The following is a 57,212-nucleotide window of genomic DNA, read 5'->3' on the forward strand; positions in this document are numbered from 1 at the left end:
STRCSSATNDATACTNTRYCHNAGCDTGGTTAAGCTACTAAGAGCACACGGAGGATGCCTAGGCGCTAGGAGTCGACGAAGGACGTGGCGAACAACGAAATGCTTCGGGGAGCTGTAAGCAAGCTTTGATCCGGGGATGTCCGAATGGGGAAACCCGGCTGGTGTAATAGCCAGTCACTCACATCTGAATACATAGGGTGTGAAGAGACAGACGAGGGGAACTGAAACATCTAAGTACCCTCAGGAAGAGAAAACAAAAGTGATTCCGTCAGTAGCGGCGAGCGAAAGCGGAATAGCCTAAACCAATCAGCTTGCTGGTTGGGGTTGTGGGACGTCTCACATGGAGTTACAAAGGAACCGATTAAACGAAGAGGTCTGGAAAGGCCCGCCATAGAAGGTAAAAGCCCTGTAATTGAAAGTCTGTTCTCTCCGAGACGGATCCCGAGTAGTGCGGGGCACGTGAAATCCCGTATGAATCCGCCAGGACCATCTGGTAAGGCTAAATACTACCTAGCGACCGATAGTGAAGCAGTACCGTGAGGGAAAGGTGAAAAGCACCCCGGGAGGGGAGTGAAATAGAACCTGAAACCGTGTGCTTACAAGAAGTCAGAGCCCGATCTATGGGTGATGGCGTGCCTTTTGTAGAATGAACCGGCGAGTTACGTTCCCGTGCAAGGTTAAGGTGAAGAGCCGTAGCCGCAGCGAAAGCGAGTCTGAATAGGGCGACTTAGTACGTGGACGTAGACCCGAAACCGTGTGATCTACCCCTGTCCAGGGTGAAGGTGCGGTAACACGCACTGGAGGCCCGAACCCACGCATGTTGAAAAATGCGGGGATGAGGTGGGGGTAGCGGAGAAATTCCAATCGAACTCGGAGATAGCTGGTTCTCCCCGAAATAGCTTTAGGGCTAGCCTCGGTGTTAAGAGTCGTGGAGGTAGAGCACTGATTGGGTGCGGGGCCCGCCAAGGGTTACCAAGCTCAGTCAAACTCCGAATGCCATAGACTTATAACCGGGAGTCAGACAGTGAGTGCTAAGATCCATTGTCAAAAGGGAAACAGCCCAGACCATCAGCTAAGGTCCCCAAGTGTGTGTTAAGTGGGAAAGGATGTGGAGTTGCAAAGACAACCAGGATGTTGGCTTAGAAGCAGCCATCATTTAAAGAGTGCGTAATAGCTCACTGGTCGAGTGACTCTGCGCCGAAAATGTAACGGGGCTAAACACACCACCGAAGCTATGGCTTGATACGTATGTATCAGGGGTAGGGGAGCGTTGTATGTAGGTTGAAGGTGTACCGTAAGGAGCGCTGGACAGCATACAAGTGAGAATGCCGGTATGAGTAACGAAAAGACATGTGAGAATCATGTCCGCCGAAAGCCTAAGGGTTCCTGAGGAAGGTTCGTCCGCTCAGGGTAAGTCGGGACCTAAGGCGAGGCCGAAAGGCGTAGTCGAAGGACAACAGGTTGAAATTCCTGTACCACCGTAAGCCGTTATGAGCAATGGGGTGACGCAGTAGGATAGTGACGCAGACTGATGGATGTCTGTCCAAGCAGTGAGGCTGATGTGTAGGCAAATCCGCACATCGATAAGGCTAGGCTGTGATGGGGAGGGAAAATTGCAGTACCGAAGGTCATGATTTCACACTGCCAAGAAAAGCCTCTAGCCAGGTGATGGTGCCCGTACCGCAAACCGACACAGGTAGGCGAGAAGAGAATTCTAAGGCGCGCGGAAGAACTCTCGTTAAGGAACTCGGCAAAATGACCCCGTAACTTCGGGAGAAGGGGTGCCCCGGTAGTGTGAATAGCACGAGGGGGCCGCAGTGAAAAGGCCCAAGCGACTGTTTAGCAAAAACACAGGTCTGTGCGAAGCCGTAAGGCGAAGTATACGGGCTGACGCCTGCCCGGTGCTGGAAGGTTAAGGGGAGTGGTTAGGGGTAACCCGAAGCTATGAACCGAAGCCCCAGTAAACGGCGGCCGTAACTATAACGGTCCTAAGGTAGCGAAATTCCTTGTCAGGTAAATTCTGACCCGCACGAATGGCGTAACGACTTGGGCGCTGTCTCAACGAGAGATCCGGTGAAATTTTAATACCTGTGAAGATGCAGGTTACCCGCGACAAGACGGAAAGACCCCATGGAGCTTTACTGCAGCTTGATATTGGACTTTGGTACGATCTGTACAGGATAGGTGGGAGCCTTTGAAGCATGAGCGCCAGCTTGTGTGGAGGCGACGTTGGGATACCACCCTGATCGTATCGGAGTTCTAACCTAGGACCGTAACCCGGTTCGGGGACAGTGTCAGGTGGGCAGTTTGACTGGGGCGGTCGCCTCCTAAAGAGTAACGGAGGCGCCCCAAGGTTCCCTCAGAATGGTTGGAAATCATTCGAAGAGTGCAAAGGCATAAGGGAGCTTGACTGCGAGACATACAGGTCGAGCAGGGACGAAAGTCGGGCTTAGTGATCCGGTGGTACCGCATGGAAGGGCCATCGCTCAACGGATAAAAGCTACCCTGGGGATAACAGGCTTATCTCCCCCAAGAGTCCACATCGACGGGGAGGTTTGGCACCTCGATGTCGGCTCATCGCATCCTGGGGCTGAAGTAGGTCCCAAGGGTTGGGCTGTTCGCCCATTAAAGCGGTACGCGAGCTGGGTTCAGAACGTCGTGAGACAGTTCGGTCCCTATCTGTCGTGGGCGTAGGAAATTTGAGAGGAGCTGTCCTTAGTACGAGAGGACCGGGATGGACATACCGCTGGTGTACCAGTTGTTCCGCCAGGAGCACCGCTGGGTAGCCAAGTATGGACGGGATAAGCGCTGAAAGCATCTAAGCGTGAAGCCCCCCTCAAGATGAGATTTCCCAATTAGTAAGACCCCTTGAAGACGACGAGGTTGATAGGTTGGAGGTGGAAGCGCAGCAATGTGTGGAGCTGACCAATACTAATCGGTCGAGGGCTTATCCTAATATTAATTCGCAAAAAGTTGTTTCGTATCTAGTTTTCAGGGCTCAAAGCTCTGTAATAAATATATATTCCCTGATAGCTCAGTTGGTAGAGCACTCGACTGTTAATCGAGTTGTCACAGGTTCGAGTCCTGTTCGGGGAGCCATGTGGAGAGGTGTCCGAGTTGGCCGAAGGAGCACGATTGGAAATCGTGTAGGCGTCACAAGCGTCTCGAGGGTTCGAATCCCTCTCTCTCCGCCACTAATTATTTCTAGCATGGCCCGTTGGTCAAGGGGTTAAGACACCTCCCTTTCACGGAGGTAACAGGGGTTCGAATCCCCTACGGGTCACCATTTTTAATAACTTGTAACTGGTAAAAATTGAGGGTTGCAAAGTTGATAGGATATCTGGTAAGATATTAGATGTCGCTGTTGAATACGGAGGCTTAGCTCAGCTGGGAGAGCATCTGCCTTACAAGCAGAGGGTCAGCGGTTCGATCCCGTTAGCCTCCACCATAAAAACTTTATTTAGATGACGCGGGGTGGAGCAGCCCGGTAGCTCGTCGGGCTCATAACCCGAAGGCCGCAGGTTCAAATCCTGCCCCCGCAACCAATTAAATTCTTGATTAATGATAATCAAGGGATCTCATGGAGCTGTGGTGTAGAGGCCTAACATGCCTGCCTGTCACGCAGGAGACCGCGGGTTCGAATCCCGTCAGCTCCGCCATTTAAGAATTCTAGGTAAGGCTCGGTAGCTCAGTCGGTAGAGCAGAGGACTGAAAATCCTCGTGTCGGCGGTTCGATTCCGTCCCGAGCCACCATGAAAATTTTATTATAAGCCGTTGTAGCTCAACTGGTAGAGCAACTGACTTGTAATCAGTAGGTTGGGGGTTCAAGTCCTCTCGACGGCACCATGTAACACATTGTGGAGGCTTAGTGAAGTGGCTAAACACGGCAGACTGTAAATCTGCTCTCTCCGAGTTCGGTGGTTCGAATCCATCAGCCTCCACCATATATCCTGTAGGGGCATAGTTTAAAGGTAGAACAAAGGTCTCCAAAACCTTTGGTGTGGGTTCAATTCCTGCTGCCCCTGCCAAGAGCATTACTTGCAAGATATATTTTAATTATGGCGGTCGTGGCGAAGGGGTTAACGCACCGGTCTGTGGCTCCGGCATTCGTGGGTTCAAGTCCCATCGATCGCCCCATTAATTAAAAATCAAAGCACCAACAAAATTGTTGGGGATTAGCCAAGCGGTAAGGCAACGGACTTTGACTCCGTCATGCATAGGTTCAAATCCTATATCCCCAGCCATTTCGCGGACGTGGCTCAGCGGTAGAGCATCGCCTTGCCAAGGCGAGGGTCGCGGGTTCGATTCCCGTCGTCCGCTCCATTTATAATTTGGCGCCATAGCCAAGTGGTAAGGCAGAGCTCTGCAAAAGCTTTACCCCCAGTTCGAGTCTGGGTGGCGCCTCCACCAAATTTACTCCGTGCCGGAGTGGCGGAATCGGCAGACGCACAGGACTTAAAATCCTGCGGTAGGTGACTACCGTACCAGTTCAAGTCTGGTCTTCGGCACCATCTTTACAACATATTTTGCGCCCTTAGCTCAGCTGGATAGAGCGTTTGACTACGAATCAAAAGGTCAGGAGTTCGAATCTCTTAGGGCGCGCCATCTTTACAAAGAAGTTCAAATAAGCCGGTGTGGCGGAATTGGCAGACGCGCGCGACTCAAAATCGTGAGGGAAACCGTGGGGGTTCGAGTCCCTTCACCGGCACCACTTCTTCAAATGAAAATGACAAGTCAACACCTTAAAGAGAAATCTTTAAGGTGTTTTTTTATGTTCATCTGCAGTGCAACCATGAGAAAAACCTCTACCCTCGGCCCATTCGAAGATGAGCGACCGCGTTTAGAGGTGATTTTATTGTGGTAATAAAGACGCAGCATTAAGCTCACGTCATTCCAATCTTCTTATCCTCTTACGAGGGAATAACTTCTTCGATTTGAATAGAACATTTGCTAAGATCCACAAAGGCATTTCCTACACGAACGAGCGGCTGGATGGGATCATGAGAATTGATCATGACGATGATCCCTGTTCGCCCATCTGTCAGACGTACTTCATTCCCCACGATGGCTTGCATCAACTTATCCAGAAATAATCGAATGATTTTTGCATCGAACTTGCCGAATGCAAATTGATACATCTCGTTAAGCAGGGAGTAGAACGGAGCTGCATCGCGGTACACACGATCCGAGGACATCGCATGAAATACATCAGCAACAGCGACGATTCGGGAATAGAGATCAATGTTTTCGCTGCGAAGACCATGCGGATAACCGCTGCCGTCTTGACGTTCATGATGCTGCAGGGCAACCAGAGCCTGTCTGTGCGTTGTTCCAGATGTAGCTTTGATCATGGCATGACCATATACGGTATGCTGTTTGACAATATCAAATTCTTCATCCGTTAAGGTTCCGGGTTTATTAATAATCTCAGCCGGAATATACATCTTGCCTACATCATGCAATATAGCAGACATGGTAAGGTCAATAAGTTCTTCATCATTCAATTGAAGCCATTTGCCTATGAGTGTGGAAAGGATGGATACGGCTACGGTATGTCTATAGGTATAGTCGTCAGAAGATTTTAACCAACTTAATAATGTAAATAAATCTGAGTGTTGAACGGTATGTTGAATGATAGGCAAGATGTGTTTTTGGATTTCGGAGATGGGAATGATTCTTCGGTATCTGGCTTGTTCGAATAGATCACGTACAATTCGCACGCTACGATCGATAAGATCGCAGCCATGAAATTGACTGAGATCGGAGGGTTCTTCGAGATCGTTGAGTGATATGGAGATTTGGTGCATGTATATCATATGTAAGTGTGATTCATCTATGATGGTACGCGCTGGGATAATAAGCACTCCGGAATGGTTAAAGAGATCGTGTTTTAATCGTTGACCCAATAGTAGATTCGCCAAATGCGAATGAAGGTTAAGCATACGCGATTGTCCTCCCCAACGTACAATATAGAAGCGATTCGAAACCGCCTATATATTTCCAATTCAATTTCCTCCTATATCTTACAATGAAAATCAGATTTAGACAATTGATATGACAGGTTTTGCTACAGAGCCTGAGGTCTGTGATGAACCCCGACCAAGGTCTAGGTACAAAAACCGCCGTGAGTCCGTTTTGAAAAGTATTCAAACAGCCTAAAATAAAGACATAAGCAAGAGGGAAACGAAAGGCGGTGAACAAATAATGAATCGAAACAACAAACCAGGATTTGCGTTCTTGCTCATCGGACTCGGAGTTATCATCCTATTAGGGAAATTCGCAATCGGCTTTTTAGCTGGATTGATGGGGTACTTAATTCCGATACTGATGATTGCACTAGGGTATTACGGTGTGAAGAATGGAAGTCGCTTCTTCGGCTGGGTGATTATGATTCTAGGTGTACTAATCCTCTTTAGTAAGATGGCTTGGATTTTCGGATTATTGTTAGCAATTGGGCTGATTGTTCTAGGGGCGTCCATGTTGTCGAATAAGCGGAATAACAGACCATACTAATAAGAGCTAATAACGTATAAGGAGGTTCGAATAAGAGATGAGTGTTATGAAAAGAGTACGAGATATCACCGTAGCAACATTAAATGATCGTTTGGAAGGTTCAGAGGATCCGGTTCGATTAATTGATCAGTTCCTCATGTCGACCAAACAAGAAATTACAGCATCTGAAAAGTTGTATCAACAGGTTCTCATGCATGCGAACCTTATGAAGAATCAATTGCTGCAAGCTGAATCCATGAGAGATAAGCGAGAGCAACAAGCTCTGCTCGCATTGAAAGCAGGCGAAGAGCATGTCGCGAAGATGGCTCTTCAAGAAAAGATTATTCATGAAGAGAAGGTTGCTCAATACAGTGAATTATATGAACAGAGCAAGAATACCATCATCGAACTTGAAGAACAATTGAATTTACTTAAATCGGAGTATCAGACCGTATATGATAAACGTCAATATTATGTAGCACGCATGGAGAATATTCGGATTCAACAGCAAATGAATCAACGTGCTCAATCTTACGGCGGTCCGAATAACATTCCGCGCATGTTCAATCGATTGGAGGATCGCGTGTCAGACTTGGAACTAGAGGCACGCAGCCTGCGGGACTTGAAACGGATGGGGCAAGATGCGATGTATCAGGCAGGATCTCAATTGCAAAGCGTACTGGATCGCGAGCTCGACCGTTTGAAGCAGAAGCTGGACAACGATAGAAGGGAGCCGTAACTATGAGTAAGCTGTACCGTTCTTCTTACGACAAAAAACTAACTGGACTGTGCGGTGGTTTGGCGCAACTGTTAAACATCGATTCTACACTTCTTCGTTTAGCAGTCATCATTTCAATTCCTTTTACAGGAGGAACTACGCTTTTAGTCTATGTCTTGGCGAGTATGGTCGTTCCGAAGGAACCTATGAACCCTTACAATCCGTTTAACAATGGTCCGCAATATGGACCAGGACCAGGATCATCCTATGGACAAGGTCCAACCTACGGACAGGGACCGACTTACAATCAAGGATCGTCTTTTCAACAAGGCGGGTATGGGAATGCCAATAAATATGCAGCACCCAAAACAAACACGTCTTCAAGTTCGCCGATTGATTCGATGATGGAAGACATTGAGAAGAAAGCAATACAAAAAGAATTAGAACAATTACGCGCCAAAGTAGCGCAATATGAGAAGGGAGATAAGTAAAATGGGAGTATTTAAAAGAATTAAGGACATGACGAAAGCATCGGTGCACGAGATTTTGGATAAGGTTGAGGATCCAGTAGTAATGCTGAACCAATATCTTCGCGATATGGAAAGTGAAATTCATGAAGCAGAGGTAACGGTTGCGAAGCAAATGGCAAATGAGCGCCGTGTAAAACAACGCTTAGACGAAGCTATTCGTGTAAGTGGTGAGCGTGAGACCCAAGCAGAGTTGGCATTACGTAATGGTCAAGAAGAAGTGGCACGCAAATTGCTGGAAGAGAAATTGTATTATGAGCAAAAGGTAACTGAGTTCACTGATTTGCATACGCAATCTAGCGAGCAAGCGAAAGACTTAATGCAGCAGCTTCACGAGATGAAGGATGAATTCTACAAGTTACGCAACAAACGCAACGAGTTGTCGAGCCGTGCTCAAATGGCCAAAGCGAAAAAGCAAATGGCATCCATCAGCAGCTTGCATACCATTGAAGGCGGCAGCGCATCTCGTGGATTCCACCGTATGGAAGAGAAAATCATGCAGCTAGAAGCGGAAGCAGATGTGATGCGTGTACCAGGTGGCGGCGTAGCAGCAGCTTACAAAGCTCCAGTAGATCCTTCCAAACAACTCTTAGTAGATGAGCAGTTGCAAGCTTTGAAGAACAAATTGAATCAAAATTAGTATTTCGAATTAACTGCGAATTGTGATATGCTATGAAAGGTTAAGCCATACGACGCCATAACCCGCGTTGTCATGGCTTTTCCATCCTTATACATCAAGAGAGGAGGGCGGCATATATGCGTGATAAAAATCGAAATATCGCATTTATTCTGATTGGTGTTGGTCTATTTATGCTTTTCGGTAAATGGATCAGCTTCTTTACCATTGCCGCGCTCATTCTTTTTTTCATAGGATTAGATCAAGTTCGCACGCGTGGTAATTCAAGAAAAGGGTATATGCTCTTTGTTATCGGTGGCATATTGCTGCTCTTGGATCATTTTACGCTGTTGCTCGGCATTATTCTGATTTCACTCGGGTTATTCTATGCGAAGTCGAAGAAGGTTCAACGTGACGATCGTTATATTCAGAAGCAGAATTTAATGAGTACGCTAAAATGGGATCGAGAGCCTTGGGTTCTGCGTAATATGAGCTTATGGCATGTGGTCGGGGAAGTGAACCTCGATTTGTCACTTGCCATCATGGAAGATCGAGAATGCGTGATTGTATTGCAAGGCGCGCTTGGGGATATCGATGTTACGATTCCGGATGATATTGGGGTTCAGATTGAAGCGAATGTCGTCTTCGGTCAAATTGATTTCAATCATGAAAAAGAAGCCGGATTCATGAATAAACGGGTATGGCAATCGTTGAATTATGACGAGTCGGATCAAAAAGTGAAACTCATAATATCCTATATCGTAGGAGATATTGATATCCGAATTAATTAACAGAGAGGGGATCGGCGCTTGGAATCGAGAAAAACAACCAACATGGTTATTCGAAGCATGGGGCAGACGATCCTCTTTTCGATGGTAATGTTCGGAGCGTTAATTTATTTTCTGATGTCTTATGGCTATATGAAGCCGTTAACAACCTGGCTGCAAGGCGTTTGGATCAGCATTACGTGTGTTTCTATCTCAGTAGCTCTAGGGGCCGTCTTCGGATTCTATCAGAGCTATAATGTGCGCAAACGACTGGAGACGCTGAGGGATTCTGTACTTCAAATGGAGAAAGGGAATCTATCTCGTCCACTTCCCGATTTAGGGGAAGATGAAGTCGGACGTTTAGCTGAACAGCTCGGTCGGATGAGCAAGAAGTGGGAGGAGCAAGTAAGCTCGCTTCAGCGGCTATCCACGAACAATGCACAGTTAGCAGAGAAGGCACGTTTTACAGCTATTATTGAAGAACGTCAGCGGCTTGCTCGCGAGCTCCATGATGCGGTAAGCCAGCAATTATTTGCGATTTCTATGACAGCGACGGCCGTGGGACGGACGTTGGAGAAAGAAGACTTTGATCGGGCACAACGTCAGGTTAATCTTATTGAAGAAATGGCGTCTGTCGCACAGTCTGAAATGCGCGCATTGCTGCTCCATTTAAGACCCGTGCATTTAGAAGGCAAACCTCTTACGGAGGGCTTAAGTGAGCTCTTGCAAGAAATGAAAGCCAAAGTGCCGATGGATATTACATTTGAAATGGATGAAGGGATCACTTTGTTAAAAGGGATTGAGAATCATCTGTTTCGAATTGTTCAGGAAGCACTTTCGAATACACTTCGCCACTCCAAAGCAAACAAGATGGAGGTCAAACTCCAGAAACGGCCTGATGGGGTCCGGTTGATGATTCGAGACAATGGAGTCGGGTTTGAGCTTGATGTGAAGAAGCAGACCTCTTACGGGCTTTCTACAATGCAAGAGCGTGTGAATGAGATAGGCGGGTCGCTGCAATTTATTACGGCGCCTGGAAAAGGGACGAGAATCGAAATTCGAATCCCGGTATTAAACGAGGAAAGCGGATGGGGTGAAGCAAATGGAGATGCCGATTAAAGTATTACTGGTCGATGATCATGAAATGGTTCGTATTGGACTTGCAGCTGTACTAGGTACAGAGGATGGCATTGAAGTCGTCGGGGAAGCGAGCAACGGGATGGATGGAATTCGTCTAGCGCAGGAATATAAGCCGAATGTGGTGCTGATGGATTTAGTGATGGAAGGCATGGACGGTATTGAAACGACCCGAAAGCTGCTCGAATTATATCCAGATTGCAAAGTTATCGTACTTACCAGTTTCCTAGACGATGAGAAGATGTATCCGGTCATTGAAGCAGGCGCATTCAGTTATCTCTTAAAAACTTCACGCGCATCCGAAATCGCGGAGGCCATTCGGGCAGCAGCTCGAGGGCAATCGGTATTAGAATCCCAAGTCGCCTCGAAGATGATGAATCGACTACGGCAGCCCAAACCAGAAGCTCCTCTTCATGAAGAGCTGACAGAACGGGAAATGGATGTTCTTCGCCTGCTGGCTGAAGGGAAATCCAATCAGGACATTGCGGATACATTGTTCATTGGAATCAAGACCGTGAAATTTCATGTAACGAATATTCTAGCGAAGCTCGGCGTAGAAGATCGAACGCAAGCTGCTATTTATGCTTATAAGAATGGACTTGCTGAGTAAAACGAAGAAACCCGGGACCAAACCGATGGAGTGGTTCCGGGTTTCTTCGTTTTCGATTAGAGGACAAGTAGGAATAGAAATGCAATCGCGGCCAAATCAAATTCGATTTCTCTGCGTCGACGGATACGATTCGGAGAGAATGCGGATGTTTTGGTGTTTTTGGAACAGCCACAGTTTTTGTGATGACGATGGTGTTTTTTGATTGTTTTTTTTCGTTTTTGTGGTTTTGAGTGTTTTTTCTTTTCATGCTTATGCTCTTCATGCTTATGCTCTTCATGTTTATGCTCATGATGATGTTCGTGATGTTGATTTTCGGGTTCATCACAATCCGGATCAATGGAGTCATCTTCAAATTCAAGAACAAATTTACCGTTACGACATCCCGATGCGCGACCTATAAATCGCTCGCCTTTGTTGGTTACGACACACACCATACGGCCTCTCAGACTTTCGATGCGATCTTCGTTAATGGGGAAAACCGGTATCATATGGACCTACACCTCCTATAGTGAAATCAGACGAAGCTTTTATTAGGGGAATGACTCTGTGCTTTCACCTTAGTCTATTCGCATGGGGGTAAACGTGTATGGTTAGATACCTAGTATTCATGTGCCTATTTTCGTTATGTACAAGGAAGTATAAGATGGAGAAGGTAAGGACATCCTATTTAGTAGATTCATAGAATCGAATTATAGAATAGGGTGGAGGAAGTTGTATGCGGAAGATCTTGGTGTGGTCCTTAATTGCTTGTATGGGTTGGTTGAGTATTACACTGCTTACGGGGTTCGTAGGTCGTGAGGATCCAAGTTCCGCAGCACATCGTCTAGAACAATTATGGCAAGCCAGTTCGTCGCTGAAGACCAATTCTATGAAGTGGACCGTCAAAATAAATGGAGAGATTGCTTCTCCAAACTATAAACAACAATTTCTAGATCAAGTGAGTACGTTGAAAAAGATGTTCCACATGCCGGATATGACAGTAACAACAGCACATGGGAAATTTACCGCTACATCGAATTGGAATGACCAAGGAAATACAATCCATTGGATGGCCGTTCAACGCGATGGAGATCGTATGTATTGGGTAGTTCAATTCGAATCAAGTACGAATGAAGTGACTCCTGTGGAGCAAACCTATGCAAATTTACGAAATGTTCAGGGGAAAGTCGAGAAAGCACTGCATGCGGCAAATATGACTTACCAATGGAATGGTACAGTCCAAGGGGAAGCAGTACGAAATGGGGAGGACCTCGTCGAAGCTACGGTAAAGCGTGTAGAAGGACAAATGGCTAAGCAAGCCAAGTTAACCGTGAAGGAAACGTATGCAGACGTGTCTACATACAGTGCATCGTATGCTGCGCCTATGCTTGGAAAGGGTATTATGAGTGGGAACCAAGAAATTAATATGCAAATTGCTGCACATCGCATTAGCGGTACAAATAAAGAGCGTGTTTCGATCGGATTACCCTTAATAACGATTGAATACTAAGATCATTTCATGTATGATGGTGTAAATATTTGACCTCTGAAGACATGGCATCGCTGTTGGTAGTATGATAAAATGTCATCAGATACAGATAAGCACATTGGATTATGGGAGCAAAAAGTTGTATAAAAATACATATGGAAGAGAATGAGGGCCATGAACGAAATCGAAAACAACCTACCTAATTTAGCATCTGGCGCTGTATTTTTTATTTTTGGTGCAACAGGAGATTTGGCACGTCGTAAATTATTCCCGGCCATTTATAGCTTATATCGTGAAGGTAAGCTTGGGGAACGCTTCGCTGTTGTTGGTGTGGCACGCCGTCCGCGGACGAATGATCAATTCCGTGAGGATGTCACCAACTCGATCGGAGAATTCTGCCGTTACAAAGTAGAGGCGGATACCGATTGGAACGATTTTGTTAGACATTTTGAATATAAATCATTAGATATCAATAACGTAGATGGATTCCGTGAATTGGACGAGCAGACAAAAGTATTGGAGCATGAGTTCAACATCGAAGGCAACCGTCTATTCTTCTTGGCGTTAGCTCCGGAATTATTCGGCAGCGTATCCCAGAATTTATCTAAAGGCGGTATGTTAGATTCCAAAGGCTGGCATCGACTTGTTATTGAGAAGCCATTCGGATATGATCTGGAGTCTGCTAAGAAATTGAATGAGCAAATTAACGAAGTATTTCGGGAAGAAGAGATTTATCGGATTGACCACTATCTTGGCAAAGAGATGGTTCAAAATATTGAAGTCATTCGTTTTGCGAATGCATTCTTCGAACCCTTGTGGAATAAGAACCACATTGCGAACGTTCAAATTACACTGAGCGAAACCGTTGGTGTCGAAGAACGCGGAGGATACTATGATCATGCGGGCGCATTACGTGATATGGGTCAGAACCATATTCTCCAGTTGCTCACCATGATTGCTATGGAGCCGCCTAGCCGTATGGTTGCAGAAGACATTCGGGATGAGAAGGTAAAAGTATTGCGTTCACTTCGCGCTTATGCGACTCCTGAAGAGGTCGAAGCGAATGTGGTACGCGGGCAATATACGACGGGTGCATTGAAAGGTAAAGATTTGCCTGGATACCGTGAAGAACAATCCGTGAATCCGGAGTCCAATACCGAGACGTATTTTGCCGCAAAAGTATCTGTAGATAATTTCCGTTGGGCAGGCGTGCCGTTCTATATTCGTACAGGTAAACGTCTTCCTGTCAAAACGACAGAGGTTGTCGTTGAATTCAAGCGTATGCCTACGAACGTATACCTCGGACAAAAGCATAACTTGGAGCCGAATTTGCTTGTTATCCGCGTGAACCCGATGGAAGGGATTTATGTGAAGATTAACGCGAAACGTCCAGGCTCGGAATCAGAGATTCAGCCGTTAGCTATGGACTTCTGCCAAAGCTGCATGGTGGGCATTAACTCACCGGAAGCCTATGAGCGGTTAATCTTTGATGCTGCACGCGGAGATTCGACGTACTTTACACGTTGGGATGAAGTATCGTCTGCTTGGTCTTTCGTGGATAAAATCGCGGAAGCATGGGCTGCAAATCCAACGAATATCGAACATTACCCAGCAGGTTCCTGGGGTCCTGAGAAAGCATCAGAGCTCCTTGCCAATGATGGCTTCCACTGGTGGCCGGTGAACGGACAAGACGAGGACGAAGTCATTTGGGCCAATAAATAATATAAAACTTCAAAAAGGAAGGCTCTCCAATGCAAAATATTGGGGAGCCTTTCATCACTCTTTTAATCCCTACCTGTATACTCGGAAAAAATTCTTGCTTTATGAAAAGATACTGGTATACTAGTTTTAACAACGACATAGTTCGACATAATATACTCAGGGGGTTAGTTCAACATGAAACGCAAGAATATATGGGTCGCTGCGATCTTGACACTCATAATTTTGACAGTAAGCGCATGCGGCGGTACATCAAGCAAAACAACACAAGACCAAGGCTCTGCGCCTGCAGGTACACCGAAGAATGGCGGCAGCCTCGTGATTGCCGTACAGGATGATCCCAAAGTATTGAACCCAATTTATGCGGGTGACCGTGTCACATTAACCATTGACCAAGCGTTGTATGCACCGCTATACAATATTGACAATGGGAAAACAACGTATGTGTTAGCCGAAAGCTTAACGCCTTCTGAGGACAATTTGAAATATACATTGAAATTGCGTGAAGGATTGACTTGGCAAGACGGAAAGCCATTAACAGCTGATGATGTCATCTTCACGATGGACAGCATTCTCGATGAGAAGCAGCACAGCTTCTTCCGCAGTTCATTTGTGTATGATGGCAAACCGCTAACAATGAAGAAAGTTGACGATCGCACGGTAGAATTTAATCTGCCAACCGTATCCGCTGCATTCGAAGGCATGCTCGTTCAAATCTTCCCGATTCCTAAACATATCTTTGAAGGGGAAGCGGACATCGAGAAAAGCACAAAAAACGCATCACCAGTAGGTTCGGGTCCTTTCAAATTTAAAGAATACCGTCCAGGTGAGTACGTGACCTTGGAACGTAATGATAAGTACTTCAACGGCGCGCCAAAATTGGATTCCGTAACGTATCGTGTAGCGAAAGATTCCAACGCAGCAAACCTTGCGCTTCAAAATGGTGAGATCCAAATGCGCATGGTAGATACACAAGATTACAATACATTAAATAACACAGGCAAATTCAACATGTTAACGTATTTGGAAGGACGCCTGTCCTACATGGTCTTCAACTTGAATGTGGACGTTATGCAGAAGAAAGAAGTTCGCCAAGCGATCGCTTATGCATTGAATAAGGAAGAATTGATTACTGCAGGATATACATCCAGTGAGTTCGCAGAACCTGCTCCTTCGATTCTGACTCCGGATACATTGTATCAATCGAGTGATGTGGAGAAATACGATTACAACTTGGATAAAGCTAAAGAATTGCTTAAACAAGCTGGCGTATCGAACTTGAAATTGCGTCTTGCATACACAAATTCGAACAAACCACAGACAAGTATGGCACTATATGTCCAACAAAAGCTGAAAGAGATCGGTATTGATGTACAATTGTTGCCGCTTGATGTGACAGCTTTCGGTAATAAAACGTTAGATATGAACAATAAAGAGTTTGACATGTCCTTCGGTGGTTACATCATGGGCTCTGAACCAGATGCTTACCGCACACTTTATATGAGTGACGAAGCCTACAACTACTCGCACTATAAAAATGCAGACTTCGATAAACTATGGAATGAAGCCGCAGTGGAGACGGATACAACGAAACGCGGTGAGCTGTATAAAAAAATTCAACAAACGGTAGCGAGTGAAATGACAGTCCTCCCAATTGCTTATACGAAAGCTGTGGTCGCACTCGACAAACGTTATGCTGGTGTTGAAGAAGCCGTGACCAAACCGGTTGTCATGCTCGAAGATTTATCGAAACTGTATTTAACAGAATAGAACATACCACGACACTCGGCGGAAACGCCGAGTGTTCAGTTCGGAGGGAACACCTTTGAAAAAATACATCTTGCGACGGATCCTACAAGCGATACCGTTGCTTTGGTTTATCTCCCTCGTGTCGTTCGCATTAATCAAACTTGCGCCGGGCGATCCGGTGAACTCTTTCGTTACACCGAATATGAGTGCGGAAGATGTGGAACGTATACGACATAGTCTAGGGCTTGATCAACCAGTCTATATGCAATACCTTATTTGGTTGAAGAATATTTTCCAAGGGGATTTCGGTTACTCGCTTACGACGCACCGCCCCGTATTGACCATGATTTTAGAACGTCTTCCGGCAACGATCGGATTGATGGGGGCTGCACTGCTTCTGTCCTTGCTGATTGCAATTCCTATTAGTATGATTGCGGCAGCGAAGAAAAATCGCGTGACGGACCGTGTCATCAGCATGGTGTCCTATATAGGGATTTCGATCCCTAGTTTCTGGTTCGGAATTATGCTTATTTATATTTTTGCAGTAAAATTACATGTACTTCCGAGTATGGGGATGCGTACGATTGGCGTGGATTCGATATGGGATATTCTGAAGCACGGTATCTTGCCTTGTGCGGTACTTACGTTCATGAATGTCTCGATGTATTCACGCTATATCCGTTCTCAGGCCATCAGTCAGCTGGAAGAGGACTATGTACAGATTCAATATGCGTATGGCGCAACGAAAAACCGTGTTCTCTGGCGGCATGTACTTAAAAATGTATTGCTTCCGATTATTACGATTCTAGGGATGTCTTTCGCAGATTTAATTGCAGGGGCGTTCATTACAGAAACCGTATTCTCATGGCCAGGTATGGGTTCGTTAGGGATTACGTCCATATTTGCGCTGGATTATCCTGTAATCATGGGAATTACGATGTTCTCATCGGTAATGCTTGTGATTGGGAACTTGGTTGCGGACATCTTGTACGGCGTAGCTGATCCGCGAATCAAGACGATGAGGTGATTAGACAGATGAATCGAATGAGATGGCGTAACGTTAAGACACAATTCAAAGAACAAAAAATGGGCATCGTTGCCCTCATTGTTCTTGGCATATTCATTATTGCAGCGGTATTCGCGTTTCTAGCCCCCCATGATCCGAATAAGATTGTTGTAACCGAGCGGTTATTACCGCCAAGCGCAGCGCACTGGTTCGGAACCGATGATAATGGGCGCGATTATTTTGCTCGAGCACTATATGGCGGACGAGTTTCGCTTAGTGTTGGATTCTTTGCGATGATCGTTGCGGTCGTGGTAGGAACCACGGTTGGGGCTGTCAGCGGTTATTTTGGCGGAGCAATGGATAACATCCTGATGCGTTTTGTGGATGTGCTCATGTCTATTCCTTCGTTCTTCTTAATGCTCATCCTTAATGCTTATCTTAAACCGGGGATTTCGACGATTGTGATCATTATCGGGTTACTGAGTTGGATGAGCATTGCCCGGATTGTACGGGCGGAGACGTTATCTGTCAAAGAGCGCGAGTACGTGTTGTATGCTCGGGTATCTGGACAGAGTAACTTCAAAATTATTACCAAACATATCGTACCAAGTATTCTTCCGACCATTATCGTGTCGGCTACCATTAATATTGCGTCGGCGATTCTGATGGAATCGTCACTTAGTTTCCTTGGGCTTGGTATCCAGCAGCCGAACTCGTCTTGGGGCAGCATGCTGAACAATGCACAAGGCTATATTGGGGACGCGCCATACATGGCATTGTTCCCGGGGATCTTTATTTTAGTTACGGTACTGTCCTTTAATTTTCTCGGGGATGTATTCCGCGTCGCATTCGAACCGAAAGTGAATCGGCGATAACCAGTGGATTATGACTTAACGGAGTGAGGCGTATGACAGAATTATTATCCGTGCAAAATTTAAAAACGTCATTCATGACACGCGAGGGTGAAGTTGAATCTGTTCGCGGCGTCAGCTTTGATATTCAACAGGGTGAAGTGGTTGGCATCGTAGGTGAATCAGGCAGCGGTAAAAGTATCACAGCAAAGTCGCTGCTTGGTTTGATTCAACCTCCAGGGGTGATCAAAGAAGGTAAAGTATTATTTCATGGTCAAGATTTACGGCAAATGACGGAGCCACAGCTTCGTGCCATTCGCGGTAATCAAATCGCCATGATTTTCCAAGATCCGATGACTTCGTTAAATCCAGTTATCCGAGTGGGTGCTCAGATGATTGAAGTCCTTCGACGTCATCAGAAGTTAGATAAAGCAGGAGCACGGCAGCGTGCAATTGAAATGCTGCGTGAAGTGGGAATTCCTTCTCCAGAACAACGAATTGATCAGTATCCGCATGAATTTAGCGGCGGGATGCGTCAGCGGGTGATGATTGCTATGGCTTTATCCTGTAAGCCGGAATTGTTGATCGCTGATGAGCCGACAACCGCACTCGATGTCACGATTCAAGCGCAGATTCTAAACCTGATGAAGCAGCTTCGTGATGCAACGAATACATCCATTCTATTGATTACGCATGATTTGGGCGTGGTTGCTCAAGTATGTACGCGTGTGATCGTTATGTATGGCGGGATGATTATGGAGGAAGGGACGGTAGAAGATATCTTTGAACGTCCAAGCCATCCGTATACGCAAGGATTGTTACGTTCCATCCCTCGCGTCAAAGAAGGGCAGCGGGAACGTCTTGTCTCTATCGAGGGAACACCGCCGAACCTATTACATCCGCCAACGGGCTGCCCATTCATGGAACGTTGCCCGCATGCCATGGATAAGTGTCGTGAAATGCCTCCTTATTTTGTTCCTGAAGAAGGACATCGTTCGCTTTGCTGGCTCCTTTCTTCGGATATGCAGCAACAGAAGCGGGAACAGGAGGGGGATGAACAATGAGTACGAAGAACGAAGTATTACTTGATGTACGGAATTTGAAGAAGTACTTTCCTACGGGATCTAGCGGTTTCGGCCGCGAAAAGAAAGTATTAAAAGCGGTAGACGATATCAGCTTCCACATTCATAAAGGAGAGACCTTCGGGCTCGTTGGAGAATCGGGTTGCGGGAAGTCGACGACAGGACGCAGCATCGTACGTCTGCATGAAGTCACGGATGGAGAGGTATGGTTCGATGGTGTCAATGTAGCTCAGATGAATGAAAAAGGGCTGAAGCCGTTCCGGAAACGAATGCAGACGATATTTCAAGATCCGTATTCATCGCTCAATCCAAGCATGAACGTTGCTCAATTGATCCGTGAGCCGATGGAGATTCATGGCTTCGGCAGCAAGAAGGATCAGCATGATCGAGTATTGGAGCTGTTGGAGAAGGTAGGCTTAAAACCGGAGCATGTGGATCGTTATCCGCATGAGTTCAGCGGCGGTCAACGCCAGCGTATTAGTATCGCGCGAGCCTTGTCCGTAAATCCTGAATTCATTTTATGCGATGAGCCGATTTCGGCTTTGGACGTATCCGTGCAAGCGCAGGTCGTCAATATGTTAGAGGACTTGCAAGGGGAGTTCGGACTCACATATCTCTTCATTGCGCATGATTTATCGATGGTTCGTCATATCTCCAACCGAATTGGCGTGATGTATTTAGGGAAGCTGGTCGAGATCGCACCAAGCGATGAGCTGTACACGCATCCAGCCCATCCGTACACCCAAGCACTACTCTCTGCCATTCCGATTCCGGATCCCAAAGCAGCTGCGTTAGATACGGGGATGTTGAAGGGCGATTTACCGAGTCCGATGGCTGAAATGAATGGTTGTAAATTCAGCTCGCGCTGTCCCTTTGCAACGGAACAATGCCGTCAGGAACAGCCTGAAATGAAAGAAATTTCACCGGGCCATTTCGTGGCCTGTCATCTATAAGTACAATCAAGAAACGGTGATGAGGAGGATGTATCTATGGGACAACGTGTGAAAATCTCGCAAAATACGGCAATTATGATCGAACGTGCGCGCCGGTTTGGCGTTACCAATGAGGTGCTATTACAAGTGGTAGCAACGGGTGATCTTACACCCTTAAAAGTTGCCGAAGCTGAATATTACAGCTATGATGAATTTCTCTCCTATGCGGAAGAGAATGGCGAGCCGCTTGAAGAGGCTATTCGTAACGGTTATCAGATCACATTCAATACGAACAATGGGTTGAAGGTATGGTTATTCGAGAAATTCGGTGTGGAAGCAGGACGTGATTTCACGCCAAGCGAAGGCCGTGTGGACGAGCTTACGCTCTCCTCCGATCATATTGAAGCCTTGAAACAAGCTTTAGCTGCGAACTGGGTCGTTAAAGATTCAGGTGAGACAGCATCAGAACGTAAAATCTCGGTGGTTATTCGCGCACTTGCGTAAGAGATTCAGTATAGAGGAAGACGCTAAGCTGCCATCAGGCAGAAATTGGCGTCTTTCTTGTCTATTTTAGGCGAATTCAGCTTGGAATCGAATACAATTTCATTCCGCATTATGTTACAATAGAAGTTATGATTTTGTAGATGAAGGGACATGGGGCATGAGCAAAACAATAGCCGAAGAATTAAAGAAGGAAGTCGATAAACGACGGACGTTCGCGATTATTTCTCACCCGGATGCCGGTAAAACGACATTGACGGAGAAGCTGCTCTTATTTGGGGGCGCGATTCGTGAGGCGGGGTCTGTAAAAGCACGTAAAGCAAGCAAACATGCAACATCTGACTGGATGGAAATCGAGAAGCAGCGTGGGATCTCGGTTACGTCCTCTGTGATGCAATTTGATTATAAAGGCCATCGGATTAACATTCTGGATACACCGGGTCACCAAGATTTCAGTGAAGATACGTATCGTACCTTAACGGCAGCCGATAGCGCGGTCATGTTGATCGACGTAGCGAAAGGGGTCGAGGCGCAGACGGTGAAGCTGTTCCAAGTCTGTGCGAAACGCGGCATCCCTATTTTTACATTCATCAACAAATTAGACCGTGAAGGACGCAGTCCTTTTGATTTGATGGAAGAGCTGGAGGAAGTGCTTGGTATCCGTTCGGTACCGATGAACTGGCCGATCGGAACGGGCCGCGATTTGTGTGGTGTATACGACCGGGTCCATAACCAAGTCGAGTTATTCCAAGGCAATGATCATTCCGAGATTGAAGTTCGCAAAGTGGATGGTTACGAGGATCCGATTATCCGCGAAATGGCGGGTGAATTCCTGCATGATCAATTATGCCAAGACTTAGAGCTCTTAGATGTTGCGGGCGACCCGTTTGACTTGGAAAAGGTAAAGCGCGGCGAATTAACGCCGGTATTCTTCGGAAGTGCGATCAATAACTTCGGTGTGCAGACGTTCTTAGAGAACTTCCTGGAGCTTGCACCAAAACCAACGCCTCGGAATAGCACGGCGGGAATGATTGATCCGCTGGAAGATGAGAAGTTCTCGGGTTATATCTTTAAAATCCAAGCCAATATGAACCCAGCCCATCGTGACCGGATCGCATTCATGCGGATCTGCTCAGGCAAATTCCAACGCGGTATGAGCGTGAGACATGTTCGGGCAGGAAAAGAAATTAAGCTTGCTCAACCACAGCAATTTTTGGCGCAAGATCGGGATATCGTGCAAGAGGCATTCCCTGGCGATATCATCGGATTGTTCGATCCAGGAATCTTCCGGATCGGGGATTCGCTCAGCCAAGGCAGTGATGTGGTATTCGATGAATTGCCGACGTTCTCACCGGAGATCTTTGCAAAAGTAACGGTGAAGAACGCATTGAAGCATAAGCAATATCAGAAAGGAATCGACCAACTTACGGAAGAAGGGACGATTCAGGTCTTTCAATCCGCAAGCGGGTTCGATGAGACCATCCTTGGGGTTGTCGGTCAACTGCAATTTGAGGTATTTGAATATCGGATGAAAGGTGAATACGGCGTAGATATTCAATTACACCGGATGACCTACCAATTTGCTCGTTGGATCGTGGACGAGAACAAAATTGATCCAGGCAAGTTCCGTATTAACTCGCAGTTAGTTACTGACAAGAAGGGCAATTATGTCGTTCTATTCGAGAACGAATATGCGATGCGGACCGCGATGGATAAGAATCCGACCGCGAAATTCCTCGAAACAGCGCCGTAACAAATCTGTCATAAAATCTTAAGGTTATTGATACGTTGGACGTATCGATAACCTTATTTTTTTGTGATAAACTGGATCATATTACCATTAAATGAAAGCGCAACCAACATTGTGAAGACAGGGCATCATGGATGGGTGGGGAGGAGAAAAGGATGTATCGGTTGCTCATAGCGGATCATAACACCCAAGAACGGGAAGGATTGGAATGGTTAATCACCCGAATCATGCCCGGGACCTTCGAGTTGATTCATGAGGTGAGTGTATCCGCTACAGTACAGCAAGCGGCAACGTGCGAACCGGATGTGATTCTAATGAACTTCACGCTATCCGAGCGTGAGGACTTGGAACTTCTAGAACAAATCAGACACGTGAGCCCCAGGAGTAAAACGGTGGTTGTAAAGCATATCATGAAAGAACATCTCATCACGGGTATGCAACGAATCGTGCAAGAGCTCGATCAGGAACATATGAAGCGGGTAGAGGAGAAGCAGCAGCAAGAAGGGATATTTCCCTTGATCCCGTTAATGGAGAACCAACTGGCATTATTATTCATGATGGAAAAGACGTGTGACCAGATGATAGAGAAATTTTCCCGACTCTTGCAGGTGGACATCGACGCAGGTTATGCCGTGACGGTTGCCTTTCCTCAGGTGGAGGGCATCAGCCCCACAGAAAATCACTTGCGATTAGGAAGATTTTACGATGATGTTCGAAATTTTATGAAGATGTTAGGTCCTTGTATTGTGAGTCCTCTCATGAATCGATATATGAACGTCTTCTTTGTGTTCGAACGGAATTCTTCCTGCACCCGTCATGCAGCAGCATGTCAGACGGAACGGCTTGTACGGTGGTTAGATCATATATACGGTACGAAAGTCACTTTAGGGATCGGATTGCTAATGCATACCAAAGATGTGCTCCGCCAGTCGTATCGGCAAGCTGCTATTGCTGCAGCCTATGGAGAAGCCCAGAGCAAGTCGGTGGCTGCCTTTGAAGAGGTGCAGAAACGGGCGAGCGAGCAGAATACGCAATGGTTAAAGCGCGATACGCCTATTGATTTTTCGCTTCGTCCCGAAATGCAGCTGAAGTGGGAGGAGTTAGAGCTGCGGAGGGTTCAGGAGATTGGAGCACTGATGGAACAAGCGATTGGATACGTAGAAGAGCAAGGAGATCAAGGTGCCGATGTATCCAAGGTGGCCCAGTACCTTCGTCTAGAGTCGGACCTATTCAGCGCAATATTCCATGAGGCATCGGGGAAGCCGTTCGAAGAATATGTAACAAAACCTCGAAGGTGAAGGTATAAGCGCTTAGATGTAACGACATAAGACACACAAGGGAGCTGATCTCATAGATCAGCTCCCTCTTATCAAATCATTGCAATATGACCGTGTCTTTCTCTTTTAACCCTTCCGTAACTTCGGTCTTGTCAGAAGTCTCGAGGCCAATTTTTATGTATTTCTTTTCAACACCCGTAGCGGTTTTCAAATTGACATAGTATTGATCCTTCTCGCGTTGGATCGCAATGGTTGGGATCACCAGCACATTGGGTTTATTCGCAACTTCGATGGAACCGGTTAAGCTAAGTCCTGCGATCAGATTCTCATTCTTGGAAAGACTAATGTTGACCTGGAACTGTGCGGCTTGCGCGGTTGTATTCTGCTCGGTTCCTGTTTTGGCAAATTTGGAGACGCTCTCGACCTTACCGTCTAATACAATATCTTTCAGGGCATTGATTTTGACTTTGACAGGCATGCCGGTTTTGATCTGGAATACATCCTGTTCTCCGACAAACGTGACGAGCTGCAATTTATCTAAATCGACCACTTTCCCAATACGATCATTCTCTCGTACGGCCTTTGGTATGTTATTCGCATCATCAAAGAGGAAGATGCCAGGCTTGGATGTTTTAAATTCAGATTGGAGCAGTTTTTTCTTCTTGGCGTTCAATTCGGTTTGGTTGATTTGGTCGTTCACTTGATTGAGGTCATTCATGATCTTGTTCTTCTCACGTTCCGCGAATCCGCGTTTGGCCTCCGCTTCATTTAGCGCAAGATCTGCACCCATATCAGCTGTATTAGCCTGCAAATCATTTAACCGCGCTTCTAGTGCAGATTTCTCCAACTGTGCTTCAAGCTGCGAAATTTCGTTATTGATTTTCGTGCGATCAAGAGAGAAAAGCGTTGTGCCTTTCTTGATCTGCATCCCGTCCTTCACATGCCAAGAAACCACATCAGCATCGTAAGGGGCATAGACAATGGTCTCATTGAGATAAGAGGATTTCCCTTTCACGTCAATGGTTTTGGCAAGATTTTCACGCGTTACCTCGAATTGCAGCGCTGAATCCGTACTATCTGCGATCACAGGCTTTTTCGGCGAGCTCATGTTATAAAGCCCAAAGCTGATGCCGATCACGATCAATGCGGCGATTCCGAGCCATATTTTCTTTTTCATATCCGTTGTCACACTCCTGAAATATATAAAGTTCTAATCTCGTTTGATGGCTGTTAATGCATCCGTTCTGGACGCGCTGATGGCAGGATAAATACCAGATAGCACGCCTGTTAACACAGCGAAGAACACGCCAACACCAAGAATCCATGAAGATATAAAAATAATGCTGCCTTCTTCGCTTGGATCTGTCATCATCAGTAGTGCATTAATCCCCCAGACGACCCAATAGGAGAAGAGAATGCCGAAGATCCCGCCAATCAGTCCGAGCAGTGCAGATTCGACGATAAACATATTGCGGATTTGCGCTAAGTTCGCACCAAGCACCTTCATGATTCCGATTTGCCGACGTCGTTGATAGGTCGACATCGTCATGGCGACAACGATCGAGATGGAGGCGATGAATAAAACGAATAATCCCACACCTAAAGCGATGGTCCGTACAATCGCAAATTGATCTTTCAACCGGTCCTGTTGACTCAAGTTATTTTGCGGTGAGACACGCAGTTTCTTGATTGTATCGTCTAAGCCTTGTACGTTCTTTACATCATCGACTTTGACAACGGCTCTGGAGAAGTTAGCGGTTAATTCTGGCTGTAAATCCGTACCGCTGCGTGCGGTTTTCATCGTCTCTACAATTTGTTCTGCCAGCTCATGCGAGATATAGGCCTGCTTCATATATGGAATTTGATTTTCGCTAACACCTGAAGGTTTCTTCAACACGCCAACAACCCGCACGGGAATCTCAATGATCTTTGGATTGTTGAGATCTCGGGTTGCATCGACCTGCAATTTCAGTTGTTTTTGGTACAAGGGTGTCACAATCTTGCCTAATTCACGATACGTCTCCCACAGAGATTCGTCGTTCGGATTCGCGTTCAATTGCTTCTCGCGCATTTCTTGCGATACCGGATCCGTTAGGCCCATCATCGCACCATAACTTAAGATAATGGTGTTCTCTTGTTCAGAGATTCCGCCTTGTTGAAACGAATTGTCAAATGCCTCAAGCGAATCCAAATTGGTCGCGGTCAGTTCAACACGACCCTCCTTATCGTCATCTAGCTTAAAGGGAAAGTTGCCCAAATCTTTATACGTTCCGACGGCCTTAACATGCGGGAGCTGTCTAATAATATCAACCTTCTGCTTCGTAATCACGTCACGATCCGATGTCTGTTCCGTGCTTGGGTCCGCCGAACCGTTACTAGCTTTATTCATGATTGTAATTTCATCGGTTTTCAGGAACGCATTAACTTGATCCTGCGCATATTGCTGTGCGGATTCACCGAGGGACAAGGCAACGATGATGGCAGCCGATCCGATGGCAATGCCAATCGTACACATGGCCGTGACCACTTTGCGTCGCTTGAGCTGATCCCAACCAATGCTTATGTAATCTCTTAATCTCATGCGGGATGCCCCCCTGCGACCGTCTGATCGATAAGGTAACCATCTCGCAGCTGGATAATCCGCTTCGTCCGGGTAGCTACCTCTTGTTCATGGGTAACGATGACGAAGGTGATATGCAAGGTTTCATTCAATTCAATCAATAGATTAATAATTTCATTCTCTGTTTTGGTATCCAGATTCCCGGTTGGCTCATCGGCGAACACAATGGACGGCATGGTAATGAGTGAACGCGCAATACTAACCCGTTGTTGCTGTCCACCGGAGAGCTGAGATGGGAACATTTCAGTCTTCTCTTTGAGCCCAACCTTCTCAAGCAATGCCATGGCGCGATCTCGTCGCTCGCTCCGTTTCACCCCTTGGAATACGAGCGGCAGCTCAACATTCTCACGAACGGTCATATGGGAAATGAGCTCGTAAGCTTGAAAAATAAAACCGATATTCGTGCGCCGGAATTCCGCTAGTTTATTTTCACTCATTTTCTCAATGGCTTGATCCGCGATAAAAATACTGCCTTCCGTAGGTTTCATCAATCCAGCCATCAAGTTCAAGAGCGTAGATTTACCGGAACCGGAGCTGCCGAGTAACGCAACGATTTCGCCTTTATGTATGGTGAAATTGATTTCTTTAAGTACGGGGGTATCTTCACTTCCGTTGCGGAACACGTGGGATAAATTTTGTACTCGCAGCAAGATGTATCCTCCTTTTTTAAGTCCTCTATCCATAGACGATGAATCTAGCAGATTCCCCTGCATCGATCCTAACAATACTATAGTAGAACGTTTGAGGGGAGAATACGTTTCTTAATTTTGAATAAACAAAGAACCTTTCCCTAAGGAAAGGCACTTTTTCGATGATTACGAATGAGCCGGGCTTGGCGCCTTCAGCTTCTCCTGCAACGCTGTAATGAGCTTGTCGTGGGTTTGTGCATCAACTTGTTTCCAAATTAATTCGAATAAAACCCCAAGCCCTGGCAGCGCGCGTTCGTCATAATCGATGGAATCCTCAATCATGTCGGTTATTTCTGCATCGGTCTTGTTCTGTACTTTACGTAAAATGGCTTGGCGCAAATCCAGTTGAATACCCATGTGGTTCACCTCCAGAAGATTCACAGTTAATATGGCTTCCTTGCGGAGGATTCATTCTTGAGAAATTGTGCTTTTAGTGGGATGGGCACATGTGTGGTATAATAAGCACTATTGAATGAGAAGACACGGGGAAGGTGTTAACAAATGGCGAAGAAACAATTTGCAGTCATTGGCATGGGACGATTCGGTTCCAGCGTAGCTCGCGCAATCAGCGAAATGGGATTTGAAGTGTTAGCTATCGATACGGATGAGCAGCGTACACAAGATGTTGTTAACATCGTAACGCATGCGGTATCCGCAGATTCCACAGATGAAGAAGCGCTGCGCGCATTAGGAATTCGTAATTTTGATGTCGTCGTTGTATCCATTGGACAAGATATTCAGGCAAGTATTTTAACGACCTTGATCCTGAAGGACTTGGGCGTACCTCGTATTATTGCAAAAGCACAGAATGAGCTTCACGGGAAAGTATTGAATAAAATTGGCGCAGATAAAGTGATCTATCCGGAAAGGGATATGGGGTTGCGTGTAGCCCATCACTTAGTGTCGCCGAATATTATGGACTTTATTGAATTATCCAGCGATCACAGTATTATCGAACTCCAAGCGACTTCACAAATGATTGGCCAGAACTTGAAGCAGCTGAATGTTCGCGCTAAATTTGGCTGCAACGTCATGGCGATTAAAAATAACGGCAAAATGAATATTTCGCCCCAGGCAGACGATCCGATTAAACCGGATGATGTGCTCATTATTGTGGGGGCGAACAAAGATATACAGAAGATGGAGATTCAATATTCCACGCCTTAACAGAATGCATGGATCTTATTGAGCAGGGGGATTATAAGAAGACATGGAAATAACCTCTTTACAAAATCCGCGCGTTAAGCAGTGGGCGCAATTATTAGAAAAGAAACATCGCGATAAACAGCGTAAATATATCATTGAAGGGATACATCTGGTGCAAGAGGCATTAATCTCGAATGCTCCGATGGAGTGTATCGTGTACTCCATAGAGCAAGGGATGCCAGCGGATATCGAGAAGTTATCTGCCACACACTTGGATGTGGAATGGATTGGTGTGACCGATGCGATTATTGCAAAATGTAGTTCGACGGAAACACCACAGCCGATTTTTGCCGTTGTCGAGAAACATGATGCGAATCGAGTGGACGAGGTATTATCTCAACCGAATGCGCTTGTTATTGTCGTGGATGGCGTACAAGATCCGGGGAACTTAGGTACGATTATTCGGAGTGCGGACGCCGTGCTGGCGGATGCGGTCATCTTGGGCAGAGGGACGGTTGATCTATATAATCCGAAGACCATTCGTTCGACGATGGGATCGCTATTTCATCTGGCGATTATGGAAGCAGAGCTGCAAGAACTACTCCCGCTGGCGAAGCAAAAGGGTGCCCGCATTGTTAGTACAAGCCTTCAAGCGCAAGAGAATTGTTACACATACGACTTCCGTCCTGCAACATGGCTATTAGTCGGGAATGAAGGTAATGGGGTGTCTGAAGCTGCTGAGGCATTTGTAGATGATCGGATTATTATCCCGATGCCGGGAAAAGCGGAATCGCTGAACGTTGCGATGGCCACATCCGTGTTATTGTACGAGGCATTGCGGCAGCGGAAGTATACATAAGCGTCTCATATTACAGGTCCGCTCCACACTATTAACAACCATCCTGCATGATATAACATCAGTAAGGAGTACACCACCGTCGTGAATTGGATCAGGCGTTTATGCAGCGGATTGGCTCGAATATACGGGTACAATAGAAGCAGAAATAGGGGCATCAGAACTTTCCAGAGATAGAAAAGGACGATGCTCTTCTGATACACGAAACTAGCGATCGGATTCGCTTCTGTCACCCAACCTTTGGAGATGCCGAGATGGGTACAGAAGGCATCGAGAATGCTAAATAAAATGATGGCCTGGATAAAGAGCATATTGCGGTCTTTGGTCATGGTCATGATATCGGTCCTTTACGCTAGATTATGGTCATCGAAACCTAGAATATATGTATTCTATGGGATCGGAAGATATGAAAAAGAAGCCTGATTATTAGGCTTCTTTTTTCATATCTTCTTATCTATTATTTTGACCCGATCCTAGGAATCTATTCGCAAGCAGAACAATACCATAATGGTTGTGCCTTGGCCAAGAGCCGTTTCAACTTGAATGGTGCCGCCCATAGCTTCAACCAATCCTTTTGAGATCGCCATCCCCAGCCCCGAACCTTCGGTTGCAACCGAGGTGTCTGTTCCACGGTAGTAGCGGTCAAAAAGTCTGTTCGCCGTTACTTCATCCATACCCATACCGTTATCTTCGAATACGATCATGCCCCCCATTGCCTGTGCGTCCCGGCGAATAGAGATGGTAAGCCGCGTATCCGGTGGATTATGCATTAAGGCATTCGCTGTAATATTGTGCACGACACGTTCCAGCCAAGGCGGGTAGAGCATGACGGTCGTCTCGACCTCTGCTGGCTTGAAGATGATGCGCTCTGCTCCCCAGGAAGGGTGAACCATCCGGTGTGTCAACATCTCTTGCATCCACGAGTTAAGTTCAATTTCCTCCATCTCTGGCGGTTGAATACGTGCATTCACCCGATACGTCAACGCCAGATCATTGATCAGCGTATCCATATGTTCGGATTTATCTAACATCGTTGAAGAGAACTTTCGAACCTCCATTGTAGACCACTCATAGTTCTCTGCTGCAAGCATATGCGCGTACCCTTTGATCGAAGAGAGCGGCGTTTTTAAATCATGCGTGATTCCAGCAATCCATTCATCTCGTAGCATATTGGTCTGTTGACGTAAATCTTGGTCACGCTGGAGTGTTGTAGATAGCTTGTGCAACGATTGCATAACATCAGCAAAAACAGCATAGCGGCGGCGCCATTTCCCGGACCGTTTCCGACTAAGAGGCTGGCCTGTTCGATCTAGGGGTTCATTGTATTGTCCCCGTCCAATGGACTCGATCCATGCAAGCATATGCAGCATTGGAGAACCGAAGCGATGCGCATTCCATGCTGAGAACAGAAGAAATACGATGGACACGGCGCCGAACATGGCCGCGATGCCGATGAGGATAATACGTAATTCTTCGGGGATAAGACCTTGTTCTCCTGTGGCATCGCCACTACTTAATGGAAGTCCCATCACCCAAGTGTATTTGGTATCTTCTTGATAGTTGGAAGCGATTCTAAATCCGTATCGGTCGCTGTATGTTGCTCGTAGCACAAGCTCTTGAACGGTATATTTCTGGGGAACGGAAGCGGGTCTATTGTACGAAGCTACCTCCGATCCAGATGCATCCAACACTTGAATATAAGCGCCTAGCTTTCGCACCCGCTCTTGTAACGAGGCGGGGAGTTCTACCTGTCCGGCCGGTGTCACCGCCGGGTGCTGGTTGATTTCTTCAAGGAGTAACCTCATCTCATTTTTAGTGCCATAGATAATGGTGAATAGTTTCCCGTCCTTTTCTTGAATCCAAAGGTAAATATCATACGGGAACGGCTTGGCCTTATTCCAATAGTCTACAAGCTCTCCTGGCGCGTAATTTAAGGGCACATCTTTCGGCGTATTATAAGACAAATCTACCCGTCCATGTTCATCCAGACTTTGAAGCCAACCTTTATTAAGCTTCACCTGTTCTAGCAAGTGAGGATCAAAGCGGATGCCGTCTTTGCTGAGTTCAGAAGACTCGACCAGTCGTTCTAATCCGACGGAAGTAAAATCCTGTGTGACACTCATATCTGCTAAGCGCAGAAGAATCCACCACGCGCAAGCTGCAGCGATCAGAAGCACGACAATGCCGGATACAACTAATTGAAAGATGAAGCGCAGCGTCAGTCGATGTTTGATCTTCATATCAGCATTCCAGTTCCTTCGACATCGGTTGAACGAGCTTATATCCCATACCTCTCACATTGACGATAAAACGCGGGTCTGATGGATCCTGTTCAATTCGTTCCCTTAATCGATGAATATGAACCATCACCGTATTATCATCGCTTAATGCTTCTTCTCCCCATACTTTTTCATACAATTCGCTTTTGGTGAAAATTTGGTTGGGATGCTTGCAAAGGAAAAGCAATAATTGAAACACGAGGGCGGGACAAGCAACGGCTTTGCCTCTCACGAGCAGTTCCCCAGCCCGTTCATTCACCATAAATCTGCCATAATCATAGATTTGGGTTGAAAGATCTCTTGCATCCGTGATGGTTCCTGGGGGAAGCTGATGTGCCGATGGTATATACCGCCGCAATTGCGATCTGATGCGCGCAACGACCTCAAGCGGATTAAAGGGTTTGGTAATATAATCATCGCCGCCAACCGCGAAGCCGCTAAGTTTGTCAAAATCAGAGGTTCGTGCGGTCAAGAACAAAATAGGCGCGTCCGTTGTCTGGCGAAGAAAAGGACATATCTCGATCCCGCTGCGTCCGGGCAGCATAACATCGAGCACGATTACATCATATGTAGCAGCTTGGCATGCAGAAATCGCTTTTTCCCCTGATTGAGCCGTATCAATGTTCGTGAACCCTTCCTTCTGCAGTACCGTCTGTAAAAGCTCTAAAATGGATTGCTCGTCATCGACAAGCAGAATAGCTGCAGCGTACATTCTCATCCTCTCCTGTCCGATCCTTAACGTACCTTCTATCATAACATAATTCATTTTTTCGCCGACGCCATGCTTTCTTAACTGTACCTTAATTCTTATTCATTCCCGTGTTAAAAACGTAAGAGAGCGTTTATGTTCCATTACGCGGGATCTAAGATTGCATGGCTATAATGAGGTTATTCAGAGCGTTGGATGTATAAACGAGGAGGAGCCATACATGAAAGGGAATCGCACAAGTTCGAGGAAAGCCATAAGATACGGTTTGATAATTTTAACGTTAAGCCTAAGCATAGGGGTATTATCAGCTTGTAGTTCGAGAGGAGAGGAACCCATGAGTAAAAATGCAGACGTCAAGGTCGAGCAAAATAAGGAGCAAGTGATTAAGTTGCCGGAAGAACTCCCGCAAGCACTTCTGGAGGGGCGGTATAATGAAGTCCATGCTCGCTTCAGCGATGCATTTAAGGAACAGGTCAGCTTAACAGATTTTACAGACATGGCACAAAAGTTCACGAAAGGAATGGTTTCTTTCGAACAAGTCGCCCGCATGCAGTTGAATGGCGGGGATTATCGGGTATGGTTCACACCGGATAAGGCCAAAGGCATACTGGGCGTTTTCGATGATCAAGGGATCATTCAGGGGCTCCAAATCAGCGAGCATCCGGGTTGGCCGGAACAGGATAAGAAGATGACGTCAACGACGTATAACCTTCCATTTCGGGGAGAAGATTGGCTCGTATTCTGGGGAGGAACGAACGTACTCGTCAATTATCATTATGAACACGAAAGCCAGCGGTATGCCTACGATATCGTTCAAGCCAAAGACGGTTATTCGTATTCGGGGGATCCAACCCAAAATGAGAGCTACCATGCCTTCGGACAGGAAATTCTAGCCCCTGCGGATGGAGTTGTCGTATCCATCGTCAATGACATTCTGGACAATGAACCCGTTGGCGTGATGAATAAAAAAGCACCAGCAGGCAACGTTGTAGTCATCAACCATGGCGGGGAGTATAGCTATTTGGCACATCTTAAAAAAGGTTCTGTGACGGTAAAACCAGGGGAAAAGGTTCGAGCGGGGGACGTAATCGGTCAGCTTGGCAATTCGGGGAACTCCAGCGAACCGCATCTTCATTTCCAAGTATCCAATGGGGCGGATTTATTCCAATCCCAGGCCATTCATATCCGATGGGCTGACGGTATCGAGCCGGTACAAGGCGAGCTCATACATGCCAAATAGATAAGGGATTTTATTTGAAGTAGCTCATTTTTTCTTCGTGAATGATGTAGAGCCTGTTCTTCTTTTTTTGGGCCATGCCGCATAAGCTTTAAGGAGTTAACGGCAGATTGTGTCCTACAGGGGGAAAGGCCTATGCAAGTAAGACGAAGATGGCGAAGCAGTTCCAAGAAACCGGGGAGCCGTCGGAAGTTATTTTTTATTTCGCTGGTCATCTTTACACTATTAACCTTGCAATCTTTTATCTTTATTGAGAAAAATTTAAAACCGCCAATCATGGCGCTCGCAAAGATTCGCGTCAAGCAAATTGCAACACAGTCCATTAATAAAGCCATCTCAGAGCAAATCGCCAACAGCAGCAACTTTCAGTCCCTGATTGATTGGAAGACGGATCGCGACGGTAAGGTTGCCGGGTTCATGATGAACTATGCAGAGAATATGCGGATCACCTCGAGAACCAAAGATGTTGTGGAAAGTACCTTAATGAACATGAAGGATTTGAATGAGCATATCCCGCTTGGTCAGGCGTTCGACAGTGCCATCATCGCCTCTTTTGGTCCGAAGGTACCTATTCGGTTAGAGCCTCAAGGTGCGGTAAAAGTAGAGCTGAATACAAAGCAGCAGGATGCCGGCATTAATATGATTCTTGTGGAGGTGTATATTCGGATCGTTGCAGAGGTTTCGATTATTATTCCATTTGACACCGAACCCGAAGCGGTTGAGACCGAGATTCCGGTATCGTATTTATTGGTCGTCGGAAATGTCCCTATGTACTATTATGACAATAAAGGCAATCCTGTTGGAAACAACAGCGCAGGTGCACCGAACTTGGCTATACCCGCACCGTCAAGCACGCCACCAACTACAACTACGCCTACGGTAACGACCCCAGATTCGACCACGACGGTAGTCACGGAGCCTCAGAAGCAATCCTCTTCGCCAACCGAGGTGGAGACGCATAAGTAATGAAAGGCAGTCAACCATTATTGGTCGGCTGCCTTTTTCGCTTTATTTTTAGCGGCGATGGCTCTGCGTTCTTCGTTCTCCCATCTCTTTAGGGACGGGTAGGGATCGAAAGACCACTCGACAAGCCCGCGGTCACGATAGATGCCGTAATGCAGATGGGGAGGGAATTTCCCTTGGGTACCCGGCTTGCCATAACCTGAACTGCCGACCCATCCGATGGTTTGCGCGGGTTTCACGAGATCACCAATTTGTAGTGACTTCTCAAAACCGGATAGATGCGCGTAATAGTGGTAGTAATTGTTCAAATCCCGGATCCCAATACGCCAACCGCCAAAGGGGTTCCAGCCCTTCGTCTCGATAATCCCGAAGCAGGTGCTCCGAACAGGAACTCCGTAGGATGCGAAGATGTCGGTTCCTTCATGAATACGGTAACCTCCCCAGCTCCGTCCTGTTCCCCATGTGCTGCGATAGGCATAGCTGGACTGCAAAGGGACGGGGAAGGCATGCTGATCTAAAGGAACATACCCGAATGTCGCATAGATTTTGGCAAATTGATTAATTCGTTTGACAGCACTAGGGTTATGGTAATAATTCCAAAGGCCGATGCTGAAATCATCTGCCGAGCTTCCGTAGCTGCCCACAAAGGATGCAACGCTGTACAACAGATCCAAATCATTGTTCGGATCGGCAATGCCATCGCCGGAACCATCTTTTCCGAGTCCAGAAAAGAGTAAGATCGATTTAGGATTCTGGTCGGTGTAATCCGGATTTAACCAGCCGATCCAAATAGATTCCTGAATTTGAATGGCGGTCAAGCGATTCACGTTATTCTGCTGATGGAGAGCTGCTTCGGCGCTCTTCTTCGGAATTTTAGCCATCGTGCGTTCATATTGGTCGATCGCGGCAAGCCGTTGCCAGGGTACATGGGTCTTAGCTTCAATGTGGTCATAGATGCTTTTTCGTTGCTGCAAAATATCTTCTAGCCTTGGTTGTGCAGACGGTTCACTGCTGCTCGGACCCTCAGCGGCTATCACGTGATGGGAAGACAAGTCTGAGAAGGCGCCGAATAGGCTGAGTGCGGTAACGGCGATCAGACAGCGTAGGCCGAGTCGTATGGTTCGATTATGAAGAAGCACGACGGTTCCCTCCATGTTTTTATCCTTAGGTTGAATCAAGCAAGTTCGTTTTATCCAAACTAAATATGTGGTATAATTACGAAGGTGATTTTACCAAATATCGATTGTTAGGCTACACGAAAGAAGGGTACTGCATGACAACTGGACAGAAAGATCAAAAACCGAAAGAGCGTAAACCGGATTGGATCAAGATAAAATTAACGACAGGTGACAACTACACCGAAATTAAAAATATGATGCGCTCCAAGACGTTGCACACCGTTTGCGAGGAAGCGCGTTGTCCGAATATTTATGAATGTTGGGCAAATCGTACAGCAACGTTTATGATTCTCGGAGATATTTGCACGCGTGCATGCCGTTTTTGCGCCGTGAATACAGGCTTGCCGACGGAACTTGATTTACAAGAGCCAGAACGTGTCGCGGATTCAACGGTACAGATGGCGTTGAAGCATTGTGTTGTAACCTCGGTTGCACGGGATGATCTGCAAGATGGCGGAGCGATGATCTTTGCAGAGACGATCAAAGCCATTCGTCGCAAAGCGCCATTCTGCAGCGTCGAAGTTTTGATTCCAGATTTTATGGGGAACTGGGATGCGCTGAAAGTCGTGATGGACGCGAAGCCAGATATTCTGAATCATAACGTCGAGACGGTAGAACGTCTGTCAGACCGTGTACGTGCCAAAGCAAAATATAGTCGTACATTGGAATTATTGCGTCGTGCCAAAGAAATGCAACCGGAAATTCCTACGAAATCAAGCATTATGCTAGGTGTAGGCGAAGAGTGGGATGAAATTTTGAAGACGATGGATGATCTTCGTGCGGTCGATTGTAATATTCTTACGATTGGACAATATTTGCAGCCTACGAAGAAGCACCTGGACATTGAGAAATACTACCACCCAGATGAATTCGCTCGTCTAAAAGAAGAAGGCATGAAGCGCGGCTTCAGTCACGTTGAATCCGGGCCGCTTGTTCGTAGCTCGTATCATGCGCATGAACAAGTGAAATCCGCATCGAGTACGAACTCGACGCAAGTAGCTTCACAAGCATAGGATTTTCTATATTGTAAGGGTTGAGGAGAGGGTTGGCTTGATTCATATCACTGGCAAAACATATGAAGTGATGACAGACCATAAGAACGGTTGGAATGCAGAAGCATTTAAGGACCGGTACAGCGATGTGCTCGATCGGTACGATTATATCATTGGAGACTGGGGATACAATCAGCTTAGACTTAAAGGCTTCTTCAGAGACAACAATCCGAAATCGACCAAGGATTCGAACTATTCGAGTATGATAGACTACATTAACGAATACTGCAATTTTGGTTGCGCGTATTTTGTGTTGGAGAAGATGAAAGAGCAGAAGGGGGATAAAGGTCAGCAGCCGCAAGGCGCACCGCAAGCTGAACAGCCGGCTCAGCAAGAGAATCAGCAAGCTTCTGAGCAGGCAGCGCCCAATCCACCAGCATCGAACCCAACCAAAAAACAGGCAGCGCAAGAGCAGACGCCAAAGGTACAACAGACAGTGGAGGCTTCCGAATAGGAAGCCTTTTTTTCATATAGGAGGCTAAATGATGGGCGGAGAAACGTCGAAATTAGATCTAACGAAAATGTACAAGACGTATTATCAGGCAACACAGCACCCTGAAATGGTATCGTTTGATCCGGTCAAAAAAGGGTAAGGGATATTCATCCCACATGCCCTTTTTTTATGCCGCGGAACGAGACAGGAGCCTTAAATTTGCGTTTGTTTATGCGGAATAAGACGAGTATGGAGTTCCTTATAAAACTACTTTTCATATAAATATCGTAGATAGCGTAAAGGAGGGAGCTTACACAGGCTCGGTTGGTTGTAAATCTTCTATAGTTCCATAACTTTCAAGAAAGGAGTGTCTAACTTGCAAAATTCCTCTCAAAACAAGGAAATCGATTTTCAATTTCATGTTCCGGATCCAATAAGGGATCGATGTGTTCCCATACGAGGACAATTAATGGTTAATGGTGGCTTTGAAGATCCAATGCTTTTTTTTGGATGGCAGATTGATTCTACCAATGACGGAGTCAACCAGGCAGATGCCGACGAAGTTCATTCCGGATTAAAGGCAGCGCGTCTGGGCTTTGCTGATCTTGCGGGCAATCTTGAAGGAAATGGCGTGTTATTTCAGGACGCAGCAGGGATATGTCCGAATAATCATTATGAACTCCAATTCGAAATGAATGGAGAGATTCCAAGAGGCAATGCACCTGTTGATGTACGGATTATTTGGTTGGATGAAGACAAAAACTTTTTAGGCATAGGACTTCAAATGACCGTAACAGCTTCTTCGCTCCCCGATGATGATATTGGAGTGTGGACGACGTTCCAGGGCATTACAAGTGAATCTCCGCCCGGAGCCCGGTTTGCTCGAGTGAGGTTCGAAATTCACACGACAAATCCAACGACGCAGCATGTTCACTTGGATGATGTGTCTTTGGCGCGAATTTAAGGGACTCTATAAGATGAAAAAAACAGGCAGCGAATGCTGCCTGCTTTTTTATTGTACGTTCGTGCCAATAAAGGCTTGCTTAACACGGTTCCAGAACGGATAAGGGCGGTAGCGTGCAAAGCTGATTCTCTGGGATGACACCGAACATCGAATGGAATGAAGATGATCCATAGGGATGGTAAGGTGGTCAAGTGATAGCACGATGCGCTGAGGTTTACTCGAATAAATATCGCAGTGGTGATGCTGTGGAAGGATCAATGATGAACCGAGTGTCCGATAGACACGATTGTTAATCGATGCAATTTCAGCAAGCTGAAGTGCAGCAATACTTGGGTGTATCAAGGCGCCCCCGACGCTCTTATTGTATGCTGTACTGCCTGAAGGGGTAGAGACGCAGATCCCGTCACCGCGGAACATTTCGAACATTTGATTGTTAATATCGATTTGAGCAACGAGCGTGCCGTCAACGCCTTTTAATGTGAATTCATTGAGCGCTTTGTAATATTTGATCTCTTCATCCGTACGAATTTCAATATCAATTAAAGGATATTTCACAATACGTGGAGCGATGGTTTCGTTAATCCGGGTTCCGGACATGATATCTGCCAAATATTCTAATTCATCGACTTGCCAATCGGCGTAAAAGCCTAAGTGGCCCGTATGCACACCGACAAATGCGATGTGGTCTAATTGATCGATAAATCGATGGAAGGCATGCAGCATCGTACCGTCGCCGCCAATGGATACAACAATTTCGGGTGTCAACTCATCGAATTGCATGCCGCGTTCGCTGGCCATTTGTTGAAAGGTATTGCTAAGTCGATTCGAGACATCGTCATCACGATGTTGCACGTAGTATCTCAATGGAATAAAGCTCCTTCGCCTAATGAAAATGATAGTAAGTTCATCACTATAAATCATAATCAATATGGAGCGAGAATACAATGTCTGATTCTGCTTATCAATAGATCAAGAATACGAAAATCATGGCTAATAGGCCATGGGATAATCGAGCAATAAGAAATGGCCAGTACCGTAGATTCGTCGCATTCAGAATGCTGGCTACTTGCGCATGTACAGATAGCCCTCCCCATGAGAGTACGAAGGCGGCAACGGAAAGTTGATATACGAGCGGAATGCTTGTGCCAGCTGCCCCAGCAGATTTCGCGCCTAATGTCACCTCGAAAATGCCGTTCACAATGGACTGTGATAATTCAGGCGGTATACCGAATATCCCTAACATCGATTGAATCAGGCTATATAAGCCATTCATCACATGCGCAGCTGTAAGCAGCTCTAGAATCACGGAGAAAAACACAACAAGACCACCGACGACCATCATCAGTTTCAGAGAAGATCTTAAGGATTCACGAATGAGGAGTCCTAGATCTCGTCCATCACGCAGTCTAGCTTGGTGCATCGCCCGCAGCGCCTGACGAATTCTACCCAAGCCTTGGTGACCTGCAGAAGAGGAGAGAAAAGGAGATGGGATGGCACGCGATCCATGAAAACGCATCAGGAATCCGATCAGTGTCCCAGCGCCGTAATGGGCTATAGCTAGAATGGGGGCCACGCCTACATCATGAAAGAACCCCACCGAAACCGCTCCAATGAGAAAGATCGGATCGGATGTTGTTGTGAAAGCGACTAGCCGCTCTCCTTCTTCACGTGTAACAAGCCTTTGATCCCATAGTTGGGCCGTTAGCTTGGCGCCGACAGGGTACCCCGAGGCATAACTTATGGCAACGACGAAACCACCTGTTCCCGGAATACGAAAAAGCGGGCGCATCAAGGGATCCAGCAGGGTCCCAACAAAATGCACAATACCAAATCCAAGCAGCATTTCAGATATCACGAAGAACGGAAAAAGAGCAGGGAAAAGAACATCCCACCAAATCGATAACCCTCTTACAGATGCTTCAAGGGTTGCGTGTGGATAAATCATCATCATTAAGCTCAAGATACAAGCAATACATGCTAATAAAGGTGCCGCTGATAATCGTAATCGCAATGGGGAGCCTCCTGCCAGTCAGAGTCAAAAGGGATATAGTAGCATATATATGAATAACTCAGGACAAACAGTACAGGCTTCCGAGATAAAGGAGGAAAAAAATATAAGAAAACGTTTACAAAGCATGTTTATTTTTGAACATCATATGCTACAATAGAACTAACATATAAAAAGTGGGGTCAACGGCAGAAATACATTTTTTAGAAAGTGGAGTGATGAAGATGAGTCTTGTGGCAGGCATTCTAGTATGTGCTTTTGTATATGTTATTAGAGCGTCTTTAACTCCCGGAGAAGAAGAGTGGGATAGCTAATCGATAGGACTTAAGTCCTGATGATAAGTTATTGGACTGCCTGAGACGAAAAAGAAGCCCGTGTCATTCATGACGTGGGTTTCTTCTTTTTTATTAACATAAATGCGAACTACTTATGACATAATTAGTTATTAATAAAAACATGAATTTATTTACAAACAAAGCGACACTTTAAATACTTAGGTCTAACGATTGATTTGCAGTTGCAGACAAGCTATTTATATTTTTGCGTATGTATTTTTGTTATAATAAGAAGAGCGTTTGAAGACAAACAGAAGGATGGGTGGAACGTGAAACAAAACAGTACAATTTATGAAGCATTAGGTGGTGAAGATACTGTTCGTCGGTTAGTAGCAGCCTTCTATCCGCGGGTACAACGTAATCCTTTGCTAGGTCCTTTGTTTCCTCAAGATATTATGCCGGTACAGGAGAAGCAATTCATGTTTTTAAGTCAATTTTTCGGGGGGCCATCGTTATATTCAGATGCTGTCGGACATCCCATGATGCGCGCTAGACATATGCCCTTTGAGGTGACGAAGGAACGAGCGGATGCTTGGCTTGGCTGTATGGAAGAAGCATTGATCGAGATTCATATCGAGGAATCCCTTCGAACATTCGTGTTGGAGCGGCTTTCCGGACCCGCATATCATTTTGTAAATACACCTTAGACATTAATGGAGGCTGCGGCACATGACACTTGAACCGCTTTATCAAATCAAAGTGACCTGTATTTATTGTGAAATGGAATTTCGCACATCCCGCGTCCGCCAAAGTTTGAAGAAAGCCTATATGACGGATTCAGATTTTTGCGCGCATTACAAACAGGCAAATCCAGATTTTTATGTCGTTCGAGTATGCCCCAATTGCGGGTATGCATCGACTGAGAATTCAACGTTATCCTTAAATGAAATACAACGACATGACTTTAAGACGCAAATCCAGTCGCGCTGGATCCAACGAGACTACGGTGGCGAACGAAATTGGGATAAAGCTCTAGAGACGTATCAGCTCGCATTGTTGTGCGCTCAGACCATCAAAGATTCGAGTCGGTTAATTGCAAGCTTGCTGCATCATATTGCTTGGCTCTACCGATACAAAGAGAATAAGCAACAAGAACAACGATTCCTTCAATTCTCGCTCGAAGAATATATTCGCGTCTATGAGCAAGATGGTGTTGGCTCGAATCAAGCTAGACTGTTATACTTAATAGGTGAGCTGTATCGCCGTATAGGCAACTACCATGAAGCCGTGAAATGGTTTTCTCGTGTGATTAATGATAAGAAGATTATGGATTCTGCGATGATTCGGGCTTCTAGAGAGCAGTGGGCTGTATTGCGGGAAGAAATGTTAGAGAAAAAAGTGGAATTACCGGATGAAATGCAAGAAACAACGAAAACGAACTAATTGCAATCCTATGTTGTTATACAGAAAAAGCCGCTCCTCACAGCTCGAATGACATCAATGTGCGCATTCTGCTGTAATGTGCGGCTTTGCTATGTTGTACTAACGGTTTCCTCGCAAGGGTTCAGAGGCTAACAAGTAATCTCTGTCCGTATCGACGAGTGTAACGCGGTGGCTGCAGCAAGGAAAGACGAGCAACTTTTTCTTACCTTCGTGAATTTCTTGAAGCTCCTTGGGTTTCATCGGTAGTAAGACATTCTCTTGACCGCAAAAAGGGCATTCATGGATATAAATATCGTTCATAAGCTGCTCGTACGGCCAGGTATTCTGGAATGGAATCATGCTTGATCCTCTTCCGATTTCGCTTGAGGTTCGGCCTCTGACTTGGCAAGCTCTGCGATCTTCTGCATCAAGATATGCTGAGGCATATGCATCAAATGCTCAAGCGGCACGTTAAGTTTCTTGGATAATGTAATGGCTGTATCCGGCGATATTTGTAATGGTTTCATACGGTTCCTCCTTTTTGGAACAATAAAACTTGCTACATGTTATGAAATCAAAAAGCTCATAATATAGTATACCATTCATAGGATGTGTACAAAAGGACAGGTGATAAAATCATGCAACAACCGTTACAACAAACATGGAATTTGGATTCAATTTTTCCAGGTGGTTCTTCATCACCGCAATTTATTGGATTTCTACAAAGCCTTGAACAAGATATCGCGGCATTGCGCAGTCATCTAGAAAGTCTAGCAACGCCCCAATCCGTAAGCGAGACAAGCGCGTTAACAGAGGCTCTGGGTCAACTGCAATATATTACGCTTCGTACACGTGAAGCAAATTCGTTCGGAAGCTGCCTAACAGCCGAGAACCAAGCGGATAAGAAGGCTATCATGCTCATAGGCCGGATTAGTACGATAAATGCACAGCTGCTATCCGTTCTTACCGTATTCGATAAGCTGCTAAGCGCGATGGATGGAGAAGTCTGGGCAGCATGGCTGAAATCAGATGCAACCGCTCCAATTGCCTTCAATTTGAATGAACGTCGTGAATTGGCCAAAGAAAAGCTAGCTCCTGAGCTTGAAGCCTTGGCTGGAGACCTTGCAGTAGATGGTTACCATGCTTGGGGAGAACTATACAATACGATTGTTAGCAGCATACATATCCCTTGGGAAGAAAACGGCAAAACTACGAATTTATCTGCAGGGCAAGCTTCCAATAAGATGTCAGATGGGAGCAGCGAAGTACGTGCGCGCATGTTCCGTCAATGGGAAGAAGCTTGGAGTGAAAAAGAAGATTTCTGTGGCGATGCCTTGAACCATTTGGCTGGATTCCGTCTGAAGCTGTATGAGAAACGCGGCTGGGACGAGATTCTGAAGGAACCGCTGGCTATCAATCGCATGTCGGAAGAGACGTTAAATGTCATGTGGGATGTCATCGTGAAGAACAAACCCGTCTTTGTGGAATATCTTAATCGTAAAGCAAAGCTTCTGGGCACAGAACGTCTAAGTTGGGTGGATGTTGAAGCACCTGTTGGTTCTTCCAGCCAGACCATTTCCTATGATGAAGGGGCTCGCATGATTGAAGAGCAGTTCCGTAAATTCAGCCCAAAAATGGCAGATTTCGCGGTCAAGGCATTCGAGAACCGTTGGATCGAAGCGGAAGATCGTCCAGGCAAACGCCCAGGCGGTTTCTGTACTTCCTTACCTGTGAGCAAAGAGACGCGCATCTTTATGACGTATGCAGGTACGGCATCGAACGTGTCAACACTTGCGCATGAGCTTGGGCATGGATACCATCAATTCGTGATGGATGATTTGCCTGCGATGTCGCAAGATTATGCAATGAACGTTGCGGAGACAGCATCCACATTCGCGGAGATGATTCTCTCGGATTCCGCGGTGAAGGAAGCGAAAAATGAGGACGAGAAGTTGGCTTTATTAGAGGATAAAATCCAACGTTCTGTGGCATTCTTCATGAATATTCATGCTCGGTTCTTATTCGAGACGCGCTTCTATGCGAAACGCAAAGAGGGCTTAGTAAGTGTCGAAGAATTGAATGAATTAATGGTGACAGCGCAGAAAGAAGCATTCTGTGATGCGTTGTCAGAGTACCATCCGCATTTCTGGGCAGCGAAGCTTCATTTCTATATTACGGAGGTGCCGTTCTATAACTTCCCGTATACATTCGGATACTTGTTCAGTGCGGGGATCTACGCGCAGGCGCAAGAAGAAGGAGCAGCGTTCGAGCAGCGGTACATCGATCTTCTTCGGGATACAGGTCGGATGACGGTGGAGGAGTTGGCGCAGAAGCATTTGGGCGTGGACTTGACGAAGCCGGATTTCTGGCAGAAGGCTGTGGATTTGGCCGTTGCCGATGTGCATGAGTTCTTGGAGATGACGAAGTAATACGTACGATGTCTGGATATATAGTTATACGAAAAGGAGACAGTCACATGACTGCCTCCTTTTTTACTACCTATCCCCAAAGGGATTTTAGGATTGTGCTCTTGGATTGTTCGATATCTGAGGAAGGATCATCCACGGCCAGGGGAGGAGGAATGTCTCGTGGAAGAGTTTACGTCCGATCTTTGGTAGCCCATTGCATCCATAACATCCAATCCAAAGCAATGGGCGGACAAGAAGCGGCTGGAACGAGACATTCCTTCCCCTAACTGAGGATTATCCTTCCTCCATAGCTCGTACAGTTTAAATCCGTTTCCCAACAATAATCAAATCCCTTTCAACTCCATCTAACTTAGCAACCCTCGGCAAATGTCCCCATACCTCAAATCCGAATTTCTTCAGTAGAGCAAGGCTTGGTTCATTATGACCGAACACAAAGCCAAGCAGGGTATCAATGGATAAGGCAGGACAAGCATCGATCGCTTTATGAATCAGAATCGAACCGATTCCTTGACCACGGTATTCATCAGCGATATAAATACTCACTTCTGCAGTTGCATTGTAGGCAGGTCGGCCATAGAACGATTGGAAGCTAAGCCATGCCATGATGTTACCATCTTGCTTCATTACCCACAGCGGGCGGAAATCAGGCGAATGTTCATCGAACCATGGCTGGCGACTCTCGACGGTGACCGGTTCCAAATCTGCCGTGACCACTCGACCAGCAATCGTGGAATTATAGATTTCTACAATGCGTTCTAAATCTTGAAGGGTTGCATCGACAATTTCGTAGGATGTATGCATATCGGATGTCCTCATTTCTTCTGTAAAGATTCAAAAACAGGACTGGAGGACCAGTCCTGTTCTATGATATGTATTTAGAATTTAAAGACAGACATGGTGCGTTGCAATTGAACGACCACTTGTTGCATTTTCTCGGTCTGCTCAACCATGGCAAGAACGGAATGGATCTGTTCGTTCATAGACGCGGATACTTGCTCTGTACCAGCAGCGGATTGCTGCGTAATGGCTGAGATATTCACGATAGAACTCGAAATTTTCTGAGCTCCTTCTAACATCGTATCACTTTCTTTGGAGAAATTGTAGATCTCTTCTGTAATAAATCTAACACTATTGACGATCTCTGCAAATACACGTTCGGTTTCTTTGATCAATTCCGTTTGAATTTTCACGATATCTTCATTTGTCTGAATGTTCGAGATCGCTTTCTTGATCCCTTGTTCAATGCCGCGTACAAGGGTGAATACTTCTTTGGTGGATGCAGATGATTCTTCCGCTAATTTACGAACTTCTTGGGCAACAACTGCAAACCCTTTACCATGTTCTCCGGCACGAGCGGCTTCAATGGAAGCATTTAAGGAGAGAAGATTGGTTTGTTCGGCGATTTCAGAGATTGTTTTGGTGATTTTCGTAATACCGTCAGCTTGCTTTGCCAAATCTTCAATCGTAGATGCGACATTGGCTGTGGCAACAATATTTTTCTCCATCCCTTGGCTCTGGCTTTCGACTGCTGTACGACCCTTCTCAACAAGGGAGATGGTTTGTTCAGAACGCGTGTTCATGGCTTTCGTCGAATTCGCATAAGAAGAAATTTTGTTCTCGATTTCCTTGATGGAATCAGAAACGGAAGAGACGTCCTCGGATATTTCAGTCGCGCCAGTTGCAAGTTCATTGGCCGAAGAGGCGACTTGCTCCATGACGAGTTTCATGTTGTTATTCTTGTAATAAATATCACGGCTCGCATCGGCAACATGACGAGAAATGTTCGATGTATCATTAAGGATTTCTTTTAGTTTATCAATCATGCTGTTGAATGAATGCCCCAATTGGCCTAATGCATCATTTGAAGTAACCGTGATTTTATTGGAAAAGTCCCCTTTGGAAATGCTCAATGCCACGCGTGAAATACTCTCAATGGGTTCCGTCAATAATCGTTCAAGCTTATTGATAATCGGATAACTCACGGCAATGAGCAGGACGATGACAATTAAACCTGGTACAAATGAACCGCCTGCGGTAAGAAGCAGGACAATCGTTGCAAGTGAAAATATACCTACAAGGGTGTAGCAACCAATGAGCAATTTGTGCTTAAAGGATAAGGTCTGGAACCAGTTCATTTGAACGCTCCTTTTCAATTGTGGAATAATCCATATTATAACAGCGATTTCAGAAATGGTCTATAAGATGCAGGAACAATATAAAATATATTCCAATATCTTGTATGTAATTGTTGAAAAAAGGAAATTTCTTCCGTATAATGAGGAATAAGACCTACAAGATACGACAAAGGATTACAATTATGGAAGGAGGGACATGATGGATTTAGAACGTATTTCTCTGGCTCGACAGATGGATATGGTCTTTAGAGAATTAAGTGAGGAACTGAAGACCCTAACATCAGGTACTGCGTTTGTTCAGATTCGTAATGATGCTATTGGGAAATTCGGAGTTCGGCATAACCCGATTGATTGCAAGGATTCCTCGGAAGTGCAGGCGGAGAAGGGTTTAAACGCAGCACAACAGAAGTCATTCCGCAATATGGCGATTGAGGCGCTTAGCTTTAAAAAGGGTTGGACCCATGGAGAAATTTGTTTTGATTTTACCGTTCGGCAGAAGATGCTTGTTGTCAGTGCACAATTTGAATCGCATTACAATATGGCGAACGTCATGATTCGTTTGAACCAGCGGACGGCTTATTTGGAAAAGAACTTGGACTCGTAATTTAGAAGTAAATCTTACATATCGATCGCACTCTTATAGGACAGAAGAACACCTCCTTGACTCATCTTTTTTAGATGATGTGAAGGAGGTGTTCTTCTGTGTATTGGAGAATAAGTTAACGAAGGATCTCCTCCACATGAACGAGCTGATATAGTCGCTCAACATCCTCGGGTTGTACGAATCCAGCACCGACCATCAACGCATTTGCACTTCCGCATGCAGATCCAAGACGTAGGACATCATCAATGGAATTCCCACGCTCGAAGGCAACGGCCATACCACACACCATGGAATCACCGCTTCCAACCGGATTCACAATTTTCAATGGCGGGAATGTCACCCGGTAGAGCTTCCCTTGATACCCAGCGATGGAACCTTTCTCTCCAAGCGAGACAACTACACACGTTATGCCTTGCTCCATTAATGTAACGATACAATCGATTAAATCATCTGGAGAAGAAATAGGTTTGCCTACGAGCTTCTCGATTTCATGCTCATTCGGCTTGATCAGAAATGGTCGGGCTTCTAATCCTGCGACAAGCGCATCACCGCTTGTATCTAGTATGATACGTAGGTCTGGATTGGTTGCTCGCACATTGCGAATCAGCTGCGCATAAGTATCTGCTGGGCATCCTTTCGGTAGGCTTCCGGAGAACACCATGCAGGCTGATTCCTTGGCTAACCGCTCCAGCTTCGAGGATAAGGCTTGAATTGCGTCCGGTTGGATCGTGGGTCCGGGCTCGAGCAATTCGGTCTGTTCGTTCGGCTTCGCGGGATCGAGAATAGTGATGCATAATCTGGACTCCCCGTCGACTTCAACAAAATCGTGCGCGATATGCTCACGGTTTAACCCTTCGGTAATGAAGCGTCCTTGCGAACCAGCAACAAAGCCAGTAGCAATAACAGGATGCTGCAACGTTGCAGCAACACGCGCGACATTGATTCCCTTACCTCCTGCGGTAGCGACCATATCGTTGACACGAAAGGCATGATTGAAATCAAAAGATGGTACCGTGTACGTCTTATCGATGGCAGCATTTAAAGTAACGGTCGTGATGAGGGAAGGTTGATTAGATGAACGCATCTTTCGCACGTCCTATACAACCGGTAAGCTGCATCTTTTCAAGGGCAAGCTTCTTCACAGCTTCCTTCGCCGGAACCATATATTTGCGCGGATCGTTTTCATTCGGATTTTGTTCGAAAATGTGCTTGATCGCATCCGAGAAGGCGATACGCAGTTCCGTCGCTACATTCATTTTACCCATGCCGAGGGCTACGCAACGACGTACTTGATCGGCAGGAATACCAGATCCGCCATGCAAAACCAGTGGGACTTGAACCAAGTTGTAGATTTGCTCAAGCTTATGGAATGCGATGTTTGGTTCTCCTTTATAGATACCGTGAGCCGTGCCGATCGCAGGTGCGAAGGTAGGTACGCCCGTACGCTCTACGAATTCCACACATTCTTGCGGGTCGGCAAGCCGCGCATCTTCTTCGCTGACGATAATGTCATCTTCCACACCGCCAACTTTACCCAATTCCGCTTCGACATTCACACCAGCAGCTTTAGCAACACGGACAACTTCCGCCGTACGGCGAACATTTTCTTCAAAAGGATGCATAGAAGCATCGATCATGACGGAGGTGTAACCTGCACGAATACATTGGACAAGCAAATCATAATCTGTACAGTGGTCTAAATGGAGGGCGATTGGAATAGAAGCTTGTTTGGCAGCTACTTGAGCGGCAGCGACAATGTATTCAGGTCCTAAATGTTTAACCGTACCGACCGTTGTTTGCAAAATGAGTGGAGCTTGCGCTTCTTCCGCAGCATCGACTACCGCTTGAAGCATTTCTAAGGTATGAACGTTGAACGCGGTGACGCCGTAACCATTGGCACGCGCAACTTCCAGCATACCTGTTGATGAAACCAAATGACCCATGATGATTACCTCCCAATAAAATGATTGAAACAATCAAAATTATGATTTATAATTTCATTAACTCGATTATAAAGGAGGACATTAACAGTGTCAATTGGTGCAGGTCAACTAACTTATGACGAAATCAGTGCTCAAGCCGAAGCTTTACAATCCGCATGGGAACAATTGCAACAGCAGTCAGATTGGGTGAACAAATATATAGGAAATTCAGCGTATGAGGAAGTTGTTTTTATTGGATCAGGTTCTTCCTATTATCAAGCATTAACGATGGCAGCCACCTTCCGCAAATGGACAGGACGCAGCGCAACAGCATATCCATCATCCGAACTTTTCTTATTCCGTGAACAGACTTTAAATGTGAACAAGAAGCTTCTTATCGTAGGTGTATCTCGTTCTGGTGAATCGCATGAGGTCATTATTGCATTAGATTCGTTTAAAGACGTATCCAACTGGGATCATTGCGGTATTACTTGCCATGAGACGAGTAAAATGGCACAAATGACAGCATGTCTTGTTTCCCCGCTGGGTAAAGAGAAGAGTACGGTCATGACGAAATCCCTCAGCAGCATGACATTTATGATGCAAGCTGCGATCGCTGTCGCTGCAGGTAAGGCGAACTTTACACAAGAATTAGAACAAGTCTTGGCATCGGATGCGGTCATTGTTCGTGAAGCAGATCTCTCTGCGAAAGCATGGGTTCAGAGCCATAACTTTACACGGACTGTATTTTTGGGTATGGGAGCATACGGCGGTCTATCTCTTGAAGCCTGCCTGAAACTCAAGGAAATGACATGCACATGGACCGAAGCGTACGGTACACTCGAATTCCGTCATGGTCCGAAATCCATTATTGAGCCAGGGGCACAGGTTGTTCTATTATTGTCGGAATCAGCTCGTGAATATGAACTCAAGGTAGCTCGTGAAATGAAAGGCTACGGCGCAACGCTTGTCATCGTTACGGCTGCGGCTGGCGATGATACGGCATTCGCGGATCTCGTTGTGGAAGTGGGCGGGGCATCGATAAGCGATGAAGCTAGAAGTGTGCTATACTTACCATGGATTCAGTATAATGGTTATTATACGGCCATGAAATTAGGACTTAATCCAGATGATCCGCGTAATTTAACGCAGTTTGTTGAAATTTAATGTTATAGGTGTGATGTATTGATGGCAGGCTTGAATCCTTCCAAAGGCGAGCAAAGAAGACAACTTATATTACAATTGTTAAAACAACAAGGGCGCATTACGATTCAGGAAATTATTGATCAATTTGACTGTTCGGAAGCAACCGCGCGGCGTGATCTTGATTTGTTGGATAAAAAGGGCGAGATTATTCGTACCATTGGCGGCGCACTCTTTGATGGTATCTCTACCGTTCGAGAAATGCCTTTTGCCGAGAAGAAGCAGCATTTGTGGCTGGAGAAAGAAGCTATTGCCCGCAAAGCTGTGGAGTTAATTGAAGAAGGCGACAGTATTTGTCTCACAGGCGGAACGACGACATTCCTGATCGCTCGCGAATTGAAATCGCGTCAAGGTGTGACCGTGGTGACCAATGCCGTAAATATCGCCATGGAGCTTGCCGATAGTGAAGGAATTCAGGTTGTTGTTGTCGGTGGTGTCATGCGGAATAAGAGCTTTGAGCTATGCGGACCGTTGGCGGAGAAGACGATCATGCATTTAAATATTGAGAAGCTGTTCATCGGTGTGGACGGCATCTCTGCAGAACAAGGAATTACGACGTATTCTGAGCTGGAAGCACAAACAGGAAGAATGCTCATGAGCCGGGCAAAACATACGATTGCTGTGTTTGATCGAACGAAGGTGAACAAAGCTTCTTTGTTCTCGATCGCCCCTTTATCGGAGCTTCATGCTTGTGTGACGGATGTTCCGTTAGACCCTCGAATGGATAGCGTATTTAACGAGCTGGGCATCGAACGGATCTACGGCGTCGAAGAATAGAAAAAGAAAAGCAATGCCTGTACCATCACTTTTACGTGAGAGGATACGGCATTGCTTTTTTTTGTGCATTCTATTTTAAGTTCCGTTAAGGATGTTCGATATTTAGATGAATGACCAGTTCGACTTGCTCTTGCGGTTGGATATCAATTAAGCCGGTAACGTCGCTGCCGAATTTCGAGTTAGGGGCATCGGTTAACCACGTATAGGGCTCTAAACATACGAATTGATCGGCTTTACCTTTAGTATACAAGACCCAGTGTTTAAAGTAGGGTTGGTTGGCACTGTAGATCAGCTTCAGACCGTCTTCGCGGGTTAGGCGCGCTTCCACAGGCTGTCCCTTCGTGACGCGGAAGACCGTGTCGAAATTCGTACCTTTTAAATTCATGCCGTTCGGTAGCCCTTCAAACGGCTCAAGACCGACAACTTCACCCGTTGTAATCAATTCATCATCTAATTCATAAATCGCGTCGACAGGGACTTGCACCGTCCATTTATCAGGCTCTCCGTCAATCATGAACCAGGTATGAACACCGAAACCAAATGGAGCAGCTTGCTCTCCTAGATTCTGTGTATGCAGCGTTTGCTTGAGTTCTGCGCCGCGTAACTCGAGCACCATCTCGAGCTTCAACGGCGTAGGATACTGGCGTACCCAGTTCGGGTCGTCTTTCGTGTAGAAAGTCGTCGTAATGGAGCAATAGTCATCTTGTTCCTGCAAATCTGTCACTTTCCATGACTGCGTCCGATGCAATCCATGGATATGATTATTGTTTGCTGTATTTTGATCAAATTGATATTGAACACCGGCATATTCAAATTTACCACGGCGGATACGACCTGGCGGGATGAGAAGCGGGATACCAAAATGATAGGGTTTCTGCATGTAAAAATCAAAATCGGATTCTTCTGGTTTACGCAGCACATCGCGGTTCAGCACTTTATCCCAAATGCGAATGACGTTATTCCCTAGTCCGGGAAGCAGGGTAACTTCCAATTGATCACTGTGTAGGATGTATGTAGCTTGTCCATTCCATTGTCCCTTAGTCACTTGATACAAGCGTGCTCAACTCCTTTTTCTTATCTTAACTTTAACCAACAACATCTCTTTTTATCATACCAGATTCAAGCGATAAATGATAATGAAGTTCGCCATCAGTGACGTTGACTTTTCATCCGTCGCTTGATATTATTAGCGCTAATATAACGAGAAAGCAATGACAGGGATAAGTAAGCAGACAAGTGATGCTCCAGAAAGCCGGTGGTTGATGCAAACCGGTGTGTCACGTCCGCCGAATGGCCCCTGGAGCGCTGAGCGCAGAACCATAGATGCACCAGAAGGTGCCTATATGAAGTATGCCGGCCGTCTTATCCACGTTACGGATTTCGAAAGATTCTTCGGCAGATACAAGCATGTATGTCGATGAATAATTAGGGTGGCACCACGGTCTCTCGTCCCTTGCGGCGAGGGGCCTTTTTGTATTTTTTTTAAGGACTAAGGAGGATGAAAGAGATGAAACGCGTATTATCAGGAATTCAGCCCAGCGGTCAATTGACGCTCGGGAACTACATCGGAGCTATTCAAAACTTCGTAAAACTTCAACAAGATCATGAATGTTATTTCATGGTTGTCGACATGCACGCCATTACGGTACCACAGGATCCGGCAGCACTCCGCGAGCAGTCTGAATCCGTAGCAACATTGTATGTAGCAGCAGGCATTGATCCGGCAAAAGCAAATATATTCATGCAATCGCATGTCCCGGGACACGCGGAACTCGGCTGGATGTTAACGACATTAACTTCAATGGGTGAACTTGAACGGATGACCCAATTTAAAGATAAATCCGCCGGAAAAGAATCCGTAGGCGCGGGATTGTTCGTGTATCCTGCTTTGATGGCGGCTGATATTCTAATCTATAATGCAGATCTTGTCCCTGTTGGAGACGATCAGAAGCAGCATTTAGAGCTTACCCGCGATCTAGCCGGCAGATTCAATGGACGTTACGGAGATTACTTCACGATCCCAGAGCCGTATATTCCAAAGGTTGGGGCACGAATTATGTCGCTAGACGATGCATCGAAAAAAATGAGCAAGAGCAATCCGAACCAAGGAAGCTTTATTGCGCTGCTGGATCCGCCGGATGTGATTCGGAAGAAGCTCAGCCGTGCGACAACGGATTCAGGTCGCGAAGTACAATACGATCCTGCGAATAAGCCAGAGGTCAGCAACTTGATGAGTATCTACGCTCACTGCGCGAATCTGACGTTGGATCAAGTTCAGGCGAAGTATGATGGGCTTGGATATGGTGCGTTTAAGAAGGATTTAGCTGAGGTTGTGGTCTCCGTGCTAGAACCGCTTCAACAACGTTACCATGATATTCGTGAGTCCGGTGAGATTCATAATATCTTGCGTCAGGGAGCAGAACGTGCCGCTGTCGTTGCAGCGAAGACCGTACGAGATGCGAAAGAGCGGATGGGATTTTTGCCCGAACAATCTTAGGATGATGTTAGATGTAAGTTAAAAAGCGAAAGCAGAGGGTTACTCTGCTTTCGCTTTTTTTCGATCTAATCGAGCTTTTGTGGCAAAGCTGAAACCTAGGAATCCAATCAAGATAAGCGTGAATAGCAGGACGAGCCACACGCTATAATTGATGGATATCGCAATGGCTAACATGAGCAGTACATTGATGATGGCAAACATGAGAGATAGGGATTTGGTCATTGGAAATACCCTCCATCTATTTCAGATAAAAATCTAAGAATAACATTCTAGAGAAAGGTCATAATAAGTTTGCAAGCTTGCAGCAAACATATTTTAGAAGCAGGGTGAAAGGAGTTTTTACCAATGGCACAAGGACGTAACTCTTTAGTCGTACCTCAATCTTCAGCAGCTCTTCAACAATTGAAGATGGAAGCTGCACAAGAACTTGGTGTAACAATCCCTTCCAGCGGATACTATGGCGACATCACTTCTCGTGAAGCAGGATCCCTAGGTGGATACATCACGAAAAGATTGGTGCAAATTGCTGAACAATCCCTATCGGGGACTTCAGGCAACATTCGCTAAGCTGCATATTCAAGAAAGAGATGAGCTCAAGGCATAAGCCTTGGGCTTTTCTTTGTCCAGACATACAGCTTGTTTTGGACATAATTTTGACGCATTCCAGAGAATGCGTCAAGAGAATGTTAAGGCTATGAAATAAGTAAGCTCCATTTTTTCTCGATTTGGCTGTCGCTAATCCAGCCCACATAGGAGTCAATCGTATTGAAGTCACGATCCATCATGACAATGGCGACAAAAGGATACTGTTTCCGATGTCGATATCTTACATCTGACCAGCGAACAATATAACCAGCACGAATTTTACGAACCTCCGCACAGGTGTAGGAGCTAAAATGAAGAATTGCTTGAACTGTAGGATCTTTCTTGGATTCTTCTACCGCAGGATGGTTGGAGCAGTTCGCTTTCTCGTGCCATTTCAACCCCGTTGCATCGTAATGACCGAGGACATAACTCTGATCCTTTTTTGTTTTGACAATATGCCAATGGGTTAAAGATACCGTTGGGATCGCGATATACTTGTCACCTGATTCATGGTCAGGGTCGATATGAACCAAGCGATGTTCTAGTCGATAATGCACAAGGGTTCGCCAGATATAGTACAGGGCAATGACGATGTACAAGGTCGGAAAAATGACTTGCGGCCGTGCCAGATCCAGAGCCCATAGCAGAATGGCAAAGGCATGCGTGACAAAGATTGTAGGGTCAAAGATATGAATGATGTTCCACGAAATCCACTTCTTCGTAAAAGGACGAGCTCCTTGTGTCCCATAGGTGTTAAAGAGATCAGAGAATACATGATAACAAGCTGAAATCAGCACCCACAAGCCAAGATGGAGCATCGAGCTGCTTCCCCAAGGGAATCCCCAGAGCAAAGACAAAATGCCTGTGATCAAGACCGTCCATAGAAGGAGGAACGGCGGGGAATGAGATATTCCACGATGATTTCGAATATACAGACTATTGCTCTTAAGACGGAGGAGACCGTCAAAGTCAGGTGCTTGCCCGCCGAGAACGGCGCCGATAAATACGGCAACGGCAAGGGATGGATTTGACGAGACAATAGGATCAATATAGGAGAGGCCGGCGATACCGAGCCCCATTACAACATGTGTGCCACTATCCAAGTTGAATTTCTCCTTCTTCTGATGTAGTAATTACTAGAAAATTCTCTTTTTCTAGGTTATTATGAACGGATATGCCCATTCTTACCACATTAGAATTTATAAAAGTTTCGACGTATCAAAACTAAAAAATTCTATTTGGCGATAAAAACTACATTTAACCGCGGTCGCTCATCTTCGAAACACCTCGATAAAGGTTTTTCTCATTAGAAATGAAAAGCCATTCCTTCCATTATCTACGTCAATCAATTGTCAAATTCATGAACAGTTACTTCGAACATTGTCAAACATCGAATGCATTTGATATGATAAATCTCATAGCAGTGCATTTTGTTTTCTAAAGAGGGGGACTTCACAGATGGAAAAACAATTGAGTTATAAAGCTCCTTCCGACTCAGCGCCGCTTTCACAAGTTACGATAAAAGCAGGATCATGGAAAGATTTTGTGAATGTTATTAAGCCTGGCATTCTTCGTTCCAATCTAATCGCCGCTTTCGGTGGGTTTTGGTTAGCGTCCAAATGGGATATTAACTATATCAGCATGATTTGGATGCTTATTGGTACGACGTTAGTGATGGCTTCTTCCTGTGCTTTCAACAACTATTACGATCGTGAATTGGATATGAAAATGACCCGTACGCAGGACCGCGCACTACCAACAGGACGTTTAACACCGACTGTCGTGTTATGGTACTCCATTGTGCTGGGTGTTCTCGGATTGGCCATCCTCTTCTTGCTCGTCAACGTGTTAGCAGGCGTACTTGGAATAGTCGGGATGCTCGTATATGCAGGTATTTACACGATGTGGCTCAAACGCACATCCACGTGGAGTACTTCTGTCGGCGCAATATCAGGCGCGATGCCGCCGGTTATCGGTTATGTAGCCGTAACGCAAAGCATCGATATGGGAGCGATTCTTCTATTCGCATTATTATTCTTATGGCAGCCTCCACATTTCTGGGCGTTAGGTATTCGCCGCGTGGAAGAATACCGTGCAGCAGGCTTCCCGCTGTTACCAGTTGTCAAAGGCATTCGCCGCACGAAGTTTCAGATGATTCCATACGTTGCTTTATTAGTATTGGTGTCCATCTTATTCTATGTATATGGATATGTTGGCTGGATCTTTTTGTGCGTCGCAACGTTGCTGTCTGCAGCATGGTTATTCATGACTTTAAGCGGGTTTCGGGCCAAAGTCGACGAAATTTGGGCGAAGCAAAATTTCTTTATGTCCATTAACTATTTGATGATCGTATTCATTATTATGATTGTAGACACAGCGCATCTATAAGATAAGAGGCGTATATAATATTTATTTTAGAACGGGCTTGGATCTGGGTATAAGATATACGGATCTAAGCCCGCTTTTTCTAATTGTTGAATCAAATATTCATCAGGTGTTCCTTCGACACCGGCATACCCGCGTCTTGTATATAAATGTTCCGCATCTGGGAACGCATCACGCAAAATTCCTCGTATTTTCTTTCCTGAAGCATCATTATCCATGAATAAATAAACGGGTTGATCTCCAATTTTTTGCTTTAATTCTTCTAGTCGATCGGTGTTTAAGGTACCATACGTACATAAAATCGTAATTTCCGATGTTAATAGCCGTTTCAATCGGCTGCGATCGTTCTTTCCTTCGACAACAATGATTTGCTGCTGCAAGACGCATACCTCACTTCTTGTCTATATATTCCCCGGGAAATGTCGATATTGAACAGAAGAGCTAGAGAGAGTTTTCGGATCCCCTTAGCTATAGTGTACTGTGTTAGACATCCTTTATGCAAAAAAAAGAGCTCGCACAAGGCGAGCTATCTATAAGAGGAAAAGAACGACAAACGAATTAAAGGAACGTGCGGATTAATAATTTATTAACAGTGTGTAGCGCGAAGAATGATTACAAGCAAGATGAACAACACCAAGATTACACCTGTTGTAGTAAACATACCTCCGACACCGGGACCACAAGGACCGACACTCACAGGGGATACAACAGGACCACAAGGAACAACATTCACAGGGGATACGCATCCACCAAAATCCATTTCACGTCACCTCTCTTTCAACTTCTTCGTTAAAGACTATGTATCATATGTCTTGGTAGGGCTAACGTACTGTGCTGATACCTAGACCTATGAAATTGGGCATTACCCCGCCTTATGATTTGTTCGGTAACGTAGGGAGGAGCTGCGGACGCGTCTTATGGTTCGATGGGAGAATGCATAAGGCCGTCATGAGAATGAAAAATGCAATGAAATAAGGGGATACAAGTTCGCGTAATTGACCCGCTAATAGTGGACCGATAAAATAACCAATCGAGGAAGCAATGGACATGGTTGAGAACATTCGTCCGTATCGCGTCCCGCCGCTTAGTTCAATCAAATAGGAAGACATGGCCGGGAAGATGATGCCCTTCGACATGCCTACAATAAAGAGCAGAGCAATAAGCGGGAAAGGCGTAGGAATTGCAATAGCAAAGAAGGATATGGCAAGGGCAAGGCTTCCGATCCATGTACGCACATGCGCAGAATAACGGCTTAAGAACAGCAAACTTAGTGTGAGCAATGCGCCCAAACTAATCACCGAGAAAAATACACCCGCTTTCATGATGGACTCTAAAGCCTCCTTCATGAGGGGCAGCTCGAAGAACAGAATACCTTGTGAGCACGCAATGGCCAGCGGAAGCACGAAGAAACGCCATGGCATCTGAGGCAAGGGATCCTCCAGGTTCTCTATATCTGCTGTCGATGCATTTATGTCGGTTTCCATGACGGGCTGCGGACGATCATGAATGGCGAAGATGGCTACGCCTGCGATCGCGATAAGCACCCAACCTAGCACAGTGAAAGATTTCGAAAAGCCAATTTGTGCAACAAGAAAGGCACCCGCTGCCGGTGATACGACAGAGGCGAGGGTATGCACAAGAC

Annotated in this window: 56 protein-coding genes, 17 tRNA genes, 1 rRNA gene and 1 other annotated feature (1 of these 75 running past the window's edge); of the genes, 51 read left to right on the plus strand and 23 right to left on the minus strand. The window is 45.8% G+C overall.

Annotation, left to right across the window (positions count from 1 at the left end; all coding sequences use genetic code 11):
- The first annotated feature begins 27 nt into the window (after positions 1–27).
- The 18 genes from BVG16_RS04065 to BVG16_RS04150 all read left to right on the plus strand — a co-directional run bounded on the left by BVG16_RS04065 (position 28) and on the right by BVG16_RS04150 (position 4,711).
- Positions 28–2,955: ribosomal RNA gene (locus BVG16_RS04065) — 23S ribosomal RNA — on the plus strand.
- 68 nt (positions 2,956–3,023) lie between these two features.
- Positions 3,024–3,099, plus strand: a tRNA-Asn gene (locus tag BVG16_RS04070).
- 3 nt (positions 3,100–3,102) lie between these two features.
- Positions 3,103–3,194, plus strand: a tRNA-Ser gene (locus tag BVG16_RS04075).
- Positions 3,195–3,211: 17 nt separating this feature from the next.
- A tRNA-Glu gene (locus tag BVG16_RS04080) sits at positions 3,212–3,286 on the plus strand.
- Positions 3,287–3,372: 86 nt separating this feature from the next.
- Positions 3,373–3,448 (plus strand) — tRNA-Val (locus BVG16_RS04085).
- Positions 3,449–3,468: 20 nt separating this feature from the next.
- Positions 3,469–3,545: transfer RNA gene (locus BVG16_RS04090), tRNA-Met, on the plus strand.
- A gap of 37 nt (positions 3,546–3,582) precedes the next feature.
- A tRNA-Asp gene (locus tag BVG16_RS04095) sits at positions 3,583–3,659 on the plus strand.
- Between the two features lie 18 nt (positions 3,660–3,677).
- A tRNA-Phe gene (locus BVG16_RS04100) sits at positions 3,678–3,753 on the plus strand.
- Positions 3,754–3,770: 17 nt separating this feature from the next.
- Positions 3,771–3,846 (plus strand) — tRNA-Thr (locus BVG16_RS04105).
- Positions 3,847–3,859: 13 nt separating this feature from the next.
- Positions 3,860–3,944 (plus strand) — tRNA-Tyr (locus BVG16_RS04110).
- 10 nt (positions 3,945–3,954) lie between these two features.
- Positions 3,955–4,028, plus strand: a tRNA-Trp gene (locus BVG16_RS04115).
- A 33-nt stretch (positions 4,029–4,061) separates the two neighbouring features.
- Positions 4,062–4,137: transfer RNA gene (locus BVG16_RS04120), tRNA-His, on the plus strand.
- 32 nt (positions 4,138–4,169) lie between these two features.
- A tRNA-Gln gene (locus tag BVG16_RS04125) sits at positions 4,170–4,244 on the plus strand.
- A 4-nt stretch (positions 4,245–4,248) separates the two neighbouring features.
- Positions 4,249–4,323: transfer RNA gene (locus BVG16_RS04130), tRNA-Gly, on the plus strand.
- Between the two features lie 10 nt (positions 4,324–4,333).
- A tRNA-Cys gene (locus BVG16_RS04135) sits at positions 4,334–4,407 on the plus strand.
- A 15-nt stretch (positions 4,408–4,422) separates the two neighbouring features.
- A tRNA-Leu gene (locus tag BVG16_RS04140) sits at positions 4,423–4,511 on the plus strand.
- Positions 4,512–4,528: 17 nt separating this feature from the next.
- Positions 4,529–4,605 (plus strand) — tRNA-Arg (locus tag BVG16_RS04145).
- A gap of 23 nt (positions 4,606–4,628) precedes the next feature.
- Positions 4,629–4,711, plus strand: a tRNA-Leu gene (locus BVG16_RS04150).
- A gap of 199 nt (positions 4,712–4,910) precedes the next feature.
- Here the strand turns inward: BVG16_RS04150 and BVG16_RS04155 are convergent.
- The gene (locus BVG16_RS04155; protein WP_078497294.1) at positions 4,911–5,942 is read right to left on the minus strand and encodes an HD-GYP domain-containing protein; all 1,032 of its coding nucleotides are present in this window, start codon (positions 5,940–5,942) and stop codon (positions 4,911–4,913) included.
- A 262-nt stretch (positions 5,943–6,204) separates the two neighbouring features.
- Between BVG16_RS04155 and BVG16_RS04160 the strand changes: the two genes are divergently transcribed.
- The 7 genes from BVG16_RS04160 to BVG16_RS04190 all read left to right on the plus strand — a co-directional run bounded on the left by BVG16_RS04160 (position 6,205) and on the right by BVG16_RS04190 (position 10,867).
- On the plus strand, positions 6,205–6,513 hold the full coding sequence (locus BVG16_RS04160; protein WP_078497295.1) for a LiaF transmembrane domain-containing protein: 309 nt from the start codon (positions 6,205–6,207) through the stop codon (positions 6,511–6,513).
- A 37-nt stretch (positions 6,514–6,550) separates the two neighbouring features.
- Positions 6,551–7,231 carry a PspA/IM30 family protein gene (locus BVG16_RS04165; protein WP_078497296.1) on the plus strand — a complete coding sequence of 227 codons (681 nt, stop codon included), beginning with the start codon at positions 6,551–6,553 and terminating at the stop codon, positions 7,229–7,231.
- A gap of 2 nt (positions 7,232–7,233) precedes the next feature.
- Positions 7,234–7,701 (plus strand): PspC domain-containing protein, encoded by a 468-nt coding sequence (locus BVG16_RS04170; protein ID WP_078497297.1) that lies wholly within the window; start codon positions 7,234–7,236, stop codon positions 7,699–7,701.
- Position 7,702: 1 nt separating this feature from the next.
- Positions 7,703–8,377 (plus strand): PspA/IM30 family protein, encoded by a 675-nt coding sequence (locus BVG16_RS04175; RefSeq protein ID WP_078497298.1) that lies wholly within the window; start codon positions 7,703–7,705, stop codon positions 8,375–8,377.
- Positions 8,378–8,493: 116 nt separating this feature from the next.
- Positions 8,494–9,144 (plus strand): cell wall-active antibiotics response protein LiaF, encoded by a 651-nt coding sequence (gene liaF / locus BVG16_RS04180; protein WP_078497299.1) that lies wholly within the window; start codon positions 8,494–8,496, stop codon positions 9,142–9,144.
- Between the two features lie 18 nt (positions 9,145–9,162).
- On the plus strand, positions 9,163–10,239 hold the full coding sequence (locus BVG16_RS04185; protein ID WP_078497300.1) for a sensor histidine kinase: 1,077 nt from the start codon (positions 9,163–9,165) through the stop codon (positions 10,237–10,239).
- Entirely contained in the window at positions 10,223–10,867 is a 645-nt protein-coding gene (locus BVG16_RS04190; protein ID WP_078497301.1) for a response regulator transcription factor, read from the plus strand. The genes BVG16_RS04185 and BVG16_RS04190 overlap by 17 nt, the downstream gene beginning before the upstream one ends.
- A gap of 56 nt (positions 10,868–10,923) precedes the next feature.
- Here BVG16_RS04190 and BVG16_RS04195 read toward each other — a convergent pair whose 3' ends face one another.
- Positions 10,924–11,355: a hypothetical protein gene (locus tag BVG16_RS04195; RefSeq protein WP_078497302.1), complete on the minus strand. Its 432-nt coding sequence runs from the start codon at positions 11,353–11,355 to the stop codon at positions 10,924–10,926.
- A 227-nt stretch (positions 11,356–11,582) separates the two neighbouring features.
- Here BVG16_RS04195 and BVG16_RS04200 point away from each other — a divergent pair, with 227 nt between their 5' ends.
- The 10 genes from BVG16_RS04200 to BVG16_RS04245 all read left to right on the plus strand — a co-directional run bounded on the left by BVG16_RS04200 (position 11,583) and on the right by BVG16_RS04245 (position 23,223).
- Entirely contained in the window at positions 11,583–12,356 is a 774-nt protein-coding gene (locus tag BVG16_RS04200) for a YwmB family TATA-box binding protein (protein ID WP_078497303.1), read from the plus strand.
- 153 nt (positions 12,357–12,509) lie between these two features.
- The gene (gene zwf, locus BVG16_RS04205; RefSeq protein ID WP_078497304.1) at positions 12,510–14,057 is read left to right on the plus strand and encodes a glucose-6-phosphate dehydrogenase; all 1,548 of its coding nucleotides are present in this window, start codon (positions 12,510–12,512) and stop codon (positions 14,055–14,057) included.
- A gap of 174 nt (positions 14,058–14,231) precedes the next feature.
- Positions 14,232–15,824, plus strand: a complete 1,593-nt coding sequence (locus BVG16_RS04210; protein ID WP_078497305.1) for an ABC transporter substrate-binding protein — start codon at positions 14,232–14,234, stop codon at positions 15,822–15,824.
- Positions 15,825–15,879: 55 nt separating this feature from the next.
- The gene (locus BVG16_RS04215) at positions 15,880–16,830 is read left to right on the plus strand and encodes an ABC transporter permease (RefSeq protein WP_078497306.1); all 951 of its coding nucleotides are present in this window, start codon (positions 15,880–15,882) and stop codon (positions 16,828–16,830) included.
- An 8-nt stretch (positions 16,831–16,838) separates the two neighbouring features.
- Positions 16,839–17,684 (plus strand): ABC transporter permease, encoded by an 846-nt coding sequence (locus BVG16_RS04220; RefSeq protein WP_078497307.1) that lies wholly within the window; start codon positions 16,839–16,841, stop codon positions 17,682–17,684.
- A gap of 32 nt (positions 17,685–17,716) precedes the next feature.
- Complete coding sequence (locus BVG16_RS04225; protein WP_078497308.1) at positions 17,717–18,724, plus strand: ABC transporter ATP-binding protein; 1,008 nt, start codon at positions 17,717–17,719, stop codon at positions 18,722–18,724.
- Positions 18,721–19,695 (plus strand): ABC transporter ATP-binding protein, encoded by a 975-nt coding sequence (locus BVG16_RS04230; protein ID WP_078497309.1) that lies wholly within the window; start codon positions 18,721–18,723, stop codon positions 19,693–19,695. The genes BVG16_RS04225 and BVG16_RS04230 overlap by 4 nt, the downstream gene beginning before the upstream one ends.
- A gap of 36 nt (positions 19,696–19,731) precedes the next feature.
- Complete coding sequence (locus BVG16_RS04235; RefSeq protein ID WP_078497310.1) at positions 19,732–20,178, plus strand: hypothetical protein; 447 nt, start codon at positions 19,732–19,734, stop codon at positions 20,176–20,178.
- 157 nt (positions 20,179–20,335) lie between these two features.
- The gene (locus BVG16_RS04240; protein ID WP_078497311.1) at positions 20,336–21,928 is read left to right on the plus strand and encodes a peptide chain release factor 3; all 1,593 of its coding nucleotides are present in this window, start codon (positions 20,336–20,338) and stop codon (positions 21,926–21,928) included.
- Between the two features lie 152 nt (positions 21,929–22,080).
- A complete protein-coding gene (locus BVG16_RS04245) occupies positions 22,081–23,223 on the plus strand; it encodes a response regulator transcription factor (RefSeq protein ID WP_078497312.1) in 1,143 nt (380 codons plus the stop codon).
- Between the two features lie 76 nt (positions 23,224–23,299).
- Here BVG16_RS04245 and BVG16_RS04250 read toward each other — a convergent pair whose 3' ends face one another.
- From BVG16_RS04250 to sspI, 4 genes are all read right to left on the minus strand, one after another.
- Positions 23,300–24,379 (minus strand): efflux RND transporter periplasmic adaptor subunit, encoded by a 1,080-nt coding sequence (locus BVG16_RS04250; protein ID WP_078497313.1) that lies wholly within the window; start codon positions 24,377–24,379, stop codon positions 23,300–23,302.
- Between the two features lie 33 nt (positions 24,380–24,412).
- Complete coding sequence (locus BVG16_RS04255) at positions 24,413–25,783, minus strand: ABC transporter permease (RefSeq protein WP_078497314.1); 1,371 nt, start codon at positions 25,781–25,783, stop codon at positions 24,413–24,415.
- On the minus strand, positions 25,780–26,472 hold the full coding sequence (locus tag BVG16_RS04260; protein ID WP_078497315.1) for an ABC transporter ATP-binding protein: 693 nt from the start codon (positions 26,470–26,472) through the stop codon (positions 25,780–25,782). Before BVG16_RS04260 ends, BVG16_RS04255 begins: the two co-directional genes overlap by 4 nt.
- A 165-nt stretch (positions 26,473–26,637) precedes the next feature.
- On the minus strand, positions 26,638–26,868 hold the full coding sequence (sspI, locus tag BVG16_RS04265; protein ID WP_078497316.1) for a small acid-soluble spore protein SspI: 231 nt from the start codon (positions 26,866–26,868) through the stop codon (positions 26,638–26,640).
- Positions 26,869–27,012: 144 nt separating this feature from the next.
- Between sspI and BVG16_RS04270 the strand changes: the two genes are divergently transcribed.
- On the plus strand, positions 27,013–27,678 hold the full coding sequence (locus tag BVG16_RS04270) for a potassium channel family protein (RefSeq protein ID WP_078497317.1): 666 nt from the start codon (positions 27,013–27,015) through the stop codon (positions 27,676–27,678).
- Positions 27,679–27,721: 43 nt separating this feature from the next.
- Complete coding sequence (locus BVG16_RS04275) at positions 27,722–28,516, plus strand: TrmH family RNA methyltransferase (protein WP_078497318.1); 795 nt, start codon at positions 27,722–27,724, stop codon at positions 28,514–28,516.
- Between the two features lie 5 nt (positions 28,517–28,521).
- Here BVG16_RS04275 and BVG16_RS04280 read toward each other — a convergent pair whose 3' ends face one another.
- The 3 genes from BVG16_RS04280 to BVG16_RS04290 form a co-directional block, all read right to left on the minus strand.
- Positions 28,522–28,848 carry a DUF5658 family protein gene (locus BVG16_RS04280; protein WP_078497319.1) on the minus strand — a complete coding sequence of 109 codons (327 nt, stop codon included), beginning with the start codon at positions 28,846–28,848 and terminating at the stop codon, positions 28,522–28,524.
- A gap of 138 nt (positions 28,849–28,986) precedes the next feature.
- Positions 28,987–30,753, minus strand: coding sequence for a sensor histidine kinase (locus BVG16_RS04285; protein ID WP_078497320.1), 1,767 nt, complete (start codon positions 30,751–30,753; stop codon positions 28,987–28,989).
- Between the two features lies 1 nt (position 30,754).
- On the minus strand, positions 30,755–31,504 hold the full coding sequence (locus BVG16_RS04290) for a response regulator transcription factor (protein ID WP_078497321.1): 750 nt from the start codon (positions 31,502–31,504) through the stop codon (positions 30,755–30,757).
- A 331-nt stretch (positions 31,505–31,835) separates the two neighbouring features.
- Between BVG16_RS04290 and BVG16_RS04295 the strand changes: the two genes are divergently transcribed.
- Entirely contained in the window at positions 31,836–32,741 is a 906-nt protein-coding gene (locus tag BVG16_RS04295) for a peptidoglycan DD-metalloendopeptidase family protein (RefSeq protein WP_144027292.1), read from the plus strand.
- A 132-nt stretch (positions 32,742–32,873) separates the two neighbouring features.
- Complete coding sequence (yunB, locus tag BVG16_RS04300; protein ID WP_078497323.1) at positions 32,874–33,704, plus strand: sporulation protein YunB; 831 nt, start codon at positions 32,874–32,876, stop codon at positions 33,702–33,704.
- A 17-nt stretch (positions 33,705–33,721) separates the two neighbouring features.
- Here yunB and BVG16_RS04305 read toward each other — a convergent pair whose 3' ends face one another.
- Positions 33,722–34,840: a M23 family metallopeptidase gene (locus BVG16_RS04305; RefSeq protein WP_269845571.1), complete on the minus strand. Its 1,119-nt coding sequence runs from the start codon at positions 34,838–34,840 to the stop codon at positions 33,722–33,724.
- Positions 34,841–34,974: 134 nt separating this feature from the next.
- Between BVG16_RS04305 and lipA the strand changes: the two genes are divergently transcribed.
- The 3 genes from lipA (at position 34,975) to BVG16_RS04320 (ending at position 37,328) form a co-directional block, all read left to right on the plus strand.
- Positions 34,975–35,892, plus strand: a complete 918-nt coding sequence (gene lipA, locus BVG16_RS04310; RefSeq protein WP_078497325.1) for a lipoyl synthase — start codon at positions 34,975–34,977, stop codon at positions 35,890–35,892.
- Between the two features lie 37 nt (positions 35,893–35,929).
- On the plus strand, positions 35,930–36,385 hold the full coding sequence (locus BVG16_RS04315; protein ID WP_078497326.1) for a YutD family protein: 456 nt from the start codon (positions 35,930–35,932) through the stop codon (positions 36,383–36,385).
- Between the two features lie 448 nt (positions 36,386–36,833).
- Complete coding sequence (locus BVG16_RS04320) at positions 36,834–37,328, plus strand: hypothetical protein (RefSeq protein WP_078497327.1); 495 nt, start codon at positions 36,834–36,836, stop codon at positions 37,326–37,328.
- A gap of 48 nt (positions 37,329–37,376) precedes the next feature.
- On the opposite strand, the gene BVG16_RS04325 is transcribed toward BVG16_RS04320, so the two are convergent.
- Together BVG16_RS04325 and ylbJ are read right to left on the minus strand one after the other, a co-directional pair.
- Positions 37,377–38,192: an NAD kinase gene (locus BVG16_RS04325; protein ID WP_078497328.1), complete on the minus strand. Its 816-nt coding sequence runs from the start codon at positions 38,190–38,192 to the stop codon at positions 37,377–37,379.
- A gap of 97 nt (positions 38,193–38,289) precedes the next feature.
- Positions 38,290–39,339 (minus strand): sporulation integral membrane protein YlbJ, encoded by a 1,050-nt coding sequence (ylbJ, locus tag BVG16_RS04330; RefSeq protein WP_269845572.1) that lies wholly within the window; start codon positions 39,337–39,339, stop codon positions 38,290–38,292.
- 601 nt (positions 39,340–39,940) lie between these two features.
- On the opposite strand from ylbJ, the gene BVG16_RS04335 reads away from it, so the two are divergent.
- Both BVG16_RS04335 and BVG16_RS04340 read left to right on the plus strand, forming a co-directional pair.
- Entirely contained in the window at positions 39,941–40,318 is a 378-nt protein-coding gene (locus BVG16_RS04335) for a globin domain-containing protein (RefSeq protein ID WP_078497330.1), read from the plus strand.
- Between the two features lie 22 nt (positions 40,319–40,340).
- Positions 40,341–41,054, plus strand: a complete 714-nt coding sequence (locus tag BVG16_RS04340; protein ID WP_078497331.1) for a DUF2225 domain-containing protein — start codon at positions 40,341–40,343, stop codon at positions 41,052–41,054.
- A 99-nt stretch (positions 41,055–41,153) separates the two neighbouring features.
- On the opposite strand, the gene BVG16_RS04345 is transcribed toward BVG16_RS04340, so the two are convergent.
- Positions 41,154–41,393 (minus strand): hypothetical protein, encoded by a 240-nt coding sequence (locus BVG16_RS04345; protein ID WP_078497332.1) that lies wholly within the window; start codon positions 41,391–41,393, stop codon positions 41,154–41,156.
- The gene (locus BVG16_RS04350) at positions 41,390–41,560 is read right to left on the minus strand and encodes a YycC family protein (protein WP_078497333.1); all 171 of its coding nucleotides are present in this window, start codon (positions 41,558–41,560) and stop codon (positions 41,390–41,392) included. The genes BVG16_RS04345 and BVG16_RS04350 overlap by 4 nt, the downstream gene beginning before the upstream one ends.
- Positions 41,561–41,671: 111 nt before the next feature.
- Here BVG16_RS04350 and BVG16_RS04355 point away from each other — a divergent pair, with 111 nt between their 5' ends.
- Entirely contained in the window at positions 41,672–43,462 is a 1,791-nt protein-coding gene (locus BVG16_RS04355; RefSeq protein ID WP_078497334.1) for a M3 family oligoendopeptidase, read from the plus strand.
- Between the two features lie 300 nt (positions 43,463–43,762).
- Here the strand turns inward: BVG16_RS04355 and BVG16_RS04360 are convergent, their stop codons facing one another.
- Together BVG16_RS04360 and BVG16_RS04365 are read right to left on the minus strand one after the other, a co-directional pair.
- A complete protein-coding gene (locus BVG16_RS04360; protein ID WP_078497335.1) occupies positions 43,763–44,263 on the minus strand; it encodes a GNAT family N-acetyltransferase in 501 nt (166 codons plus the stop codon).
- Between the two features lie 74 nt (positions 44,264–44,337).
- The gene (locus BVG16_RS04365) at positions 44,338–45,597 is read right to left on the minus strand and encodes a methyl-accepting chemotaxis protein (protein WP_078497336.1); all 1,260 of its coding nucleotides are present in this window, start codon (positions 45,595–45,597) and stop codon (positions 44,338–44,340) included.
- A gap of 196 nt (positions 45,598–45,793) precedes the next feature.
- Here BVG16_RS04365 and BVG16_RS04370 point away from each other — a divergent pair, with 196 nt between their 5' ends.
- Complete coding sequence (locus BVG16_RS04370) at positions 45,794–46,201, plus strand: O-methyltransferase (RefSeq protein WP_078497337.1); 408 nt, start codon at positions 45,794–45,796, stop codon at positions 46,199–46,201.
- A 115-nt stretch (positions 46,202–46,316) separates the two neighbouring features.
- On the opposite strand, the gene pfkB is transcribed toward BVG16_RS04370, so the two are convergent.
- Positions 46,317–47,285 (minus strand): 1-phosphofructokinase, encoded by a 969-nt coding sequence (gene pfkB / locus BVG16_RS04375; protein ID WP_078497338.1) that lies wholly within the window; start codon positions 47,283–47,285, stop codon positions 46,317–46,319.
- Positions 47,272–48,144 (minus strand): class II fructose-bisphosphate aldolase, encoded by an 873-nt coding sequence (locus BVG16_RS04380; RefSeq protein WP_078497339.1) that lies wholly within the window; start codon positions 48,142–48,144, stop codon positions 47,272–47,274. Before BVG16_RS04380 ends, pfkB begins: the two co-directional genes overlap by 14 nt.
- 87 nt (positions 48,145–48,231) lie before the next feature.
- Between BVG16_RS04380 and BVG16_RS04385 the strand changes: the two genes are divergently transcribed.
- Positions 48,232–49,290 (plus strand): SIS domain-containing protein, encoded by a 1,059-nt coding sequence (locus BVG16_RS04385; protein WP_078497340.1) that lies wholly within the window; start codon positions 48,232–48,234, stop codon positions 49,288–49,290.
- A gap of 21 nt (positions 49,291–49,311) precedes the next feature.
- On the plus strand, positions 49,312–50,103 hold the full coding sequence (locus BVG16_RS04390; protein ID WP_078497341.1) for a DeoR/GlpR family DNA-binding transcription regulator: 792 nt from the start codon (positions 49,312–49,314) through the stop codon (positions 50,101–50,103).
- An 85-nt stretch (positions 50,104–50,188) separates the two neighbouring features.
- Here the strand turns inward: BVG16_RS04390 and BVG16_RS04395 are convergent, their stop codons facing one another.
- Positions 50,189–51,157 (minus strand): aldose 1-epimerase, encoded by a 969-nt coding sequence (locus BVG16_RS04395; protein WP_078497342.1) that lies wholly within the window; start codon positions 51,155–51,157, stop codon positions 50,189–50,191.
- Between the two features lie 148 nt (positions 51,158–51,305).
- Positions 51,306–51,560, plus strand: a binding site (T-box leader).
- Between the two features lie 50 nt (positions 51,561–51,610).
- Here BVG16_RS04395 and trpS point away from each other — a divergent pair.
- Positions 51,611–52,600, plus strand: coding sequence for a tryptophan--tRNA ligase (gene trpS / locus BVG16_RS04405; RefSeq protein WP_078497344.1), 990 nt, complete (start codon positions 51,611–51,613; stop codon positions 52,598–52,600).
- Between the two features lie 39 nt (positions 52,601–52,639).
- Here the strand turns inward: trpS and BVG16_RS04410 are convergent, their stop codons facing one another.
- Positions 52,640–52,822 (minus strand): hypothetical protein, encoded by a 183-nt coding sequence (locus BVG16_RS04410; protein ID WP_078497345.1) that lies wholly within the window; start codon positions 52,820–52,822, stop codon positions 52,640–52,642.
- Positions 52,823–52,945: 123 nt separating this feature from the next.
- Between BVG16_RS04410 and BVG16_RS04415 the strand changes: the two genes are divergently transcribed.
- On the plus strand, positions 52,946–53,167 hold the full coding sequence (locus tag BVG16_RS04415) for an alpha/beta-type small acid-soluble spore protein (protein ID WP_078497346.1): 222 nt from the start codon (positions 52,946–52,948) through the stop codon (positions 53,165–53,167).
- Positions 53,168–53,292: 125 nt separating this feature from the next.
- Here BVG16_RS04415 and BVG16_RS04420 read toward each other — a convergent pair whose 3' ends face one another.
- On the minus strand, positions 53,293–54,288 hold the full coding sequence (locus BVG16_RS04420; protein ID WP_078497347.1) for a metal-dependent hydrolase: 996 nt from the start codon (positions 54,286–54,288) through the stop codon (positions 53,293–53,295).
- 355 nt (positions 54,289–54,643) lie between these two features.
- Between BVG16_RS04420 and cyoE the strand changes: the two genes are divergently transcribed.
- Positions 54,644–55,573 (plus strand): heme o synthase, encoded by a 930-nt coding sequence (gene cyoE, locus BVG16_RS04425; RefSeq protein ID WP_078497348.1) that lies wholly within the window; start codon positions 54,644–54,646, stop codon positions 55,571–55,573.
- Positions 55,574–55,599: 26 nt separating this feature from the next.
- On the opposite strand, the gene BVG16_RS04430 is transcribed toward cyoE, so the two are convergent.
- Positions 55,600–55,950, minus strand: a complete 351-nt coding sequence (locus BVG16_RS04430; RefSeq protein WP_233146886.1) for a toprim domain-containing protein — start codon at positions 55,948–55,950, stop codon at positions 55,600–55,602.
- Positions 55,951–56,442: 492 nt separating this feature from the next.
- Positions 56,443–57,212, minus strand: partial view of an MFS transporter gene (locus BVG16_RS04435; protein ID WP_078497349.1) — the 3' portion only. The gene runs 397 nt beyond the window's last position; the window shows 770 of its 1,167 coding nt (coding positions 398–1,167); its start codon lies off the right edge, out of view — the gene reads right to left on this strand; its stop codon occupies positions 56,443–56,445.

The organism is Paenibacillus selenitireducens (assembly GCF_002021565.1).
Classification (GTDB): domain Bacteria; phylum Bacillota; class Bacilli; order Paenibacillales; family Paenibacillaceae; genus Paenibacillus_K; species Paenibacillus_K selenitireducens.

Excerpts from the sequence above, each read along its gene's own strand:
- BVG16_RS04155 (WP_078497294.1), bottom strand. The coding sequence starts at position 5,942 with ATGCTTAACCTTCATTCGCATTTGGCGAATCTACTATTGGGTCAACGA.
- BVG16_RS04160 (WP_078497295.1), top strand. The coding sequence starts at position 6,205 with ATGAATCGAAACAACAAACCAGGATTTGCGTTCTTGCTCATCGGACTC.
- BVG16_RS04165 (WP_078497296.1), top strand. The coding sequence starts at position 6,551 with ATGAGTGTTATGAAAAGAGTACGAGATATCACCGTAGCAACATTAAAT.
- BVG16_RS04170 (WP_078497297.1), top strand. The coding sequence starts at position 7,234 with ATGAGTAAGCTGTACCGTTCTTCTTACGACAAAAAACTAACTGGACTG.
- BVG16_RS04175 (WP_078497298.1), top strand. The coding sequence starts at position 7,703 with ATGGGAGTATTTAAAAGAATTAAGGACATGACGAAAGCATCGGTGCAC.
- liaF (WP_078497299.1), top strand. The coding sequence starts at position 8,494 with ATGCGTGATAAAAATCGAAATATCGCATTTATTCTGATTGGTGTTGGT.
- BVG16_RS04190 (WP_078497301.1), top strand. The coding sequence starts at position 10,223 with ATGGAGATGCCGATTAAAGTATTACTGGTCGATGATCATGAAATGGTT.
- BVG16_RS04195 (WP_078497302.1), bottom strand. The coding sequence starts at position 11,355 with ATGATACCGGTTTTCCCCATTAACGAAGATCGCATCGAAAGTCTGAGA.
- BVG16_RS04200 (WP_078497303.1), top strand. The coding sequence starts at position 11,583 with ATGCGGAAGATCTTGGTGTGGTCCTTAATTGCTTGTATGGGTTGGTTG.
- zwf (WP_078497304.1), top strand. The coding sequence starts at position 12,510 with ATGAACGAAATCGAAAACAACCTACCTAATTTAGCATCTGGCGCTGTA.
- BVG16_RS04210 (WP_078497305.1), top strand. The coding sequence starts at position 14,232 with ATGAAACGCAAGAATATATGGGTCGCTGCGATCTTGACACTCATAATT.
- BVG16_RS04220 (WP_078497307.1), top strand. The coding sequence starts at position 16,839 with ATGAATCGAATGAGATGGCGTAACGTTAAGACACAATTCAAAGAACAA.
- BVG16_RS04225 (WP_078497308.1), top strand. The coding sequence starts at position 17,717 with ATGACAGAATTATTATCCGTGCAAAATTTAAAAACGTCATTCATGACA.
- BVG16_RS04230 (WP_078497309.1), top strand. The coding sequence starts at position 18,721 with ATGAGTACGAAGAACGAAGTATTACTTGATGTACGGAATTTGAAGAAG.
- BVG16_RS04235 (WP_078497310.1), top strand. The coding sequence starts at position 19,732 with ATGGGACAACGTGTGAAAATCTCGCAAAATACGGCAATTATGATCGAA.
- BVG16_RS04240 (WP_078497311.1), top strand. The coding sequence starts at position 20,336 with ATGAGCAAAACAATAGCCGAAGAATTAAAGAAGGAAGTCGATAAACGA.
- BVG16_RS04245 (WP_078497312.1), top strand. The coding sequence starts at position 22,081 with ATGTATCGGTTGCTCATAGCGGATCATAACACCCAAGAACGGGAAGGA.
- BVG16_RS04250 (WP_078497313.1), bottom strand. The coding sequence starts at position 24,379 with ATGAAAAAGAAAATATGGCTCGGAATCGCCGCATTGATCGTGATCGGC.
- BVG16_RS04255 (WP_078497314.1), bottom strand. The coding sequence starts at position 25,783 with ATGAGATTAAGAGATTACATAAGCATTGGTTGGGATCAGCTCAAGCGA.
- sspI (WP_078497316.1), bottom strand. The coding sequence starts at position 26,868 with ATGGGTATTCAACTGGATTTGCGCCAAGCCATTTTACGTAAAGTACAG.
- BVG16_RS04270 (WP_078497317.1), top strand. The coding sequence starts at position 27,013 with ATGGCGAAGAAACAATTTGCAGTCATTGGCATGGGACGATTCGGTTCC.
- BVG16_RS04275 (WP_078497318.1), top strand. The coding sequence starts at position 27,722 with ATGGAAATAACCTCTTTACAAAATCCGCGCGTTAAGCAGTGGGCGCAA.
- BVG16_RS04280 (WP_078497319.1), bottom strand. The coding sequence starts at position 28,848 with ATGACCATGACCAAAGACCGCAATATGCTCTTTATCCAGGCCATCATT.
- BVG16_RS04285 (WP_078497320.1), bottom strand. The coding sequence starts at position 30,753 with ATGAAGATCAAACATCGACTGACGCTGCGCTTCATCTTTCAATTAGTT.
- BVG16_RS04290 (WP_078497321.1), bottom strand. The coding sequence starts at position 31,504 with ATGTACGCTGCAGCTATTCTGCTTGTCGATGACGAGCAATCCATTTTA.
- BVG16_RS04295 (WP_144027292.1), top strand. The coding sequence starts at position 31,836 with ATGAGTAAAAATGCAGACGTCAAGGTCGAGCAAAATAAGGAGCAAGTG.
- yunB (WP_078497323.1), top strand. The coding sequence starts at position 32,874 with ATGCAAGTAAGACGAAGATGGCGAAGCAGTTCCAAGAAACCGGGGAGC.
- lipA (WP_078497325.1), top strand. The coding sequence starts at position 34,975 with ATGACAACTGGACAGAAAGATCAAAAACCGAAAGAGCGTAAACCGGAT.
- BVG16_RS04320 (WP_078497327.1), top strand. The coding sequence starts at position 36,834 with ATGGTTAATGGTGGCTTTGAAGATCCAATGCTTTTTTTTGGATGGCAG.
- BVG16_RS04340 (WP_078497331.1), top strand. The coding sequence starts at position 40,341 with ATGACACTTGAACCGCTTTATCAAATCAAAGTGACCTGTATTTATTGT.
- BVG16_RS04345 (WP_078497332.1), bottom strand. The coding sequence starts at position 41,393 with ATGATTCCATTCCAGAATACCTGGCCGTACGAGCAGCTTATGAACGAT.
- BVG16_RS04350 (WP_078497333.1), bottom strand. The coding sequence starts at position 41,560 with ATGAAACCATTACAAATATCGCCGGATACAGCCATTACATTATCCAAG.
- BVG16_RS04355 (WP_078497334.1), top strand. The coding sequence starts at position 41,672 with ATGCAACAACCGTTACAACAAACATGGAATTTGGATTCAATTTTTCCA.
- BVG16_RS04360 (WP_078497335.1), bottom strand. The coding sequence starts at position 44,263 with ATGCATACATCCTACGAAATTGTCGATGCAACCCTTCAAGATTTAGAA.
- BVG16_RS04365 (WP_078497336.1), bottom strand. The coding sequence starts at position 45,597 with ATGAACTGGTTCCAGACCTTATCCTTTAAGCACAAATTGCTCATTGGT.
- BVG16_RS04370 (WP_078497337.1), top strand. The coding sequence starts at position 45,794 with ATGATGGATTTAGAACGTATTTCTCTGGCTCGACAGATGGATATGGTC.
- pfkB (WP_078497338.1), bottom strand. The coding sequence starts at position 47,285 with ATGCGTTCATCTAATCAACCTTCCCTCATCACGACCGTTACTTTAAAT.
- BVG16_RS04380 (WP_078497339.1), bottom strand. The coding sequence starts at position 48,144 with ATGGGTCATTTGGTTTCATCAACAGGTATGCTGGAAGTTGCGCGTGCC.
- BVG16_RS04390 (WP_078497341.1), top strand. The coding sequence starts at position 49,312 with ATGGCAGGCTTGAATCCTTCCAAAGGCGAGCAAAGAAGACAACTTATA.
- trpS (WP_078497344.1), top strand. The coding sequence starts at position 51,611 with ATGAAACGCGTATTATCAGGAATTCAGCCCAGCGGTCAATTGACGCTC.
- BVG16_RS04410 (WP_078497345.1), bottom strand. The coding sequence starts at position 52,822 with ATGACCAAATCCCTATCTCTCATGTTTGCCATCATCAATGTACTGCTC.
- BVG16_RS04415 (WP_078497346.1), top strand. The coding sequence starts at position 52,946 with ATGGCACAAGGACGTAACTCTTTAGTCGTACCTCAATCTTCAGCAGCT.
- cyoE (WP_078497348.1), top strand. The coding sequence starts at position 54,644 with ATGGAAAAACAATTGAGTTATAAAGCTCCTTCCGACTCAGCGCCGCTT.